Below are 56,630 nucleotides of genomic sequence, written 5' to 3'. Positions count from 1 at the left end.
CCCCTGCGCCGGGGAGCGGGAGTGCACCGTGAGCAATGCCCCCTTCCCTGCCGGATGCCAGGAGCCGCGAATCTGCCCGCGGCTGGCCCCCGCCGGCGTGCCGCCGCCGTGCGCCGCCGAAGTGCGGCCGGGGCGAGGTTCAGGCCCGGAGCGGTTGGGCGGGCTTATCTCCCGGCGTCGCGGCCGCGGACGCCGTAGTGCCGGGGTTGCCGGCATGCATCAGTTCGCTGGCGTCTTTGAGCAGCACGTCGATCAGTGTCACGGCAGCGTCCTTGTCGAGCGGGTTGTTCTTGTTGCCGCACTTGGGTGACTGGACGCAGGAGGGGCAGCCGGACTCGCATTCGCAGGCCTTGATGGCGTCGCGGGTGGCGGTCAGCCACAACCTGGCCTTGTCGTAGCCGCGTTCGGCAAAGCCGGCCCCGCCGGGATGGCCGTCGTAGACAAAGATGGTGGGCACGCCGGTGTCGGCGTGAATGGCCGTGGACACTCCTCCGATGTCCCAGCGGTCGCTGGAAGCCACGAGCGGCAGGAGGCCGATGGCCGCGTGCTCGGCCGCGTGCAGGGCTCCGGGGAACTGTGCCTCGATCAGCCCCGCGCCGGTCAGCGAGCGGTTGTCCACGACAAACCAGACCGCCTTGGTAAACAGGTCCCTGGCGCCCAGTTCCAGGGGTTCTTCGCCGAGGATCTCGTTCGAAATCAATGCCTTGCGCTGGAAGGAAACCACCTGGGTTGTCACTTTCACGTCGCCGAAATGCACGGCCACATCGCCCCACTGGGTGGTGCGCTCCGTTTCGAGGACCTCGATCTGGGTCACGTCCCGTGCGGTGGTGTAGTAGTCGGGGTTCGCCCGGCGCACCATCACACAGTGGTCGTCCTCATTCAGGTCCTCCACCACGTAGCTGTCGCCCTGGTGGACGTAGATAGCGCCGGTGTGGGCCTGGTAATGGGTCTGGGGCGAATCCATGGTGCCGAGCAAGGAGCCCGTCTCGGCATCCACGATACTCACCGGCCCACCGCCGTCGGCCCGGAGGTTCACCATGGCGGCGGCACTCTGCGGATGGGTCCAAAACCATCCTGCCGGCCGTTTGCGCAGATAGCCCTGCAGAACCAGCCGGTCCAGCAGCTTTTCCGACGTGGCCCCGAAGAGCTCCAACTCGGCGAATCCGAGGGGAAGTTCCGCAGCGGCGGCGCACAGGTGCGGGCCCAGGACATATGGATTGGAGGGATCGAAGACCGTGGCTTCCACCGAGACGTCGAAAATCGCCTCGGGGTGGTTCACCAGGTACGTGTCCAGCGGGTCGTCGCTGGCCACGAAGGCCGCGATCGCGTCCTGGCCGGCGCGGCCCGCCCGGCCGATCTGTTGGAACAACGACGCGCGGGTGCCCGGCCAGCCTGCGACCAGCACGGCGTCAAGTCCGGAAATGTCGATGCCCAGTTCCAGCGCCGACGTGCTCGAGACGCCCAACAGTTCACCCGAGCGCAGAGCCTTTTCCAGCGCCCGTCGCTCCTCAGGCAGGTAGCCCGAGCGGTAGGCGGCCACACGCTGCGGCAGGCTGGGGTCCACCTCGTCGAGGAGGTGCTTGGCGATGGCGGAAATGGTCTCTGCCCCGCGCCTGGACTTGATGAATGCGATAGTCCGGGTGCGGGAGGACACCAGGTTGGCCAGCAGGTCGGCGGTCTCGGCGACGGCGGTCCGGCGCTCCTTGGCACCGTTTTCGCCCCGGAGTTCTGTCAGGGCAGGTTCCCAAAACGCCACGGTGGTGGACCCGTGGGGGGAGCTGTCTTCGGAAACGGCGCGAACTGGTGCGCCGATCAGCCTGCCGAAAGACTGCTCGGGGTCAGAGGCCGTGGCGGACGCCGCGATGAACACAGGTCCGGGATGCGAGCCGCCGGGGCTGTAGTACGCACAGATTCGACGCAGCCGGCGCATGAGGTTTGCCACGTGGGAGCCGAAGACTCCGCGGTAGCTGTGGGCCTCATCCACGATCACATAGCGGAGGCGCCTGAAGAACCTGGCCCACCACGCATGGTTCGGGAGGATGCCGAAGTGCAGCATGTCAGGGTTGGCGAGGATGAAGTTCGCATGGTCCCGGATCCAGCGCCGGGAAGCGGGATCGGTGTCGCCGTCGTAGGTTTCGGCACGGACGGTGGGGAGCTTCAGCGCCCGGATCGCTGCTAGCTGGTCGGCGGCCAGTGCCTTGGTGGGGGACAGGTAGAGGGTCACGGCGCCGTCGTCGTGGATTTTCCCGGGATCGGACAGGACCCTGAGCTCGGAACGGTGGATCGCGTCCAGGGCAGGCAACTGATAGGCCAGTGACTTGCCGGACGCCGTGCCGGTGGCAATGACCACGTGCTCTCCGGCGTGGGCCAGCTCGGCGGCCTGGACCTGGTGAAGGTAGGGCTCGTGGATGCCCAGGGAACCGTACGCGTTCACGAGATCCGGGTGGGACCACTCCGGCCACGGCGCATTGACGGCCTCGCGGGCCGGGATCGTCCGCACATGACGCAGCTGTTCCGGGTCCGGGCCTCGGCCCAGCAACGGAATCAAGGACTCATGCGGGTTCACTCACATATTCTTTCATCCGGCCTCAAATCGCCCGCCCGGCAGCCACTGCGGCTTCGGTTCGGCGTCCGGCCACACGGAAAGCACGCAGGGGCGCCCAGCGGACGGCAGATTGCCCCGGGCGCCCGTTCCCGGGCGGCAAACGCGGGCAGCGCCTCAACCGACGGACAGGTCCGCCCCTTCGTCCGACGTCGACAACATCAGGACGTGGCACACCATGCGCCAGCCGAGGTGGGAATAGAGCTTTTGGCCGTCCAGCGAGGCGAGCAGCAGCCCTGAGTCGACGTCGTGTTCGAATGCCTGGGCCGCCAGGGCCTTCATGATGAAGCTGCCCAGCCCCCGCCGCTGGTACGCCGGTGAAGTCACGATGTTGTCGAAGATGGCGGTGTGTCCCACCACGAAAACGCGTCCGCTGGCCGCGACCTCCTCGCCTGCGCTGACCACCGCGTGGTGGACTCCGTCCGTCCGGGACGTCGCAAGCTTGAGGTCATCGTCCGAAAGCCAGGGGTCTTCCGAATCCTGAGTCTCCATGTCCACGATCATCATGGTCTGGGAAGCCGAGGTGACGTGGATGCCGTGCCGCTGTCCCAGGAATGTGTACCGGGCCACATCGTTGGTGAGGATCGTGAGGACTCTGGCCGGAACTTCAGCTGCCTTCGCTGCTAGCGCCGCGAACTCCTCATCGGAGGGATCGTAGGCGAAGTATTCCCATTCGTGGGTGGTGTCCGCGCGAAAGGCCGCGGGGAACCGTCCCTCCCTGCGCGTCTCATATCCGCGGCAGCCGGCCCATCCGGCAACCCAGACTTCCAGCAGGTGGGTGGTGTCTTCAACCATGGCGTCAAGACTCATGTGATGAGCGTATTCCAGCCGTGCCGCAAGCAACAGTGGCCGGGTCGGGGGAAGGCCGCTTGCTTATCCAATTGTGACTGTCGCCCGGCCCCCCGTTCCAGCCAGTACCCTTAAAAGCGTGGCTTTGAACAGGATTGTGCTCTTTTACGGATTCACCCCCCTCGCTGACCCGGACGCCGTCCGGCTCTGGCAGCGGGCCCTGTGCGAAAAACTCGGGCTAACCGGCCGCATCATCCTTTCCAAGGACGGCATCAACGCCACGGTCGGCGGAGAACTGAATGCCGTGAAGCAGTACGTCAAGGCCACGCGGGAGTACAGGGGATTCCACGACATCGACGTGAAGTGGTCCGACGGCGGTGCGGCAGACTTCCCGCGGCTCAGCGTGAAGGTGCGGGACGAGATCGTATCCTTCGGCGCCCCGGGCGAGCTCAAAGTCGACGCCGGCGGAGTGGTGGGCGGCGGAACGCACCTCAAGCCCGAGGAACTGCACGAACTCATTGAAGCCAAGAAGCAGCAGGGCGACGAGGTGGTGTTCTTCGACGGCCGCAACGGCTTCGAGGCCCAGATCGGCAAGTTCAAAGACGCGGTGGTCCCCGACGTCGCCACTACCCATGACTTCATCAAAGAACTCGACTCGGGCAAATACGACGCCCTCAAGGACAAGCCTGTTGTCACCTACTGCACCGGAGGCATCCGCTGCGAAGTGCTCTCGAGCCTCATGGTGAACCGCGGGTTCAAGGAGGTCTACCAGCTCGACGGCGGCATCGTCCGCTACGGCGAGGCCTTCAAGGACCAGGGCCTGTGGGAAGGCTCCCTGTACGTGTTCGACAAGCGCATGCACCTCGAGTTCAGCGGGGACGCCAAGACCATCGGCGAGTGCGTCCGCTGTTCGGCGCCCACGAGCAAATTCGAAAACTGCTCGAATCCGGAGTGCCGGACCTTGACGCTCTACTGCGTCGAGTGCGCCGCCAGCCCCGAAACCCTGCGATGCCCCGAAGGCTGCGCCGCCTAGGGCACGATCCGGGCTTTTGGCCGGCGGGGAACGCTCAGATGCGGCTCACCCGGTAGGCGAAGTTCGCCGGTCCGTTCGCATCGACTTTGATCGAGAGCGAGGCAGCTGCGGCCAGATGCACCACGTTTACCCTGGTCGTCCCGCACCGGAGACTCAGGTCCACGAGTTCGTCCTCACCGTTCTCGATGGAAAAGGACACCCGGCGGGTGCTCCGGCAAGCCAGGGTCAGGGCGTAGGTGCCCTGGGGCAGCAGGGTGGTGCTCTCTATCCGCTCCTCGTCGGCCTCCAGCGTCCCGAAACCCGTATGGAAGACCTGCCCCGCGGCGTCGGGCAGCACGTCATGGACCCAGGCGTCCAGCTCCGCGCCCGACACCGGCTCGTTGAGGTGGGGGTCCCGGGGCAGGGCGGCGTCAGTGCTCGGCGGCGCGGCAGCGGTGGGCGAATCATCGTCCCAGTGGTCGGCGCTGTATTCGTATTCGCAGCCGGACAGGACCGCCCCGAGAAACACCGCAACTGAGAGCACCACGGCGGCCGCCGGGGTGCGCCGTCGCGGCACCCTGCTGGCCGGCACAGTTGGCATACCCTGAGATTAGGGCTGCCTCGGATCAAACGCCAGAGGCCAAAGGACCGGGTCGGCCCGGCCCATCAGAGGGGCACTGGGCCGGACCCCGGGGCCCAGGCTGCGGGCCGTTCTTACTCGGATGCTGCCAGGTGGTAGGCGTAGATGAGCGGGGCATCCACACTGGACGTGCTGAGCGTAACCTCGCCCGTGGCCGGCACCTTGATGCGGGCGGTTTCGCGGCTGCCGTTACAGGCGGCTCCTGCTTCGGCCAGCTGGCTGCCGTCCAGGCTCACGGCGAAGAACGCCTTGCCGCCGCCGTCGCACGTCATGGTCAGCGTGTAGGTGCCGGCGGGCACGCCGGAAGCGGCCCGGACGATCGGATTCCGGTTCAGGATTTTGCCGGCATCCTCCAGCACCGTCCCGGGGACCGGGGGCAGGGCGGTGGCCTTCCACGCCGGGACGTCGGCGCTCTCAACCGAACCGGTCGGGGAACATGCCGTCGCGGCCAGTACGACGACGGCGGCAGCCGCACCTGTGAGCGTCCGCCGGAGCAGCCGGGAAGCCGGGGCGTGGGAGGAAGGGGAAACCATGCCTCAAACTTACCGTCCCGCAGGCTCCCGTCCGGCCGCACGAACCCTCCAGGCGCCTTCTCCCGCGGACCCTTGACTTTGACGTTGCGTCAAAGTCTAGAGTCGGAGGACGGGCCGGCAGACGCCGGTCGGCACGGCACAGCACACCCGAAGTTAATGGGAACAGGCCCGAGCGAACAGGCCCGAGGGAACAGGGAGGTGGAGGCATGGACTGGTCCGTTCAGCAGATCGCGAAATTGGCCGGCACCACCGGCCGGACTTTGCGCCACTACGACGACATTGGCCTGCTCAGGCCCAGCCGTACCGGCAATAACGGCTACCGGTATTACGGCCAGGAGTCCCTGGTCCGTCTGCAGCGGATCCTGCTCCTGCGCGAGTTGGGGCTCGGGTTGCCGGCGATAGCAGAGGCGCTCGGCAACGAGTCGGACGCGGAGCATGCACTGCGCCGGCATCTGGCATGGCTGCAGCAGGAACAGGACAGGCTGGGGCGGCAGATTGCTTCGGTCCGTCACACCATTGAGGCATTGCAAACGGGAGGAAAGATCATGGCGGAGGAAATGTTCGACGGTTTCGACCACACCAAGTACCAGGAGGAAGTCCAGCAGCGGTGGGGCAAGGATGCCTATGCGACGTCGGACACCTGGTGGCGCGGCATGGGGGCCGAGGAGAAGGCTGCCTGGACGGAGCAGTCCCGGAAGCTTGGCGCCGACTGGACGGCCGCTGCACAGTCGGGGGTCCTGGCTGACAGCGCGGAGGCACAGGACCTGGCCCGGCGCCACGTCGAATGGCTCCGGGGTATCCCCGGCACCCCGGCGGCGTCACCTGCCGCAGGCGGCCCCGCGGGTGGCAACAACGGGGCAGGTCCGGACATTAGGGGGTACGTGACGGGACTCGGCGAGATGTATGTGGCCGACCCCCGGTTCGCCGCGAACTACGGCGGTGCCGACGGAGCGGCCTTTGTCCGGGACGCCCTGAAAATCTATGCGGAGACCGAGCTCTAGCCGGACCCGCACTGCCCGGAACCAATCCCGGAACCAACCCCGGAACCAACCCCGGGACTAAACTTGTCCGGTGACTTCCTCAGCGCAAGGCCCCGCCGCACCGGCTCCCTCAACGCCGGCCCGTTCAACCCAGGCTCCCTCAACCCCGGCTCCCTCAACCCCCTTCACAGCCGGAAACACTCCGGACGCCCCGCGGAGCGACCTCCCAGGCCGCCTCGAGGCCCTGGCCGGGGACCTGCGCGCCGTTGGCTACACCGTGGACGGGGTTGCGGAGCTGCTCGGCGAGGCTGCGCACTCCGCCCTCGGCCGGGACCAGCTCATCCCTGCACTGATCGTCACCGGGCGCTCCCTCGGGGAGCCGGCGACGGCGGCGCTCGCCGGCGTCGTGCGTCTCTGGCTCCTGTCCGAGCCGCAGCGCGCGCAGACCCTCGACGCCGCCCTCCCCGGCATCCGCACGGAGGGGCTGATGGAACTCGGCCTCGTGGAGCCGTCGGGCGGGGACCTGGTCCAGGCGAAGGTGGACCTGAGGCCCTACGGCTGGGACCCGACCGTGGGGGAGGACGGTGCCGGTGATGGCGGAGCAGACCTCTGGGTGGCCAGCGACCTCGCCGCCCACCAGCGCGCAGGCGTCCTCCGCCACGACCACGTCCTGGGGATCGGGCAGGCCTCCACCACCCTGGTCCAGGTCACCGCCCGCCGCCATGTTGCCAGGGCCCTCGATCTCGGCACAGGCTGCGGCATCCAGACCTTTCACCTGCTGCACCATGCCGAGCATGTGACCGCCACGGACATTTCCGAACGCGCACTGGCGTTCACCCGGTTCAACCTTCTGCTCAACGCCGACCCGCTGCACCTGGACCCGGCCGACCTCGACGCCCGCGTCAGCCTGAGGCTGGGGTCGCTGCTGGAACCGGTCGCGGAGGAGGAGTTCGAACTGGTGGTGTCCAACCCGCCGTTCGTCATTACGCCGCGCAGCCTCGGCGAGGCCGCCACGGACCAGTTCACGTATCGCGACGGCGGCCTGCCGGGGGACGAGATTGTGTCGTCACTGGTCCGCGCACTGCCCTCTGTCCTTGCCCCGGGCGGAACGGCCCAGCTCTTGGGCAACTGGGAGATCACGGCGGGTGCCGGCTGGACCGAGCGGCCCCAAAGCTGGGCCAGCCCGGCCGCCGACGTCTGGTTCATCCAGCGCGAGCAGGTGGGCCCGGAGCAGTATGCCGAGACCTGGCTGCAGGACGCCTCGGAAAACCGCGACCGCCGGCTCTACCAGGACTCTTACGCGGCCTACCTCGATGACTTCGCCTCGCGCAATGTGGCCGGGATCGGCTTTGGCATGATTTGGCTGCGGCGGCCCGCCGACGGCGCCGGGCGGGTGCTTTCCCGCTTCGAGGAGATCACGTACCCGATCGAACAGCCGGTGGGGCCGCACCTGGGCGCCGGCGTCGAACGCGCCGACTGGCTGGCCGCCCATGATCTGGCTGCCGCCCACCTGCTGGTCGCGGAGGACGTCACCGAAGAACGGCACCAGCGCCCGGGGGCGGAACACCCCGGCGTCATCCTGCTGCGGCAGGGTGCCGGGCTGCGCCGCACCAACCTGCTCAGTACGGAACTGGCAGGCTTCGTCTCAGCGTGCGACGGCGACCTGTCCGTCGGGCAGATCATCGGCGCCCTCGAGGCGCTGCTGGGAGGCTACGAGGGGTTTGACGCCACGCAGTTCCGCGCTGGCCTCCTCGAGGAAGTGGGGAACCTGGTTCGCGACGGCTTCCTGCTGCCCGCCTGAGACGGCGTCCGCCGCCTCAGCCGCCGCCTGAGCCGCCGCGGATTCGCCGGCGTCCTCCCGGCCAAACCGCGGCAGCACGTACGCGGTCAGGGCCAGGGCCACCAGCACCCCGGCCGCCCCGGTGAGCACGAAGCTGGCGCGTACGGGAACCAGGGCGCCCATGAGCCCGCCCAGAGCCAGCGCGCCAATGGAAACGGCGCGCGTCATCCCGCCAACGATCGCCATCGCCTGGCCGCGCCCGCTTTCCGGAATCCGCAGGATCGCGATGGCCCCGAAACAGGCGTTGAGGACGCCGCAGGCCACCCCGGTCCCCGTGTAGGCCACAAAGAGCAGTTCCACGCTGGGGACCACCCCCGTCAGGACCAGGAAGGCCGAGGCTGCGGCCATGGATGCCAGCAGCACGCGCAGCCGGACCCGGGGCGCCGTGATCCTCCCGGCCATCGCCGCCCCGGCCGCCATGCCGAGGCCGAAGGCTGCGGACAGGAGGCCGTACTGCGTCTCGGTGGCGCCAAGTTCGTCGCGGGCCAGGAACACTTCGAGCACGTTGGTGGCCTCGCCGACGACGATGAAGAACATCGCACCCAGGACCAGGGCCCAGACCAGGCTGTCCCGTCGGATCAGGCGCAGTCCGTCGAGCAGCGCGGGCTTCGCCTTGCCGGCCCGTTCGGCTGCCGTGCCGCGGCGGGTCCGGATCAGCAGGGCGCCCAGCCCCATAGCGACGTAGCAGCCGCTGGCCACGGCGAAGACCAGTCCGGTCCCGCCCCAGCCGCTGAGCAGGCCGCCCGCGGCGGGACCGGCCATGCCCGCGATCATGATGGTCGCCTGCATGGTGCCCATGGCGCGCGGGGTGCGGTCCTCGCCGACGATCCGCGGCAGCAGGGCCTGCCAGGTGGGTCCGGCCACAGCCTGCGCCGCGTCGAGCAGGAACGTCATGGCAAACAGCACAGGCAGGTAGTTCTCCAGGTATTGCATGCCCAGCCCCATGCCGGCTACGGCGGCGGCGCTGACGGCGGAGCTAGCCGTCGCCAAGGTGCGGGAATCCATGGTGTCGGCGAGCCGGCCGGCCCACGGGGCCAGCAGAACCAGCGGCAGCGCCGAGCACAGCAGGTACCCGGCCACCAGCCAGGGCCCGGCGACAGGCGTTTCGCCGGCGGCGGCAGCGTTTTGCAGGTGCAGCATGACGCTGACGACGACGGCGCCCATCCCCGCCGTTGCCACGAACCGGGCGGTGCCGGCGAGCAGGAAGTCGCGGTTGCGCCACAGGGGCTGCGCCGTTGCTGCGGAAGTGGACGACTTATGAAGTGTTTGTTTCATAAATAGGAAAGTAGCGCGGGCCTGGAATAGATGTCAAGCATTTCTTTCATAGTTTGGAGAGGCTGGATACACTGGAGGAGTGAACGCAGAAACCCCGTCGGCGGAGTCCACGGCTCCGCCGGCCGCCAGGCGCCGGCACCGTCCGGAGAAGCAAGTGGAAATCACTGACCCGAAGGCGATCCGGGCCCTGGCCCACGCCGCCAGGCTGGAGGTCATTTCCGAACTGTATTCCACCCAGGCGAGCCGGACGGCCACCGAGCTTGCTGCGCAGACCGGCCTGACTCCCAGTGCCATGAGCTACCACCTGCGGGCACTGCAGAAGTGGGGCATCGTGGTTCCCGCAGCCACCGCCGGGGACGCCCGGGAGCGGCGCTGGAAGGCCGCCGGCACCGATTTCACCATCCACTCGCTGGGAGGAGTGGCCAGCCCGGAACTCGCCGTCCTGGATCTCGAGCTCGACGCCTACCGCCGCCGGGCCCGTGCGTACGCCCAGGCCCGCAACGCCCGCCGCGAGAACGGCGACACCGCGGACGGTCCGTCCTCGGTGGTCCTTGCCAGCAACCTGTTGTATCTGACGCCGGACCAGCGGGCCGAACTGACGCGGCGGGTCTTCGACCTTCTGCGAGACTACGAACTCGAAGATCCGGACCACGTGCCCGAGGGCGCCGAACGCATGGCCACGATGTGGTCGATGATTCCGGACGACCGCGGACCGGCCGCCGGCAAGGCCTGAGCCCGCCGCCGGCACCGCCGGATCTTGCAGCCGGAGCGTCGTCACAGGCCGCCGGACACGCGGTCATATTGCGGCCGGAACCCACCTCCGCGGGGCCGCCATTTCCGGCCGGATGCGCGGGATTCTGCAAAATATGGTGAACTAGGCGGGTATGGGCGCATCTGCCCGAGCCACCTTTTTCTGTAGGAGCACCGTGCCAAGCAAGGCCAAAACCGGCAAGAAACTCGTGATTGTGGAGTCTCCCGCCAAGAGCAAAACCATCGCCAAGTACCTCGGCGAAGGCTTCATCGTGGAGGCCTCCATAGGTCACATCCGCGACCTTCCGCAGCCCTCGGAGCTCCCCGCGGAACTGAAGAAGACCCCGCTGGGCAAGTTCGCCGTCGACATTGACAACGACTTCAAGCCCTACTACGTGGTGTCCTCGGACAAGAAGAAAAAGGTTGCCGAGCTCAAGGCCCAGCTCAAAGATGCCGACGCTCTCTATCTCGCAACCGATGGGGACCGCGAGGGCGAGGCCATCGCGTGGCACCTGCTGGAAGTGCTCAAGCCCAAGGTTCCCGTCTACCGGATGACCTTCGGCGAAATCACCAAGGAAGCCATCCACCGCGCCATGGACAACCTGCGCGACGTCGACCAGGACCTGGTGGATGCCCAGGAGACCCGGCGGGTCCTGGACCGGCTCTACGGCTATGAGATCTCCCCCGTGCTCTGGCGCAAGGTGGCCCGCGGCCTCTCCGCCGGCCGCGTGCAGTCTGTCGTCACCCGCATGGTGGTGGACCGCGAACGCGAGCGGATGGCCTTCAAGGCCGCCTCCTACTGGGACCTCACCGGGCAGTTCGGCGCCGGTTCCGGCTCCTTCAAAGCCAAACTCGCCGCCGTCGACGGCGCCAAGGTCGCCAGCGGCCGGGACTTCAACGACAACGGCGAGCTCACCTCGCGCAACGCTGTCCACCTCAACGAGGAACTCGCCGCCTCGCTCGCGGCGGGGCTGCAGGACGCCGAATTCCGCGTCCGCTCCGTCGACACCAAGCCGTACACCCGCCGGCCGGCCGCGCCGTTCACCACCTCCACCCTGCAGCAGGAGGCCGGCCGCAAGCTGCGCTTCTCCTCGAAGAGCACGATGCAGGTGGCCCAGCGCCTCTACGAAAACGGCTACATCACCTATATGCGTACGGACTCGTCCGCGCTGAGCAACGAGGCCATCACGGCCGCCCGGCGCCAGGCCTCCGAGCTGTACGGCCCCGAGTACGTGCCGCAGTCGCCGCGGGTCTACAGCGGCAAGGCAGCGAACGCGCAGGAAGCCCACGAGGCCATCCGACCCGCCGGTGACTCCTTCCGCACGCCGGCCCAGGTGGCCAAGCAGCTCTCGGGCGACGAATTCCGGCTCTACGAGCTCATCTGGAAGCGCACGGTCGCCTCGCAGATGGCTGATGCCAAGGGCTCCACGGCCACGATCCGCCTCGGCGCCGTGACTGTTGGCAACCCGGCCGATCGCCGCGACGCCGAATTCTCGGCGTCGGGCACCGTCATCACCTTCCCCGGCTTCCTCGCGGCCTACGAAGAAGGCAAGGACGAAAGCCGCGGCGATGACGAGTCCGAGGAAGCACGCCGGCTGCCCAACGTGGCCAAGGACGACGCGCTCACCGCGACCGATATTGTCGCCGTCGGCCACGAGACCTCGCCGCCGCCGCGCTACACCGAAGCCTCGCTGACCGCGGAGCTGGAAAAGAAGGGCATCGGCCGCCCGTCGACCTATGCCTCCACCATCTCCACGATCCAGGACCGCGGCTATGTCCGGAAGCAGGGCTCCGCGCTGGTCCCGAGCTGGATCGCGTTCTCGGTGATCCGGCTCCTTGAGCAGCACTTCCATGACTATGTGGACTACGAGTTCACCGCCGACATGGAAGCCGACCTGGACAAGATCGCCAACGGCCAGGCGGCCGGACCCGCCTGGCTCAAGCACTTCTATTTCGGTGAGGACTCCGAGCCCGGCCTGCTGAGCATCGTGAACAACCTCGGTGAGATCGATGCCCGCGAGATCAACTCCATCCCCATCACGGACGCGATCACACTCCGGGTCGGCAAGTTCGGCCCGTACCTGGAAAGCTCCACCGCGACGGTGGACCCCGAGACCGGCGAAGTGGTTGAAGCGGCCCGCGCCAACGTCCCGGAGGACCTGGCCCCGGATGAACTCACCGCCGCCAAGGCCGTTGAACTCATGGAGACCGCCGCCCCAGAGGAGCGCGTCCTCGGCGCGGACCCGCACACCGGGCACACCATCGTGGCCAAGAACGGCCGCTACGGCGCCTACGTCACCGAGATCATCCCCGAGATGACCGAGGAACAGCTGGCCAACCAGCCCGTTGAGTACTACAAGAACGGCAAGCCCAAGCCGGCGAAGAAGCCCGTCAAGGCCAAGCCGCGCACCGGATCCCTGTTCGCGTCCATGGGCGTGGACACGATCACGCTGGACGAGGCCCTGCAGCTCATGAGCCTGCCCCGCGTGCTCGGCCAGGACGCCGACGGCAACCCGATCACGGTGCAGAACGGCCGCTTCGGCCCGTACCTGAAGAAGGGCACGGACTCCCGCTCGATCGGCTCCGAAGAGGAGATCTTCACGATCACGCTCGAGGCGGCGCTGGAGATCTACTCGCAGCCCAAGCAGCGCGGCGCCCGTGCCGCCGTGCCCCCGCTGGCCGAATTCGGACCGGACCCGGTCTCGGAGAAGAACATCGTGGTGAAGGAGGGCCGGTTCGGCCCGTATATCACCGATGGCATCACCAACATCACCGTGCCGCGCAGCACCTCGGTCGAGGAGTTGACCAGGGAACAGGCCGTCGAACTCCTGGCCGAAAAGCGGGCCAAGGGCCCGGTCAAGCGCACGACGACGGCCCGCAAGGCGCCCGCCCGGAAGGCCCCGGCCAAGAAGTAGGCCAGCCCACCGAAATCGCCGGAAACGCGCGGATTCGCCGGAAAATACCGGCGAATCCGCAGGTTTCCGGCGATTTCGCGTTTGCGGACCGGGGCGCAACGTGATCGAGTAGGAATATGACTGAACAGCCCGCACACCTGGACAACCAGCCGCTGAACGAACTCGAGGAGCAGCTTGCCCGGGGGGAGCAGCCGGACGCCAACCCGGTGGACGTGATCCTCGCCTTCCTCAACAACGAGGTCTACGTGGTCAGCTCCGACGCCCTGGAAGGCCCCGACTCGCAGGTGGAGCCGCTGGTCCTCGCGAACTCCTCCGGGAAGCCCGTCCTGGCCGTCTTCTCACACCCGAGCCGCGTCACTGAGCAATATCTCGCCGCCGCCCCGAACGTGCTGGGCACGCAGGGCGCCGCGATCATCGGCAACCTCGGCGCAGAGCTCGGCATGGTGATCAACCCCGGGGCCGCCTACGGCTTTGAAATCGACCCGGAGGGCGTAGCCAACATCCGCCGCGACTTCAAGCCAACTGAGGAGCCCATTGACGGGCCCGTGGACCGGCCGGCGCAGAACGGCGACCCGGCCTAAGCCCGCGGTGGCGACGGCGGTATTCTTCGCGAATACCGCCGTCGCAGCTAGGCCAGCCGCACCGTGGGGGGAATAATGGCAGCATGCGTCTAGGCGTCCTCGACATCGGGTCCAACACTGTCCATTTGCTGCTGGTTGACGCCCATCCGGGCGCCCGTCCGGTCCCCTACGCCTCGCACAAGCGGCGGCTGTCGCTCGTGCAGTACCTCGACGACGACGGCAACATCAACGACGAGGGGCAGCATGAACTCGTCGAATTTGTCCTTGAGGCGTGGGAATTCGCGGCCAAGCACAAAGCCGACGACCTCCTCGCGTTCTGCACCTCGGCCATCCGCGAGGCCACCAACGGTGCTGACGTCCTGGCCCGCGTCAAGCATGAAACCACCGTCACCCTCCGTGAGCTCAGCGGCAGCGAGGAGGCATCCATGACGTTCTTCGCCGTCCGGCGCTGGTACGGCTGGGGCGCCGGGCCCATCCTGAACCTCGATATCGGCGGCGGCTCCTTCGAGATGGCCCTCGGCCAGGACGAACTGCCCGAGCTGGCGATGTCCGTTCCGCTCGGCGCCAGCCGGCTGACGCGTGACTGGCTGCCCGAGAACCCGCCCTCGGCCAAGAGCATCAAGGAGCTGCGCCGCTACATCCGCTCCACACTCAAACCCGCGGTGCGTAAATTCGAGAAGCTGGGCCCGCCCAACCTCGTGGCGGGCACGTCCAAAACTTTCCGGTCCCTCGCCAGGATCGCCGGTGCCGCCCCGAGCGCCGCCGGACCCTACGTCAAGCGGGAGCTGCTGGCCCTCGACCTGGGGCTCTGGGCGCAGCGGATCTCGGCCATGGAGATAGGGGACAGGCTCCACCTGCCCGGCGTCTCCGAGGCCCGCGCGCCGCAGGTCCTCGCCGGCGCCCTCGTCGCGGAAGCCGCCCTTGAGATGTTCAAGTTCGACAGCATGGTGACCTGCCCGTGGGCCCTGCGTGAGGGACTCATCCTCCGCCGCCTGGACCAGTTGGTATTTGAGGGACCGGTCGATCCCGCGCCGCACGTGGCAGAGCAACCTCCGGCGCGGCTCCTGTCGCCGGAAAAAGCTTTCTGAAACCGCCCCGGCCGCAACGATGTCGATCCGCAGGGACCTCGATCGTGTAATTGCTGAGAGGCCGGCACGCCGCCGGCTGATTCGACAAGGAGGCACCCGAAATGACGCAGTACCTGCTCAGCATTTACCAACCGGACGGCCCTGCCCCGGACCCTGAGTTCCTCGAACCGATCATGCGTGATCTGGCGGCCCTGAACCATGAAATGCAGGCGGCCGGGGCCTGGGTGTTCGCCGCGGGACTCCACCCGGCAGAGTCCGCGACCGTCCTCCGGCCCAGTGACGGCGAGATCCTCGTGACCGACGGGCCATTCACCGAAGGCAAAGAGCATCTCGGCGGATTTACCGTGATCGAGGCCGAGGACCTAGACGCAGCCCTTGGCTGGGCACGGAAGCTGGCCGGCGCCACCACGCTTCCCGTTGAAGTCCGTCCCTTCCAGCACTAGCCGCCGGCCGAGAGGGGGCTGCTGTGGGCGACACCGGCGCAACCGACGGCGCAACTGACGGCGCGACCGAGGCGGACATTGCCCGCGTGTTCCGGCTCGAATACGGCCGCGCCGTAGCCGTCCTGACGCGTACGTTCGGGAACATCGATATTGCCGAGGACGCCGTCCAGGATGCTTTTGCTGCGGCGCTCCAGCACTGGCCCTCGGCAGGCGTCCCGCCCAGCCCGGCCGGCTGGATCATCACGACGGCGCGGCACCGGGCGATCGACCGGCTGCGGAGGGAGGCCTCCCGGGAGGACAAGCATGCGCAGGCAGCCTGGCTGGCGGCGGCGCGGTCAGGGGCCGGACCTTCACCGGCTGCTGAAGAGCAGTTCCTGGCGGAACAGTCAGGAGTCGAGGACGTGGACGACGACACGTTGCGGCTGATTTTCACCTGTTGCCACCCCGCCCTGGCCAGATCTGCCCAAGTGGCGCTCACGTTGCGGCTTCTGGGTGGATTGACGACGGCGGAGATCGCCCGGGCCTTCCTGGTGCCGGAGGCGACCATGGCACAGCGGCTGGTCCGGGCGAAGGCAAAAATCCGGGATGCCAAAATCCCGTACCGTGTCCCGCAGGGAGCCGAACTGCCCGAACGGCTGCAACCGGTGCTTGCGGTCGTCTACCTGATCTTCAACGAGGGCTACACCGCCGGCCCCGCCGACAGCCCGGCCCGTGCGGAGCTCTGCACTGAAGCCATCCGGCTGGGCAGGCTGTTGGTGTCCCTCATGCCGGACGAGCCGGAAGCGGCGGGACTGCTGGCACTGATGCTGCTCATTGAGTCCCGCCGCGCTGCCAGGTTCGCCCCCGACGGCGGACTCGTGCTGCTCGCGGTCCAGGACAGGGGGCGCTGGGACAGCGCCGGGGCCGCCGAAGGCCAGGAGCTGGTGCGCCGCTGCCTGCGGCGGAACCGTCCTGGGCCGTATCAGCTCCAGGCGGCGATCAACGCCGTCCACAGCGTCGCCACGACCGCCGCGGAGACCGACTGGGCGCAGATCCTGCAGTTGTATGACCAGCTCCTGGCCGTCGCGCCCGGACCCGTCGTGGCGCTGAACCGCGCCGTCGCACTTGCCGAACTGCGCGGGCCGGTTGCCGCGCTGGCCGCGGTGGAGGGCCTGGGTCTGGAGAACTACTACCTCTTCCACGCCGTCCGCGCCGACTTCCTGGTGCGCCTGGACCGCTATCCGGAGGCCGCCGAAGGTTACAGGCGGGCCCTGGGGCTGGCCGGAAGCGCCGCGGAACGCCGGTTCCTCGAGGGCAAGCTCCGCAGCCCGGCGTTCGGCGGGGACGGAGCCGGTTAGAAGCGGGCCCACCCGGGCCTGATGCGGGCGGGTCAATGCCGGTTAAATGTGTAGCGCCGGGCGACTGGAGCAGGACTTGGGGGAACTCTGCTGCCAATCGCCCGGCGCACCGCCGGCTCCGGGGGAACCGACTATCATCACTCGCACCTGTTGAGGCACTTTCCAAGGTAATGGCCGATCTTGGGCGCACAGCGAGATTTCCCTGTGGGTTCGCTGGCAATCCCGGAGTCCCCGCTTTGTGGCCGGCTCCGGTGTGGGGCCTTTGAACGGCAAAGCACCGATTAAACGGCAAAGGCACCGGCGGTCCGCTGCGGGAAAAATGGGAAAATCCGCTGCAAACCACCGGTGCCGCGCAGGCATCCGCATGCCTGCTGCATCACTCGCACCCTCAATGAGGTAGCTCCAACGTTAGGGCCCGAAGTTGTGCAATGACTGCGGTAAAGGTGTGAGCTGGCTGGGAATCACGTCCGACTGCAATGATGGGGACATGAGCAACCGAATCGCATTCCTGGGCTGTGGGTCAATGAACGAGGCAATTCTGGGTGGGCTGATCGACGGCGGTGTCGACCCGGCCGATATCGTCGCTACCGTCCGCCGGGCCGAGCGCGCGGCCGAACTGGCCCAACGCCACCACGGGATCACGGCCATCGCGGGCGAAGAGGAGCCCGACAACAACAAGCAGGCCGCCACCGGCTCCGGCGTCGTCATCCTTGGCGTCAAGCCCGCGGGCATCGCCGATCTGGCGCGGGAAATCAGTGAGTCCCTTTCACCGGACACGATCGTCATCAGCGTCGCGGCCGCCGTGTCCCTGGCGCAGCTGGAGGCGGCGCTGCCGGCCGGCCAGCCCGTCATCCGCACAATGCCGAACACGCCGGCGAAGCTGGGCCGCGGCGTCGTCTCCGTCTCTCCCGGGACCAACTGCTCCGCCGGGCAGCTCCAGCGCGCCAAGGACATCCTCGCAGCCGCCGGCACGGTGGTGGAGATCCCCGAAGACCAGGTGGACGCCCTGTCCGCGATCAGCGGCTCGGGCCCGGCCTACGCCTTCTACCTGGCTGAGGCCATGGCAGAGGCCGGCGCGCAACTGGGCCTGGATCCGGAGCTGTCCCTGTTGCTGGCTCGCGAGACCGTCGCCGGGGCGGGCTTCATGCTGGCCGAGCCCGGCGCGGATCCTTCCGCGCTGCGCAAGGCGGTCACGAGCCCGAACGGCACCACGGAACGGGCCATTGCCACGTTTGACGAGCGAGGACTGCCGGCCATCATCGCTGACGGCGCCCGCGCGGCCGCTGCGCGCGCGGCCGAAATCACCCGGCAGCTCGCCTGAGCCTGCCCGGTCGTACACGCGCTTCCGGCGGGCACCAGGGCCACCGTGGTGGCTCCGGGCACCTGTGGGCGCCGGTTGTGGCCTAGGGACGTGCGGCGAACCGTTCGAGCAGGTCCACGTGGCCCGAAACGATGAGCATGTCCCGCGAGGAAACCTTGGTTTCCGGCCGCGCGTACGTGAAGTCCTCACCCGGGGACTTCACGCCCACAATCGTGACACCGTACTTGGAGCGGACCTTGGACTCGTCCAGGGTGAAGCCCACGGTCTCCCGTGGCGGGTACATCTTGACGATCGCGAAGTCGTCGTCGAACTCGATGAAGTCCAGCATCCGCCCGGAGACCAGGTGCGCGGCGCGGACGCCCGCGTCCGCCTCCGGGTAGATGACGTGGTTGGCGCCGATCCGGGTCAGGATCTTGCCGTGCGAGGGCGTGATCGCCTTGACCCAGAGGTGTTCGATTCCGAGGTCCACGAGGTTCACCGTGATCAGCACCGAGGATTCGATCGAGGTGCCCACGCCCACGACGGCGGAACTGAATTCCTGGGCCCCGAGCTGGCGGAGGGCATCGATGTTGGTGGCGTCGGCTTCCACGACGTGCGTCAGGACACTCGCCCACTTCTGGACGAGGGTGCGGTCGCGCTCAATGGCCAGGACCTCCCGGCCCTGCTTGACCAGCTGCTCTGCGGTGGATGCGCCAAAACGGCCCAGCCCGATCACCAGCACGGGGGCGTTGTGGGCGGGGCGGTTGACGGCGCCTGAGGAACTAGCCAATGATCGGTCTCTCTTCCGGGTAGTGGTACAGCTGGCTGCGCTGGCGCAGGGCCAGGCCGGCGGCAAGGGTGACCGTCCCGACGCGCCCGGCAAACATGAGCAAAGCGAGGACGTAAACCCCCTCCGGCGGCAACTCTGCACTGAGGTTGGTGCTTAGGCCCACCGTGGCGAAGGCGGAAATGGTTTCAAACAGGACCCGGTCAAGGGAGGCATGGCTGATGTGCAGGAGCAGGAGGGCCGAGACAGAGACGAGGGTGGCGCCGGCGACGATCACCGAAATGGCCACGCGCATGGTGCCCTCAGGGATGGTGCGGCCATAGATCTTCACGTCCGCGTCGCCGCGGGCCTCGGCGGCGATCGCCAGGAACATCACGGCGATGGTCGTGACCTTGATGCCGCCGGCCGTGGAGGCGGATCCGCCGCCGGCGAACATGAGGGCATCGGAGAGCAGCATGGTGGTCGACTCCATGTGGTTCTGGTCCACAAGGTTGAACCCGCCCGAGCGCAGCATGACTGAGGCAAACAGCGCATGCGTGATCTTGTCGCCGAGGTCCATGTCCCCGATGGTGCGCAGGTTGTCCCACTCCAGGAAGCCCCAGAGGACCGTACCGGCGGCGAGGAGGATGAAGGACACCTGGATGGTCAGCTTGGTGTGCAGGTTCCATTTCTTCCACCGCAGCCCGTTCTGGTGCAGCACCATGACCACGGGGAAACCCAGGCTGCCCAGGAACACCCCGAGCATGAGCGGGACGAGGATCCAGAGATCGGTTTCGTACGGGACGATCCCGTCCGAATGCGGCGTGAAGCCGGCGTTGTTGAAAGCCGAAATGGCGTAGAAGATGCCGTGCCACACAGATTGCGGGAAGCTCTCCCCGAGGATCAGGAAGCGGGGGATAAGAGCCAGCGCCAGGGCGCCCTCGATCACCACGGAGGTCACGATCACGATCCGCAGCAGCGTACCGACTTCGCCGAGCCGGCCTGCATTCATGGCCTCCTGGGCGATCAGCTTGCCGCGGACACCGAGTCTCTTGCTGACCATGAGCGCCAGCAGCGACGCGAGGGTCAAGGTGCCCAAGCCGCCCACGAAAATGCCGAACAGAATCACGAGCTGGCCGAAGAAGGACCAGTGCACAGCCGTGGAGACCACGGTCAGGCCCGTGACGCAGACAGCGGACGCCGCAGTGAAGAACGCCTGATGCAGCGGTGTGACCTGTCCTGTCGCGGAAGCTAAGGGCAGCGAGAGCAAAGCGGTGAAGACCAGGATTACGACGCCGAACGCCGTAAGCGCCAGGCGGGCCGGCGAGCTGTTTGCGATGCTGTCAATGAAGTCGCGCAGGCGTGTGAAGATCCACAGGCCTTCCCGCTCCGGCATACCTGGCTGCCAGCTGGCGGGGCTCTTGGACCTCGACTGGCTTTGCGTCATGTTTTTCCTCGGTTGAAACTGCTTCCCCAAGTAGTAAACCACTAAAGTCCCGTAATGGCCGGGGGAGCACCCGTACACGCGCGGGAAGCCGGGGACCGCTCCGGTAGCCTGTGATTGATGACATTCCTGCCCGGACTCACTCAGACCGCGCTGCCGACGACGGTAGTGTGGGCTCCTGCCATGACCGCCTACAACTTTGGCCACTCCCACCCGATGGCGCCGGAGCGCATGGAGCTCACAGCGAAGCTGGCCGGCAGCCTGGGACTGCTGGATCTGGACCACGTCACGGTGGCGGCACCGGACGTCGCCGCCGACGCGGAGCTGTGCGCGGTCCACAGCCCGGAGTTTGTGGCCGCCGTGCGGCGTGTGAGCGAAAACCCGGACACCCCCGACCACGCCAGGGGCCTGGGAACCGAGGATGATCCGGCCTTTGCCGGCATGCACGAAGCCAGCGCCCGGCTTGCCGGCGGCTCCCTGCTGGCCGCCGCTGCCGTCCTGGACGGCAGCGCGGTGCGGGCCGTGAACTTCGGCGGCGGGATGCACCACGCCTCCAGGGACCGTGCGAGCGGTTTTTGCATCTATAACGACGCCGCCCTCGCGGTCCAGCGGCTGCTCGACGGCGGCGTCCAGCGCGTGGCCTACGTCGACGTCGATGCGCACCACGGCGACGGCACGCAGAGCATCTTCTGGGACGATCCGCGCGTGCTGACTATTTCGCTGCACGAGTCCGGGCTGACCCTCTTCCCGGGCACCGGGTTTGCCAACGAGATCGGTGGGCCGAACGCGCAAGGCAGCGCGGTGAACGTCGCCCTCCCGGCCGGCACCGCGGACGCGGGGTGGCTGCGGGCCTTCCACGCCGTCGTGCCCCAGCTCATTGGCGCGTTCGAGCCGGAAGTCATCGTCAGCCAGCACGGCTGCGACTCGCACCGGCTTGACCCGCTCGCCCACCTGAACATCAGCGTCGACGGCCAGCGCGAGGCCGCAACGGCCATCGGCAACCTCGCCGCGCGCTACTGCGACAACCGGTGGATTTCCACAGGCGGCGGCGGCTACAACGTCGTCAGCGTGGTGCCGCGGTCGTGGAGCCACCTCATAGCCATCGCGGCCGGCCGCCCGGTACCGCTGCGCACCCCGGTTCCGGAGGACTGGCGAAACTATGTCAAAGACAAGTACGGGGCCAAGTTCGGTGTAGAGCCCCCCGAGGCGATGGGCGACGACGTCGACCTCTGGTGGCGGTCCTGGGAAGTCGGTTTCGACCCCAACGACGAGGTGGACCGCAGCGTCATGGCCACCCGCAAGGAAGTGTTTCCCCTGCACGGACTGGACCCCTGGTTCGACTAGGCCCGGGCCCGGGTGGAGGCCCCGGTTGGGGCCCGGTGCCAGGGAAGCAATTCGTGGATGCCATCTGGCGTATATGTCGCTAGTGTGGAGGACATGGTGACAGACGACGTATTTGCCGTCATTGCTGAGGCAACCAGGCGTGACATTCTGATAGCCCTCCGCAAGGGGGACAAAGCGGTGGGGGAACTGGTCCAGGAACTTGAAGCAAGCCAGCCCACCATTTCCAAACATCTCAAAGTCCTCCGCGAAGCGGACCTGGTGAGCATGCGCGCCCAGGGCCAGAAGCGGTACTACACGCTCAACCCCAAACCGCTCGCCGGGATCGCCAGCTGGCTCCAGGCGTTCGACGTCGGCCCCGCTGCGACAGCGGACGCCGCCGCGCCCCTCCACCCCGAACCCAGTCCTGCCGCCGTCCCGGATGGCCTGGCCGCAGCGGCCGTCCCGCAGCCGGTCGCCGCGCAGCCCGCCGCAGCACTGGCGGCCCGTCCTGCCGGCAGCCCGCTGAGCCCCGCCGTCGTCATCCCGGTGGGAACGGCAGGGGAGGACAAGAGGCCCCAGCAGATCGGGCGGACCGTGGGCCGGGCCGCCACCAGGGCCGCCGACCTCCTGGCCAACCTGCCCAAGTTCGGCCGCAAGAAGTAACCCGGGTCGTTTGTGTCCTGCGCCACCCCGTTTTTGTCACAGGGGGCGCCCTCAGGTCCTCAAATAGAAATCCTTTCCGGCCCAGTGCAACCATGGAAAGGCTGGATTGTTGCGCCCGCAGAAGGGCGCCAAGGTTGAGGGAGTTGCAATGGACGCACGGCTTGAAGCCATCCGGGACACGGTGCTGGCACGGAATCCCGGCGAAAGGGAGTTCCACCAGGCAGTCATCGAGGTCTTCGAAAGCCTCGGACCGGTGCACGACCGCCACCCGGAGTTCCTTGAAGGGGCCGTCCTCGAGCGGCTCTGTGAGCCCGAACGGCAGATCATCTTCCGCGTGCCGTGGACGGACGACGCCGGCAGCTTCCRGATCAACCGCGGCTTCCGGGTGGAGTTCAATTCAGCGCTGGGCCCCTACAAGGGTGGCCTGCGATTCCACCCCTCGGTAAACCTTGGCATCATTAAGTTCCTCGGCTTCGAGCAGATCTTCAAGAATGCCCTGACCGGCATGCCGATCGGCGGCGGCAAGGGCGGCTCCGACTTCGACCCCCGCGGACGCTCGGACGCCGAAATCATGCGCTTCTGCCAGTCCTTCATGACGGAGCTGTACCGCCACATCGGCGAGTACACGGACGTCCCTGCCGGGGACATCGGAGTCGGCGGCCGCGAAATCGGCTACCTCTTCGGACAGTACAAGCGGATCACCAACCGCTACGAATCCGGCGTCCTCACCGGCAAAGGCATCTCCTGGGGCGGTTCGCTGGTGAGGCCCGAAGCCACGGGCTACGGCACCGTGATCTTTGCCGAAGAAATGCTCAAGACCCGCGGCCAGTCCTTCGACGGCCAGCGCGTGGTGGTCTCCGGCTCCGGCAATGTCGCCATCAACGCGATCGCCAAGGCCCAAGCGCTCGGCGCCACCGTTGTGGCCTGCTCCGATTCCTCCGGCTACATCGTGGACGAGGCCGGGATCGACGTCGCGCTGCTGCGCCAGATCAAGGAGGTCGAGCGCGGACGGCTCAAGGACTACGAAGCCCGGCGCTCCGCCGTCTCCTACGTGGAGGGCGGCTCAGTCTGGGACGTCGACGCGACGGTCGCGCTGCCGTGCGCCACGCAGAACGAACTCGACGGCGACGCCGCTGCCCGGCTGGTCCGCAACGGCCTGCTGGCGGTGGGCGAGGGCGCCAACATGCCCTCGACGCGTGACGCCGTCGCGGTCTTCCAGGAAGCCGGCATCCTGTTCGGCCCGGGCAAGGCCGCCAACGCGGGAGGCGTGACGACGTCCGCACTGGAAATGCAGCAGAACGCCAGCCGCGACTCCTGGTCGTTCGCGCACACCGAGGAACGCCTCACGGAGATCATGGTCGGAATCCACGACCGCTGCGCGGCCACCGCGGACGAGTACGGGGACCCTGGGAACTACGTGCTGGGCGCGAACATCGGCGGCTTCGTGAAGGTAGCCGACGCGATGCTCGCCCAGGGCCTCATCTAGGTCTGATCTTCCGGTTGCCCGTGTGCCGGGACAGCGGTGGCGGCAGTGTTCTTCGACAGACACTGCCGCCACAGTCATTTCCGCGGGCATATGTCGGACGGGCTACTGCCGGAGGATCCGCACGTGGTCCGGGGTGAGGTCCGCGATCCGGCTGACGCCCAGCAGGGCCATGGTGCGTTCCATGTCCTTCTCCAGGATTTGGAGGGCGCGGTCCACCCCGGCCCGTCCGCCGGCCATAAGCCCGTACAGGTAGGCGCGGCCGATCAGCGTGAAGTCGGCGCCGAGGGCGAGGGCGGCGATGATGTCCGCGCCGCTCATGATGCCGGTGTCCAGGATGATCGCGGCCTCGCTGCGGTCCGCCTTCAGCGCGGCAGCGACCTCGGGGAGCAGGTGGAACGGGATCGGCGCCCGGTCCAGCTGGCGGCCGCCGTGGTTGGAGAGCACAATCCCGTCCGCGCCGTGGTCCACCACCTTGCGGGCGTCGTCGACCGTCTGGATGCCCTTGACCACGAGCTTGCCCTTCCAGGTCTCGCGCAGCCAGTCGAGGTCGGCGTAGGTCAGGGTGGGGTCGAACATGGAGTTGATCAGGTCCGCGACCGTGCCCGTGTACCGGGACAGCGACGCGAAAGTCAGCGGCTCGTGGGTGAGGAAGTTGAACCACCACGCGGGCCGGTAGGACGCATCGAGCACGGTCTTGAGCGTCAGGGCGGGCGGGATGGTCATGCCGTTGCGGACGTCGCGGAGCCTGGCGCCGGCGACGGCGGTGTCCACCGTGACCATCAGGGTGTCGTTGCCCGCCGCGGCGGCACGCTGGATCAGTTCCAGCGACCGGTCCCGGTCCGTCCACAGGTACAGCTGGAACCAGTTGCGGCCCGTGGGTGCGGCGGCGGCCACGTCCTCGAGGGACGCCGTGCCCATGGTGGAGAGCGTGTATGGAATGCCGGCGGCTTCGGCGGCCTGGGAGCCGGCGTATTCGCCCTCGGACTGCATCATCCGGGTGAATCCTGTCGGCGCGATCCCGACCGGCAGGCGGGAAGGCCCGCCTAGGATGTCGGTGCTGAGGTCGATGCTGGAGACGTCACGCAGGACCCCGGGCCGGAACTCGATGTCCAGGAACGCCTGGCGTGCGCGGCGGAGGGAGATTTCGGCCTCGGCGGCGCCGTCGGTGTAGTCGAACGGTGCCTGGGGCGTGCGGCGCTTGGCCATGTCCCGCAGGTCCCAGATGGTGCTGGCACGGCGCAGCCTGGCGGCCCGGCTGAACTCCGGCTTCTTGAACTGCATCAGGGGAGCGAGGTCGGCGTATTTGGGCACACGGCGCTTCAACGCGGCAGGAAGCCCACGGGCGGCCGCCGCCGCTGCGCCTTGCCCGGACGAGGAGGCACCGGGGTCCGTGGAAGTGGCCCCGGGAGTGATCGGAGCCTCGGGGTTGCCGGGCGGAACGGTCTGCGTCATGGCTGTCTCCATAGTGGGTCGGATGCTCGTGCTGGGGTTCCCTCACACTCTAGGTGGTGCCGGTGTGCGCCGAAATGACACTTCGCGGCAGTGTTGGCGCGGCACACTGCCGCGAACTGCACTCTCGGCGTCCCGGGGCGACGGGTCCGGCGAATTGTTACGCCCGGTGTTTGCCCCGGCCGCGGCTCCGGGGCTATGGTCGACGCTATGACTAACCGTTGGTATGCGTATTTTTCGTTGGCTCTGGAGGGGCCCGCGTCTAACTGACACGCATCCAACTTTCCTTCAGAGCCAACAGGGCAGAGATCATTCTCTGCCCTTCGCCATTTCTCCGGCGGGTTCTGATCAGGGCCCGCTCCGCATCCGGAACAGGACCCGAACATGAGCATCGAAGCAGCCCCCGGCACCCAGCACTCCACCTCGAACCTGCGCGTCAGCGAGTTCACCCCGCTGCCCACCCCGCAGGACCTCATGGCGGAACTGCCGCTGGAGCCCCGCCTGGCCGAGGTAGTTGGACGGGGCCGGGACGAGGTCCGGGCCATCATGGACGGTGTCGACGACCGGCTGCTCGTCATCGTGGGCCCCTGCTCCATCCACGATCCCAAGGCGGGGCTGGAATACGCCCGCCGGCTGGTCAGCCAGGCCGAGAAGCACCGCGAAGACCTGCTGATCGTCATGCGCACGTACTTCGAAAAGCCGCGCACCACGGTGGGCTGGAAGGGCCTGATCAACGACCCCCGGCTGGACGGCAGCCACGACATCGCCGCGGGCCTGCGCGCGGCCCGGGCCTTCCTGCGCCAGGTCACGGCCCTCGGCCTGCCCACCGCCACCGAGTTCCTTGAGCCCATCAGCCCCCAGTACGTCGCGGACCTGGTCGCCTGGGGCGCGATCGGCGCCCGCACCACGGAGAGCCAGATCCACCGCCAGCTGGCTTCCGGGCTGTCCATGCCGATCGGCTTCAAGAACGGGACCGACGGCGACCTCCAGGTGGCGCTGGATGCGTGCAGCGCCGCCGCTGCGGCCCAGGCGTTCCTCGGGATCGACGACGACGGCAGGGCCGCGCTTGTGGCCACCGCCGGCAACCCGGACACCCACGTCATCCTCCGCGGCGGACGCAAGGGACCCAACTACTCCGCCGCCGACGTTGAAGCGGCCTCCGCCAAACTCGCCGCGAAGCAGCTGAACCCCCGCCTGATCGTCGACGCCAGCCACGCCAACAGCGGCAAGAACCACCACCGCCAGGCCGAGGTCGCCCTCGAAATTGGTGCCCAGCTGGAAAGTCCCGGAGCCGCGGCCGGGGCCATCGCCGGCGTCATGCTGGAGAGCTTCCTGGTGGGCGGGGCGCAAAACCTAGAGGTCAACGCCGCCGTCACAACCGCAGGCAAAGCCGCAGGCAACGCTGGAGCCGCCGGCCGGGACGAGCTGGTCTACGGCCAGAGCGTCACGGATGCCTGCATGGACTGGGATGTGACGGCGTCGGTACTTGGCCAACTGGCCGCCTCGGCCCGCACGCGCCGGACGCGTGCCTGAGGGTTGGACAGGAGGGCGCGGGAAGTGCGAGATTTTCGAGATTCCTGCGGAAAACGTGTGGGGATTCCTGAGGAAGTCTTTCACATTGGCACCATGAGCAACTAGTGTTGCTAACACATGGTTGTTTGATGGCTCAGCATCGGCACACCGCCATGTCACCAGGTGGGGCTGCCGTTCGCTTGAGCAAAGGAATAGGGAAATGTCTACGGAGGCCAACTTCTCCAAGGCCCGTTTTTTGACCGTGGCCGAAGTCGCGGAACTTATGCGGGTATCAAAGATGACTGTGTACCGTCTGGTGCATTCGGGGGAGATGCCGGCCGTGCGCTTCGGCCGCTCCTACCGCGTGCCGGAAAACGCCGTCGAACAGTACCTCAAGGGTGCCGTCGTCGACCGGAGCGACGGTCACGCCGGAACTGGCTGAACAGCCAGCGGCAACATTCACAGCGTGAATCGACTGCTTTGGGTCCCGCATGGGTCCCGCGGTCGTGGGGTGCCTCGCAGAGGCGGTACCCTGTTAAGGAACGTTTTACGTCATTGTAAGAACCTGTCAGTTGTTTCAGTCTGCTTGCTTAGCCCGCGGACCCTTCCCAACAGGCAGGTACTGCATCTAGCCGGTAAGGAACTTTCGTGGGTTCAGTTATTAAGAAGCGTCGCAAGCGTATGGCCAAGAAGAAGCACCGCAAGCTGCTTCGCAAGACGCGCCACCAGCGTCGCAATAAGAAGTAGCCATACTTCGAAATGCATGAAATGCCCGTTGCCTTCCAGGCGGCGGGCATTTTTCTTGCTCCAGCCCGGTGGGAAGATTTCGCGCCGGATTGGACGCGGGCTGCGGAATCGGACACGGGCGGGCCCGGATCCGCGACGCGCGGGTCTGAAACAAAGGCGCGGAACCGAAACCGCAGCGGAAAACCGCGGGGATCAGCGGCTGGGTCCGCGGAAGCGGGAGAACCCCCGCCACAGGCCGTAGATGGCCCCGCCGACCGTCGCGGCCTTGAATCCCAGGGTGGCGGCACGCCGGCCGGCACGGAAGTCGTAGACCGGCCAGTTGTGCTCGCGGGCGTAACGGCGCAGCTTGGAGTCGGGATTGATGGCAACGGGGTGCCCCACCATGCTCAGCAGCGGGATGTCGTTGTGGGAATCGCTGTAGGCCCAGCAGCGGCTGAGGTCCAGCCCTTGGTCGTCGGCAATTTGCTGGACTGCGACTGCTTTGGCCGGGCCGTGGAGGATTTCTCCCACGAGCCGCCCCGTGTACGAGCCGTCCAAAATCTCGCCCACCGTGCCCAGCGCCCCGGTCAGGCCCAGCCGGGCGGCAATGACGGTGGCTACCTCGATCGGCGTCGCCGTGACGAGCCAAACTTTGCGCCCCACCCGGAGATGCTGCTCCGCCAGGGCCTTGGCCCCCGGCCAGATCCGCGACTCAATCATCTCGTCGTAGACCTCTTCGCCCAGAGCTTCGATGTCCTTGGCTGTGATGCCGGCGGCCAGCGTCAGGGCGGAATCGCGGACGGCGTGGACGTCATCCATGTTTTCGCCGCGCAGGACGAACATGAATTGCTTCCAAGCGAACCCGGCGGCCTGCGGCAGGGTGAACGCGCCGCGCTGGTGAAGCTTGCGGGCGACATGGAAAAGGCTTGCGCCCTTCATGAGGGTGTTGTCGACGTCGAAAAACGCAGCCTCGCCGTGCTGCATCGATGCAGCAGGCTCACTGGCCACAATGACGTATTTCTCCTCGGGCATGCCACGAGTCTAGTCAATGACCGGGCCCCGGACCGCCCGCACGGCGCGCGACGCGACGGCGGGACGGCCCGGCCTCAGGCGGACTGCGCCGCGCGTCGACGCCGAAGCGGCGGCCGGGCTACGGTGGATGCATGGCCAAACCCGCGTCCTTCCCCGATGTCGTACTGATCACCAAAGCTGACTGCCACCTGTGCGCGGACGCGCGCGCCGCCGTCGCCCGTGTTACCGCTGCGCTCGGCATCGACTGGTCGGAGAAATCGGTGGACGACGACGCCGGGCTGCGTGAGCGCTTCGCCGAGGAGATCCCGGTGGTGCTGGTCAACGGGGTCCAGCGGGATTTCTGGAAGATCGACGAGGCCCGACTGACCCGGACCCTGCAACGGGTCCTCGACCAGCCGTCCTGACGGCGGGGTGCTTTGTTGCGTGATGCGCCGGGGCTCTAGAGTGGGAAGCACAACGCGACGCAATGGAGCAGATAGTGACTTCGCTGGATTCATCTCCCGGGGCTGTCCCCGGGGGAGCCGGGACTGCCGCCAAACAGATTCCACCCGCGGCCGTGGCCCGGCTGACCATCTATCTGCGCGCCCTGACCACACTGCTGGCTGACGGGGTTGACCGGGTCTCGTCCGAGTCGCTGGCCGAGGCCTCCGGAGTTAGCTCCTCGACGCTGCGCAAGGACCTCTCCTATGTCGGCTCCTACGGAACCCGCGGTGTCGGTTACGAGGTCCAGTACCTTAACCGACACATCGCGGCTGCGCTCGGGCTGACGCATGACTGGAAAGTCGCGATCGTCGGTGCGGGCAACCTGGGCAAGGCCCTGGCCCGGTACGGCGGATTCGAGTCGCGGGGCTTTGACATTGTGGCGATTTTCGACGCCGACCAGATGGTGGTGGGTAGCGAGGTCGGCTGGCTGCGGGTCAGCGACGCCGCTGACCTTGAGCCGGTACTGCAACGGACGGGGGCCAACATGGTGGTCCTCGCCTTGCCCGCCGCGGTGGCCCAGGGCGTCTGCGACCGGGTGATTGCCGCCGGCGTGCGGAGCATCCTCAGCTTCGCGCCGGTGATGCTGCAGGTCCCCCCGGGGGTCAATCTCCGCAAGGTCGACATGGCAACTGAACTGCAGATTCTGGCCTACCACGCACAAAGGGCGCAGGACCCGGAGGACGCCGACTAGGATCGGCCGTACCCTCCGGGTCCCGCGCCCGCTGGGCAGTTCCCTGCTGGGTGGTGCTTGGCGAAGCTACTTCCCGAAAGGGGCTCCGGGCTGTCCGTAAGGGTTGGCAAAGGTCTGCCGCTTCTGGAAGTACGGCGAGGCCGCCGGCAGGTAAAGCAGCACGATGGCCGCGATGCCGACCAGCGCCGCGAGCGTGGCGAGGCTGAGCGGGAAGATGTTGAAGATCGACAAAGCGGCGAACACGGTGCCCAGAATTCGAGCCCAGTTCTTGCCCTTGCGGATATTGAATGCGACGAGGGCGTACAGCCCGGCGCTGATCAGGGCGAACACCACGATTGTGCCGATCAGGAAACCCTTGATGGATTCGAAATCGACCCTGGTGCCGCTCGTCGCCATCTGCTGCTCGAACATGTCCCTGACGGCAGGCGTGTCCAGGGTTCCCAGTGACACCAGCATGGAGATGACCCACAGGGCTCCGGCTGCGACGATCAGCCAGAACGAAGTGTTGACCAGTTGGGGAACCGCGCCTGGAGCCTGCGGCTGTTCGGACGGGTACTGGGCGTAGGGGGACTGGCCGTAAGGGGGCTGGCCGTACTGTGGCGCCTGCGGGGCGTTCTGGCCGTAGGTCGGGGGCGTCTGCTGGCCGTGCTGCGGCGTCTGCGGGGCGTTCTGGCCGTACGCCGGCGGCGTCTGCTGGCCGTACTGTGGCGCCTGCTGGCCGTGCTGCGGCGTCTGCGGGGCGTTCTGGCCGTACGCCGGCGGTGTCTGCTGGCCGTGCTGCGGCGCCTGCGGGGCGTTCTGGCCGTAGCCCGGAGTGGATTCCCCGCCCGGCTCGGAGCCGTTGGGCGGTGAGGGCTGGACTGGCGGGTTGCTCATGAAAGCGGTCCTTTGCGTGTCGATCACTGAATCGGCCACCGGGACCAGTGATCCTGCCCTGCCCCCAGCATGGTTTAGCTCAACCGTACCGCGGCCCGGCCGCCGTGTGGATCATTCCGGAGAGGTATTCTCAACCCTTATTCGAAGGCCGGTGCAGCCGCGGCGGGAATGCACCGTCGCCCCCACGATCCGGGGGGTTCCCCGTCGGCGGATGGCCTAGATTCGGCCCCGGTTGGCGACAAACCAGGCCTGGGCGTTCGGCAGCCACATAAGCACGGTAGCCACCAGGCTGATGATGAAGCCCGGCAGGTTTCCGCCCGCCCGGCCGTCGGCGACGCCGGCACCGATGACTGTCAGCACCAAGGAGATGCCGACAAGAATGGTGAGGGCGAAACGGGCCCACTCCCGGCCTTCCTTCATCTTCATGGCCAGGATGATTTGAGCGGTTGCCAATGCAAGAGCCACGATGACGAGCAGCAGCACCACGAGTCCGATCGGCGGCGCGAAGGCGATCAGGACGAAGGACCCGAACAACCCGATGATTCCACCGAGGAGTCCCAGCAGTCCGCCGATAAGCCAGATCCAGTACGAGACCTTCAGCTCGGTGGGCATCGGAGCGACCTTGAACATGCCGGAGAGGCCGCCTACAGGCAGTGCATCGCTGAAGTTCCTGGGACGGTCGGTGGGCATCTCGAAGCGGAATCCACCCGCCGGCGCCGGCTGGCCCTGGTACCCGGGTGGGGGAGCCTGATAGCCGGGCTCACCCTGATACCCGGGCGGCGGTGCCTGATAACCCGGCGGGGGAGCCTGATAGCCGGGCTCACCTTGGTACCCCGGCGGAGGTGACTGGTAGCCGGGAGTGGGCGACGGGCTGACTGGGGGCTGCTGTGGGCCGGCTGGCGGGACGTTGCCCGACGCCGGCGGCTGGGCGCCCGGCTGCTGTGGCGGTACATCACTCGGGTTGCTCATGGCTCTCACTGTAGACCGGCGTTTCCCTGTTATCTAGGGAATCCCCAGGCCAGTCGCGAAGCCCGTCGCGGCGCCCAGCAGCGGCACAAACAACAGCGCCCTGCTTCATCGCGAAGATGAAGCAGGGCGCTGGAACCGGCGGACCGGCGTCGTCCGCCCGGGACCGGACGGAGTGACCGGCCCGCGGCGGTACTGGCTACGCTGCGGGGGCGATGAAGGCCAGTTCCAGGTTGATGGCAACCTTGTCGCTGACCAGCACGCCGCCGGCGTCGAGGACCGCGTTCCAGGTCAGGCCGAAGTCCTTGCGGCTGATGGTGGTTTCGGCGCTGAGGCCGGCGCGGGTGTTGCCGAAGGGATCGACGGCCACGCCGTTGAACTCGGTCTCAAGGGCCACGGGGCGGGTGATGCCCTTGATGGTGAGGTCGCCCTGGAGCTCGTAGGCGTCGCCCTTGGGGACGATGGTGCTGGAGACAAAGGAGATCTCCGGGAACGTCTCGACGTCGAAGAAGTCTCCGCCGCGGACGTGGCCGTCACGGTTGGCGTCACCGGAGTCGAAGCTTGCGGTCTTGATCGAGGCGTTGACCTTGGAGTCGGTGACGTTCTCGGTCAGGTCCAGGGTGGCTGCGGCGTCGGTGAACTGACCGCGGACCTTGCTGATGCCGGCGTGGCGGACGGTGAAGCCGATCTCGCTGTGCGACGGGTCGAGGGTCCAGATGCCGGTGGTGACGTTTGCGGGAAGTGCCATGGTGATGCTCCTTGAGTCGGGTTGGTACTGCGGTGGTTCGTCTGATCGTTAGTTGAAGCCTCATTGGTTGAACTCTCAACTAACTGCTTCACCCAGTATAAACATGCATTTGCATCTTTTATTCCAACTCCGGGGAACATTTTTCCAAACTCTTCAGTTCTACTTCCTGTAGAAGATTTCAGATCGACCGGCATCTTTGAGAAACTGGTAGACATGCCCCAAGCCACTGTTCATTTGCTCCGCCACGGCGAGGTCCACAATCCCGATGGTGTCCTGTACGGCAGGCTGCCGGAATTCCACCTCTCCGAACTCGGCCGGGAGATGGCCCGCACGCTGGCCGAACACTTCAGGGAGCGTTCCGAACAAGGGGCCCGGATCGTCCACCTCGCCGCGTCTCCGCTGACCCGCGCGCAGGAGACGGCCCAGCCGATTGCCGATGCCCTGGGCCTCGAGATTGCCACCGAAGCCCGCATCATCGAAGCCGCCAACTACTTTGAGGGCCTCCACGTCTCCAAGGCGGAGCTGCTCCGGCCCAAGCACTGGGCCCGGCTGTACAACCCGTTCCGGCCATCCTGGGGTGAGCCGTACAAGGAGCAGGCTGCGCGGGTCATCGCGGCCGTCCAGGACGCGCGCGTCCGTGCCCTCGAACTGGGCGGCAACGGGGCCGAAGCCATCCTGGTCAGCCACCAGCTGCCCATTTGGGCCACGCGGCTCAGCGCCGAAGGCCGGCCGCTGTGGCATGACCCACGCAAGCGCGAATGCACGCTGACGTCCCTCACCTCCCTGGTGTTCGACGACGCCGGCGAGCTGGTGCGCGTCGACTACAACGAGCCCGCTGCCGCCCTCCTGCCTGGTGCCGCCAGCACCCCGGGAGCCTGACGATGCCGACGAACCGCCCCGAAGGGACTCCGCTGTCCCGCCGCCGCGTCCTGACCGTCGGCGGCGCCGCGCTGGCCGCAGTGCTCGGGCTGTCCGGCTGCGCCCAGGATGATGCCCTCGCCAAGCAGGCCAAGGCCGGGGACAACAAGAACTACGTGGCCGGCGACGGGTCCGTGACCGAGTTCGCCGTAGCGGACCGCAAGAGTCCCGTGGCGCTGAAGGGGACGCTGTTCGACGGCACAGCCGTCACGTCGGCGGACTTCCCCGGCAAAGTCACGGTGCTGAACTTCTGGTTCGCCGCCTGCGCCCCCTGCCGGGTCGAGGCGCCCTCCCTCGAGGCGCTGCACCAGGAATTCAAGACCAAGGGCGTGCAGTTCTTCGGGGTCAATTTGCGCGACGAGAAAGCCACGGCCGACGCGTTCGACAAGACGTTCAACCTGACGTACCCGAGTTTCAATGACAAGGACGGCGCCGTGCTGCTGGCCGTCTCCGGACTCGTGCCGCCCGGCGCCGTGCCCACCACCCTCGTGCTGGACAAGCAGGGCCGGGTCGCCTCCCGGGTCCTGGGCGAAATCCAGCAGGGCACCCTGAAGTCCCTCATCGCCGCCGCCGTGGCCGAGTAGTCCGGTCCCCGCCGTGAACAGCCCCTTCGCCGAAGCCATCCTGAACGGATCGCTCCTGCTTGCCATTCCCGTCGCGCTGCTGGCCGGCCTCGTCTCGTTCCTCTCGCCCTGCGTCCTTCCGCTGGTGCCCGGCTACCTGGGCTACGTCACGGGACTGACCGGCGTCGACCTGCAAAAGCAACGGCGCGGGCGCATGCTGGCCGGCATCGGGCTGTTCGTCCTGGGCTTCTCCGTGATCTTCGTGCTCCTCGGCGGGGCCTTCGGGCAGCTGGGCAGCCTCATCACCGGCTCGCAGAACAGGTGGATCACCCAGCTGCTGGGCGTCATGGTGATCGTCATGGGCGTCGTGTTCATGGGCGGCTTCGGCTGGCTCCAGCGCGATGCCAAGATCCACGCCAAGCCACCGGCCGGGCTGTGGGGCGCGCCCCTGCTGGGTATCACCTTCGGGCTGGGCTGGGCACCGTGCATCGGCCCCACCTATTCCGCCGTCCAGTTGCTCAGCCTCTCCGGCGGCTCGTCGGCGGCCAAGGGGGCATTTCTGGCCTTCGTGTACAGCCTTGGGCTGGGAATCCCCTTCCTGCTGATCGCCCTGGCCGTGCGCCGCGGCATCGGGGTGATGTCCTTCTTCCGCACGCACCGGCTCGCCATCCAGCGCACCGGCGGCGGGATCCTGATCCTGCTCGGCCTCCTGATGGCCAGCGGTGTGTGGGGCACCTGGGTCTCCGGGTTGCAGTACTGGTTCCAAACCGATGTGAAATTGCCAATCTGATGAGCGAGCGCGTGAACGAAAAGAAGAAGAAGTCCTCGAAGCCCGAGGCGGTCCTGCCCTCGCTGGGCGCGTTGGGCATGCTCCGGTGGGCGTGGACGCAGCTGACCAGCATGCGCACGGCCCTGTTCCTGCTCCTGCTGCTTGCCGTCGCCGCCGTGCCCGGCTCGCTGTTCCCGCAGCGCCCGGCCAACCCGGCGATTGTCACGCAGTACATCAAGGACCACCCCGACTACGGCGCGATCCTGGACTCGCTGCAGCTCTACGACGTTTACTCCTCGGCATGGTTTTCCGCGATCTACATCCTGCTGTTCGTCTCGCTGATCGGCTGCGTGATMCCACGCGCTATCGCGCACTACAAAGCGATGCGCTCCCAGCCCCCGCGCACCCCCGCACGCCTGTCCAGGCTCCCTGAATACGGCACCCTGGTCATTCCGGCCGACGCCGGGATCCCGGCGTCGGCGGCCATCTCCGATGCCGGARAACTGCTGAAGAAGCGCGGATACCGGGTCGACGTCCGGGACCGCGACGGCGCCCGCCCCTCTTTGGGGGCCGAGCGTGGCTTCCTGAAGGAGGTCGGCAACCTCGTCTTCCACACCTCGCTGATCGGAGTGCTGGTCTCGGTGGCGGCCGGCGGCCTCTTCGGCTACAGCGGGCAGCGGATCCTGGTGGAGGGCGACACGTTCGTCAACACCCTCGTCGGCTACGACCAATTCACGCCCGGCACCAACTTCCAGAGCAGCCAGCTCCAGCCGTATTCGGTCCAGCTGGACAAGTTCGACATCACCTTCGACCGCGAATCGCAGGGCAAGTTCGGCCAGCCCATCGACTTCACGGCCGCCGTGACCACGAAGGAAAACCCGGACGCACCCGCCAAGCAGGAAGTGCTCAAGGTCAACGACCCGCTCAGCCTCGGCGGCACCAGCGTGTACCTCACGGGTAACGGCTACGCTCCCGTGGTCACCATCCGCGACCGCGCCGGAAATATTGCCATGCAGGGGCCAGTGGTCGCCAAGCTCCAGGGCGAGAACTACTACTCCTCCGTGGTCATCAAGGTCCCGGACGCCAAGCCGGAACAGCTCGCCTTCGCCGGGTTCTTCCTGCCGACGGCGTTTGTCACCGACCAGGGGGTGTCCTTCAGCGGTGATCCGGAGCTCATCAACCCGCAGCTGACCCTGAACTCCTACTTCGGCGACCTCGGCCTGGACGCCGGCTCCCCGCAGAACGTCTTCGAGCTCGACGTCAAGAAACTGACGCCGCTCAATGCCCGCAACCTGGACACCAAGGGCATCGTCCTGGCGCCCGGGAGCAGCTACACGCTGCCGAACGGCAAGGGTTCCATCAGCTTCGACGGCGTCAAGCGCTACATCGGCGTGGACATCCACCACAACCCCGGCCAGCTTTACGCCCTGATCTTCGCGCTCCTGGCCGTGGCCGGGCTGGTGACCTCGCTCTACGTCAACCGCCGCCGCGTCTGGGTCCGCACCGGCACCCACGAGGACGGCCGCACCATGGTGGAGTACGGTCTCCTGGCCCGCGGTGAAGACCACCGCCTTGCCGGGGAGGCCGCAGCCATCCGCAAACTCCTTTCCGACGAATGGCTATTGGGCGAGGACGCCACGATCGGTTCCCAGCCCGCTCCCAGCACAACGGCGGATAATGACCGGGCGGATTCCGCCGCGAACGGCGCCGGCAGCACACACGCCACCGAAGAACAACCCGCAGAAGACTTCATCCAGTCAACAGCCGGCTCTTCCGAGTCGAAGAAGGATCAGTAATGTTGTTCTCGATCAACGAAACCATGGGCCAGTACAGCGAGCTCTTCATGCTGCTGGCCGCAGGCACGTACACGGTGGCGTTCATCGCCTTCGCCTGGGACCTGGCCAAGAGCAGCAAGATGCTGCGCGCGGTGGACCTGAAGGCCGCGGAACTCGCCGCGCAGGCGACGACAACCGAGGCAGCGCGCATGCCCGTCGGCGTCGGTGCGGGGACCGCCGGAGGCGACGTTGACCGCTCCGATGAGGACGTCAGCGGCCCGGCAGGCCGTGCCGAGCGTCCGACGTCGGCCGTCTCCGGGCGCGGCACCGCGGCAGGTGCGGGCCAGACCGCCGACGGCAGCATGCGCTACGGCGGCGAGCGGCGTGCCCCCGCGCGGGTGGCCGTCGCGCTGACCGTCCTCGGCGCTGCGATCCATGCGGCCGGTGTGATCACCCGCGCCCTCGGTGCAGGCCGGGTGCCGTGGGGCAACATGTACGAATTCCTCACCACCGGCGCATTCGTGGCCGTGGCAGTCTTCCTCCTCGTGCTGATCCGCCGTGACCTGCGCTTCCTGGGCACGTTCGTGATCGGCCTGGCCATCATCATGCTGGTTGCGGCCTCCATCGCCTTCTGGACGCCCGTGGGCCACCTCGTACCGGCGCTGCAGAGCTACTGGCTGATCATCCACGTTTCCATCGCGGTGATGTCCTCGGCCCTGTTCACCCTGACTTTCGCGATGTCCGCGCTGCAGCTCGTGCAGTCGCACCGGCAGAAGACCATCGCGGCCGGCGGTGCCGACAAGCTCGGGTTCATGCGCCTGGTCCCGAACGCCCTGAGCCTGGAGAACCTGTCGTACCGCATCAACGCCATCGCGTTCGTCGGCTGGACGTTCACGCTCATGTTCGGCGCCATCTGGGCCGAGAAGGCCTGGGGCCGCTTCTGGGGCTGGGACACCAAGGAAGTCTGGACCTTCGTGATCTGGGTGGTCTACGCCGGATACCTGCACGCCCGCGCCACCCGCGGCTGGACCGGAACCCGTGCCGCCTGGCTGTCGATCGTCGGCTACCTGTGCGTGGTCTTCAACTTCACGATCGTGAACCAGTTCTTCAACGGCCTGCACTCCTACTCGGGACTGTAAGCCGCACCCCAGCCCACGATTCGCCACAGATGGCCGCTAAGCCGATGCGCTTGGCGGCCATTCGTGTCAGATGAGTGCGGTTGGGGTGGCGCGGCGTGGCGGGCACTGCGTGGGGTGGCGCGGCGTGGCGTGGCGGGCACTGCGTGGGGTGGCGGGCACTGCGTTGCGTGGGCTTCGGCCGATGACCTTTGGACCCGCGGGCGGGTTCTTTCCGGGCTGCGGCTGGCCCGAACTCCGTCTATTTGCCGCAGATGGCCGCTATGCCACCGTGCTTAGCGGCCATTCGTGTCAAGTGAGTGCTCCGTGGGGCGGGCACGTTGACGTTGCCCCGGCTTCGGCCCCAGGCCTTTGGAGCCGGGGGCGTGTTCTTCCGGGCTGCGGCTGGCCCGAACTCCATCTATTTGCCGCAGATGGCCGCTATGCAACCGTGCTTAGCGGCCATTCGTGTCAAGTGAGTGCTCTGTGGGGCGGGCACGTTGACGTTGCCCCGGCTTCGGCCCCGGGCACGGGCCTTCGGAACCGGGGCGTGTGGTTTGCCCGAGTGCGCTTGAACTTCGTCCCGGTGCTTCCAGGGGCTCCGCCAGCACTCTCTCCATCGATTCGCCGCAGATGGCCGCTACGCCACCGTGCTTAGCGGCCATTCGTGCCAAGTGAGTGCGCTGTGGGGCGGGCACGTTGACGTCGCCCCGGCTTCGGACCCGGACTTGAACCATGCCCGGGAGTCCAGCCGCGCTCCGTCAGCGCCGCGCGCACGCGGGTAACCGCGGCCGGCTCCATCCCAGGGGCGAACGGGGTCAAGTCCCATTGGGTCAATACGACGACGCGCCACCCGGCATCCCTGGCGTTCTCATCCCGAGAGATGTCGCTGCGACGCTGGGCCGGACTGGCGTGATGCCCGCCGTCGTACTGAATCGCGATCTTTTCTTGCTCGTAGGAGAGGTCCGGGTCCTGGATCCAACCGCCGGCCTCGTCGAACATGGGGACGTTGATCCCCGGTTCGGGCAGGCCATGTCGAATCAGAAGTAGCCGGAGTTCGGTCTCTTTGGGGGAGTCGGTGTCGGCGCGTATCAGGGAGCGGGCACGCATAGCGCTCCGGTAGCCCGCCCTGCGTTGCTTCCCGGCGAGGAATGCGTCCAGCTCATCGATGGTGGTCAGTGGATTTCTCCGCCGCAACAGGAAGTCCCCGGCAATCACCAATTCATCGAGGCTCAGGATGCCGGCGAGATCGAACCACGTCCGCAGCGGGGAGGTGCAGCTCACCCTGGCCCCGGGCACGATCTCCCCCGGTTCAAGTGACTGCTGATGGCCCACCACATTCTTATGCCGCACAGCCCGATGGCCCGGCCGACTCGTCAGATGGACGACAGCCAGATTCTCCAAGGCCTGCGGCAGAGGAAAACCCCACAGCACTGCCGCAGACAGATGACTCACGATTGCGCCCGTCACGGCCGTCAGGGCATGCACGCGTTCCAGCAAACTATCTGGGGTGGCGGCGGTGGCGCGCACTCCGTAACAGGGGCTGACGAGATCCCGGGCCCGGGTCCGGCGTCGGCCCAGCCCGGCACTGCGGACCTCGGCCACGGTGAAGGGCCGGTTTCGAAGTGGGGGAAGCTCACTGGGCTGGCGCATACGAGCATTCTGCGCCGACGCCGAGAGTGCTCGGAGGTTATCCACAGAGCGGGCAGGGTGTGGGGGAGGAGTGGACCGTGGAAGCTGCAGGCGCGGGCGCGGATGAGCGGCGGCCGTTTGCCGGAGATGGTCGCTATGAGGCGGGGATTCCGGCCATCTGGGGCGAATGGCCGCAGTTGGGATGCCCGGTGGTGGGGGGATGGCCGAAGACGTACGGGACGCCTGGGCCCGGTGCGGGGACACACTTGGCAAGCTGCAGTCGCGGATGAGGCGCGGGCGCGGATGAGCGGCGGCCGTTTGCCGGGGATGGTCGCTATGAGGCGGGGATTCCGGCCAGCTGGGGCGAATGGCCGCAGTTGGGATGCCCGGGGGTGGTGGGGGATGGCCGAAGACGTACGGGACGCCTGGGCCCGGTGCGGGGACACACTTGGCCAGCTGCAGTCGCGGATGAGCGGCGGCCGTTTGCCGGAGATGGCCGCTTTGAGGCGGGGATTCCGGCCATCTGGGGCGAAAGGCCGCAGTTAGGAAAGCCGGAAAGGTGCTATTTGACTTCGTCGGTGCCTGGCGTTCCGGCGTCACCGGGTTCGTGGGCATCGCCGGCGCCCTCCGTGCCGCTGGCTTCCGCGCTGGCGGCGTCGGGCTTGCGATCCTTGGCGTCGAGTTCTTCCTTGAGCTTCTTGAGCCTCTCGGCCTCGGCCTGGTGGCGGCGGCGGATTTCAAGGTTGCGGAGGAATTCGGGGTCGTCGTCGGGCGCTATCGGGTGGCTGTAGGGGACCGGTGCGGTGTCCGTGGCGCGGGGGCGCCCAAGGAGGAACCACAGGGTGGCGCCGACCACGGGGAGGAGAATCTGCACGAAGATCCAAGCGGTCTTGGAGATGCCCCTGGTCAGCCGCGCGTCAGTGCGGATGAGGTCGACCAATCCATAGACAAATACGGCCAATATGACGATCGGAACCACTACACGGAGCATACCTTCAGTCTAGCCGTCGGGCGCCTCGACGGCGCAGGTCACTGTGTCCCGGTGCAGGCCGCCGGCGCCGCAGCGGCGGGGAGCAAGGTGGCCGAAGCAGCGCCGCTGTCCTGGCGGCTAAACTTGAGGGGTGGCATTCCTCAAATACACCCTGATTCGGCTGGCGCTGTTTGCGCCCTTGTTTGCGCTCTTCCTCTACTTGCAGCTGGGGGTGCTCCTGGCTGCCCTGTGCGCCGGGATGATGTCCTTCGCCATCAGCTTCCTGTTCTTCCAGAGGCAGCGCGACGCGGCCACGGCGACGCTCCACCACCGGTTCTCGGGCAAGGCCAAGCCGATGCGCAGTGCCGGCGAGGTGGCTGACGCCGAGGCCGAAGACCGCCTCGTGGACGCGAACCCCGACATTGCAGTCCGCACGGACAACCGCCCCAAGGATTCCCAGCAGCCAGGGTCCTGAGCCCCGGCCGTCATTTCAAGCAGTCCTTGAAAAGCCGCGGCTCTGAGCCCCGGCCGTCATTTCAAGCAGTCCTTGAAAAGTCGCGGCTCGAAGCCGCGGCTCAGAGCCCCCGGCTTAGAACCCGTGGCTGAGGACGAGTCCGATTGAAAACAGCGCGGCGAAGCCGAGGTTGATCAGTCCGGTCTGCTTCAGGACGGGGATGAGGCTCTTGCGGCGCCGCCCGGCGATCATCAGCCAGGACGGCATGAGGCTGGCGGGGATCAGCAGCAGCACGATCAGCATCCACGGCCGAGCGGGGGCCAAGACGATGACCAGCAGGATCGCGACGGCGAGCATCAGCACGTAGCTTTCGCGTGCGTGCTTGTCCCCGAGCCGGACGGCCAGGGTTTTCTTTCCCGCCTTTCTGTCGGTCGGGATGTCGCGGACGTTGTTGGCCATCAGCAGCGCGCACGCGATCAGCCCGGTGCCGATCGCCCCGATGATGGCGGCGAGGCTGAGCTGCCCCGCCTGCGTGTACGTGGTGCCAAGCGTTGCGACGAGCCCGAAGAACACAAACACGAAGACGTCGCCCAGGCCGAGGTATCCGTACGGGTTCTTGCCCCCTGTGTAGCCCCAGGCGGCCAGCACGCAGCCGAGGCCGACCAGGATGAGCCACCAGGCCTGCGTGATGATCACAAGGATCAGGCCGAACAGCATCGCCAGCCCGAACGCCGCGAACGCGGCCCGTTTGACGTGCTCCGGACTCGCGGCCCCCGAGCCCACCAGCCGGAGGGGACCCACCCGGTCCTCATCCGTGCCGCGGATGCCGTCCGAGTAGTCGTTGGCGTAGTTGACGCCGATTTGCAGGAGCAGGGCGACCAGGGCCGCCAGCACGGCGTTCAGCAGGATGAACGAATCCATCTCGTAGGCGGCTGCGCTGCCGATCAGCACCGGTGCGATCGCAGCCGGCAGGGTGCGCAGTCGGGCGCCTTGGATCCATTGTGCGGCTGTGGCCACGGTCAGTACCTCGTTGATTGGTTGAATACCCGTTGGTTGGTTGAATAGCCAGCGGCTTGTTTATTTTCCCTGATGGAGCGCATCAAGCAGGACCGTCATGCCCAGGCGGTCCGGTTTGCCGTTGGGCAGCATGAGCAGTTCCGCCGCGGGCAGGACCGTTTTCGGGGCCAGCGCGCCCAGCGCGGGTCCCCAGGTTTCGTTCCGGCGGGCGGCGAACGCCGCCATGCCTTCCGGGGAACTGTCGCCGACGGCGACGTACGCGGCCAGGGCGTGGCCCCACTCGGCGGAGGGCACACCGGCGACAAAAGCCGCCCGCACGCCGTCGAGCTTTTCCAGCTCAGCCTGGACATAGGCGGCGGAAACCTTGACGCCGCCGGTGATGACGACGTCGTCGGCCCGGCCGAGAACGGTGAGCCGGCCGTCAGCGTCCAGTTCACCGAGGTCATTGGTCCGGTACCAGCGGATGCCGTCCTCTTCGATGAACGTCGCTGCCGAGAGCTCGGGGGCCTGAAGATACCCGGCGGCGACGGTTGCCCCGCCCAGCAGGATGCGGCCGTCGTTCTCCACCCGGACCAGGACGTCTTCGAGCGGGAAACCGTCGTACACGCAGCCGCCGCAGGTTTCGGACGAACCGTAGGTGGTCACCACGCGCACTCCGGCGTCCCGGGCCCCGGCGAGCAGCTCGGCAGGGGCGGGGCCGCCGCCGAGCAGGATGGCGTTGAAGCGCCGCAGCACCGCCAGCGTCTCGGCTGAGGGCGCGTCCAGCAGCCTCTGAAGCTGGGTGGGCACCAGCGAGGTGAAACGGATATTGTCCGTGAGCTCCAGCGCCGCGGCGGTGAAGGCCTCCGGCGTAAAGCCGCCGGACAGGTCCATGACCCAGGGGCGGGTCCCGGCAAAGAGCGAGCGGACCAGCACCTGTACCCCGGCCACGTACTGGACGGGGAGGGCCAGCAGCCACTGGCCTTCGCCCTTGAGCGCAAAGGCGGTCGCCACGGACGAGGCTGCCAGGGCTTCGACGGTGAGGATGGTCGCCTTCGGCGCGCCGGTGGACCCGGAGGTCCGCACCACGACGGCCGCGTCCTCGATGCCGGCCGTGTCAGGGAATCCCAGCACCGGTGAGCCGTCCGGCCCGGCGGAGAGTTCGACGGCGGGACCCTCGCCGTGGAGGGCAGCAGCCAGCGCCTTGAGCGCGGGTTCGATGTTCATGGCTCCGGAAGTCACAATGCGCCTTAGAAGTAGTACGGGAACGCGGACCAGTCGGGATCGCGCTTCTCGAGGAAGGCCTCCTTGCCCTCCACGGCCTCGTCGGTCATGTAGGCCAGGCGCGTCGCCTCGCCGGCGAAGACCTGCTGGCCGGCCAGGCCGTCGTCCGCCAGGTTGAACGCGAACTTGAGCATGCGGATGGCCTGCGGGGACTGCCGGGCAATGTCCGCGGCGTACTCCAGGGCGACCTCCTCAAGGCGTCCGTGGTCCACGGCCTCGTTCACGGCGCCCATCCTGACCATGTCCTCGGCGGAATATTCGCGGGCCAGGAAGAAGATTTCCCGGGCGGCCTTCTGGCCGATCTGGCGGGCCAGGAGGGCCGAGCCGTAGCCGGCGTCGAAACTGCCCACGGTGGCGTCGGTCTGCTTGAATTTTCCGTGCTCGCGGGAGGCGATGGTGAGGTCCGAGACGACGTGCAGGGAGTGCCCGCCGCCGGCCGCCCAGCCGTTGACGACGGCGATGACCACCTTGGGCATGGTGCGCATGAGCCGCTGGACTTCCAGGATATGCAGCCGGCCGGCGCGGGCGGGGTCGATGGTCTCCGTCGTTTCCCCGTTGGCGTACCGGTAACCGTCACGGCCGCGGATCCGCTGGTCCCCGCCGGAGCAGAACGAATGGCCGCCGTCCTTGGGGGAGGGGCCGTTTCCGGTGAGCAGCACGGTGGCCACGTCCGGGGTCATCCGGGCGTGGTCCATGGCGCGGTAGAGCTCGTCCACCGTGCCCGGCCTGAAGGCATTGCGGACCTCGGGGCGGTCGAAGGCGATGCGCACGGTGGGCAGGTCCCGGACCACAGAGCCGTCCGCCCCACGCTCCACCTGCCGGTGATAGGTCATGTCCTGGAAGTCGTCGAAACCGGACACGGTGCGCCACCGGGTGGGGTCAAAGACGTCGGATACCTTGGCGGGGATTTCGTTGCTCACAGTCCGAGTCTAGTAATCGCGTCAGCTGATGCAGAACTCGTTGCCTTCCGGGTCCGCCATGGTGTGCCAGGAATGCGGTCCCTGGCTGGCGGTCCAGAGGAATGTGGCGCCGCGCGCTTCAAGGGCGGCCCGCACGGCATCCTTGTCTGCGCCCGCGAGCCTCACGTCCCAGTGGACCCGGTTCTTGACGCTTTTTTCTTCCGGGACGATCTGGAACAGAATGCGCCGGGCGGGCGATTTGGCGTCGAGTTCGTCTGGCGGGCGGATGGCGGCGCCCTCGCGCCACACGAGCTTGCCATGGTGCATCGTGGTGTCCGCCTCGGTAGCGAAGCCCTGATCGATCATGGAGTGGATGAAAACCTCATCCTGTGGCTCCACCGCCCATTCCAGTGTTTCAGCCCACCAGTCGGCGAGCTCGTGCGGGTTTTTGCAGTCCACAGCGATCTGGATGTTCAGTGTCATGGAAAGAACCTACGACGTCGGCGCCCACGCCGGAAGGGTCCGGACCGGCATATCTCCCGCTGTTTCCAAACAACGCGGGGTCACGCACGAACCCGCCGTGCCCCGCATGGGCCGCAAGTGACCCCGCGTTGCTTTGGCTAGCCCTGGACCTGCTGCAGCTGTTCGAGGACTTCCGGCGGAATCGCGTAAATGAAGATGACCGCGAGGAGGTTTTTGGAGGCGTGGACGAAGTAGGAGAACATCACGTTCTTCCCGGTCCAGACATACACGGACACCAGGACGGCGCCCATGGCGAGGTAGGGCATCAGCACCTGCAGGGTCATTTGTTCCTGGCCCACGATGTGCAGCGCCCCGAAGAGGACCACGGAGAGGACACAGCAGACCCAGAGGTTGACCCGGCGGCTCAGTTTGCCGATCAGCAGATGGCGGAAAATGTATTCCTCGACGAACGGTCCCACCAATACCAGCAGGGGCACCATGAGCCAGACCGGGACCTGCTGCATGAGCGCTTGGAGCCCGGCCTGATTGGCGGAGGTCTGCACCGGCCCGCTGACCGCCACGAGAACCGCGGTGAGGGTAAGCATCACCACGACGGCCAGCGGCACCATGAGCGCCGTGAACCAGGGCCGTGTGGCCAGGACGCGGAGGTCCCGGACGGCAACGCGCCGCGCGGCGGTCAGGGCAAGGATGCCGATAGTGGCGTAAAAGATCAGGTTGACCGCGTAGGACGCCACCGCAGGATTGGGCGATATCTGCAGCAGCAGCGGCGCCAAAAGCCCGCCCGCCACGGCGAACATTCCCGCCACAGCAACATAGAGCCCAACGGTGACGAAATCGAGCCGGGAGAACCGGTAAAGTTCCGGCTGCGGCGCGGGTGGTGTGCGGAGAGCTGTGCCCATGTCCCCAGCCTAGCGCCGCGGCAAGGTTGCGCAGTCACGTACAATATTCGGCATGCCTAAATTTTCGTTTCGGTGCGCCAAAGTTGTCCGCCGATCCCGTCCCGTTCGCGCCGCCGGAGCCGCCGCGGCTGCCGTTCTTCTCTGCCTGTCCCTGGCCGCGTGCGGGAGTGCCGGCCAGGGCCAGGGGTCCGGGGACGGGAAGCCCGTAGTTTTGACCACCTTCACCGTCCTTGCCGACGTGGCCCAGAACGTGGCGGGGGACAAGCTGCAGGTCGAATCCATCACCAAGGCCGGCGCTGAGATCCACGGCTATGAGCCCACCCCCGGCGATATCCGCAAGGCAGCCAAGGCGGACCTGATCCTGGACAACGGCCTGAACCTTGAGGCGTGGTTTGCCCAGTTCGTTGAAGGCCTGGACGTTCCGCACGCCGTGGTGAGCGAAGGCGTGGAGGTGATGTCCATCAGCGAAGACTCCTACCAGGGCAAACCGAACCCGCACGCGTGGATGTCGCCGGTCAACGTGCAGATCTATGTGGACAACATGGTGAAGGCGTTCTCGAAGCTCGACCCGGACAACGCTGCGGTCTTTGAGGCGAACGGCGCGGCCTACAAGGCCAAGCTCCAGTCGGTGAAGGATGAAATGGTCCAGAAGCTGGCGACTGTCCCCGAGGCGCAGCGGGCCCTCGTGACGTGCGAGGGCGCGTTCTCTTACCTGGCGCGCGACGCCGGCCTCCGGGAGGTCTACATCTGGGCCGTCAACGCCGAACAGCAGGCCACCCCGCAACAGATCACCAAGGCGATCGAATTCGTGAAGGCCAACAAGGTCCCCGCCGTCTTCTGCGAGTCCACGGTGTCGGACGCACCGATGCGCCAGGTGGAGGGAGCCACGGGTTCGAGGTTCGGCGGGGTGCTGTACGTGGATTCGCTCTCCGAATCGGACGGGCCCGTCCCCACGTACCTGGACCTCATCCGGCACGACTCCAAGATCATCACCGAGGGCCTGACAGGAGCGGCATCATGAGCAATCCGGCGATTCTGGTGGAAAACGTCACCGTCCACTACGGCGAGGTCCTGGCGCTCGACGCCGCGTCGCTGTCCCTTGACACTGCCCGGATCTGCGGCCTGGTGGGCATGAACGGCTCCGGCAAATCCACGCTGTTCAAGGCGATCATGGGAATGATCAAGCCCGACGCCGGCCGCGTCCTCATCAACGGTGAACCGCCCGCCAAGGCGCGCAAGGCCGGCGGGATCGGCTACGTCCCGCAGAGCGAGGACGTGGACTGGCAGTTCCCGCTGTCCGTCCGCGACGTGGTGATGATGGGCCGCTACGGGCACCAGGGGTTCACCCGCCGCGCTTCCAAGGCGGACCGCGCCGCCGTCGACCTCGCCCTGGACCGGGTGGAACTCTCCGAGTTCGCCGGCCGGCAGATCGGCCAGCTTTCGGGCGGGCAGAAGAAGCGTGCCTTCGTGGCCCGGGGAATCGCCCAGGGAGCCACCATGATGCTCCTGGACGAGCCGTTCGCCGGCGTCGACAAGCGCTCCGAGGCGACCATCACGCGCCTGCTCAAGGAGCTCGCCTCGGACGGCTGCACCATCCTGATCTCAACCCATGACCTTCATGCCCTGCCGCAACTATGCGACGAAGCCGTGCTCCTGATGCGCAAAGTCCTCATGCACGGCCCGCCCGAGGTCGTCCTGCAACCCGAGCACCTGGCCATGGCATTCGGCCTCGACGTGCTCAACCGCGACCTCCCCGGCGCGGCCGACCCCGACGACGGTCTCACCGCCCCGGATCCCGCTGACCGGCAACTCACTGACCCGGATCTCCCTTACCGGGCCGCATCGAAACCACAAGGCAGGAGCTGACCCATGGATCTCTTCGACATCCTGCTGGAACCGCTGAGCTATGACTTCATGGTCCGTGCCATCATCACCACGGCGCTGGCTGCGATTGTGTGCGCCGTGCTGAGCTGCTGGCTGGTGCTGATCGGCTGGTCACTGATGGGCGACGCCGTCTCCCACGCCGTGCTGCCGGGCGTGGTGCTCGCCTACATCGTCGGGGCGCCCTTCGCCCTGGGAGCGCTGGTATTCGCGCTCATTGCCGTGACCCTGATCGGGGTGGTCCGCAACACGAGCCGGGTGAAGGAGGACGCGGCGATCGGGATCGTCTTCACCTCACTGTTCGCCCTGGGCCTGGTGCTCATCTCCGTCACACCGAGCCAAACGGACCTGAACCACATCATCTTCGGCAACCTGCTCGGCGTCAGCATCCCGGACCTCATCCAGGTTCTTGTGCTGGGCGTGGTCGCCTTCACCATCCTGATCCTCAAGCGGCGCGACCTGACGCTCTACGCCTTCGACCCCACGCACGCCCACGCGATCGGGCTGTCCCCGAAACGCCTCGGAGCCCTCTTGCTGGGCCTCCTGGCGCTGACCTCCGTCGTGGCGCTGCAGACCGTGGGCGTGGTGCTGGTAGTGGCCATGCTGATCATCCCCGGCGCCACGGCCTACCTGCTGACGGACCGGTTCTCCCGCATGCTCGTGATCGCGCCGGTCATTTCCGCGGTGTGCTCCATCGCCGGCATCTACCTCAGCTATTACCTCGACACCGCCTCCGGCGCCATGGTGGTCCTGACGCAGGGGGCCGCCTTCGCCGCCGTCTACCTGTTCAGCCCCCGGCAGGGCCTGATCGGGACGCGGCTGGCGAAGGCCCGGCGCAAGAACGCGGTTGTGCTCGCGGCCTGAGCCCGGCCGACGGCGGCAGGCGCCTCAGCGGTGGTCGTCGGTGCCATACTGAGGACGCAAGCCGCCGCCGGCAGGCTGGGCAACTACTTGCGAGGACTCCTTGAGCGAACATCTCCGCCTTTCGGGCGTATCCCATGGCTATGGGGACCGCCAGCTCTTTGCCGACGTCGACATTGCCATCACAGCCGGTGAACATGTGGCGATCGTCGGCGAGAACGGCGCGGGCAAATCCACGCTGCTCCGGATCTTGGCCGGGCTCGAGGCCCCGGACGAGGGCACCGCTGTCAGCCACGGCCGCGTGGGCTATCTGGCCCAGACCCACGGCCTGCCGGATCAGTTCACCGTCAGCAACGCGATCGACGCCGCACTGGCATCCCTCCGCGCCCTGGAGGCCGAGCTGGACCGCCTGGAGGGCGGGCTTGCCGACGCGGAAACCGGCGAACTGGAGCGCTACGGAAACCTGCAGACGCAGTACCAGCTCAGGGAAGGCTACGCCGCGGAATCCCGGGTGGAGGCGGCGCTGGACCGGCTGGGCCTGGGCGGGCTGGACCGGATGCGGACACTGGGCTCGCTCTCCGGCGGGGAACAGGAACGCGTGGCACTGGCCTGCGTACTCGCCGATCCCGCGGACATCCTGCTCCTGGACGAACCCACCAACCACCTTGACGCCAGCGGCACGGCCTGGCTGGAGGCGCGGCTGGCGGCGCACCGCGGAACCGTGGTGGTGGTCTCCCACGACCGCGTGCTGTTGCGAAAAGTGGCCACAACCGTGATTGAGGTGGATGCCGAACGCCGGACGGTCAACCGGTATGGCAACGGCTACGAAGGCTACTTGCGGGAGAAGGCGGCCGAACGCCAGCGCTGGGCCCAGCAGTACCGCGGGTGGCTGGACGCGATGGCTGCCGAGCAGCTCCAGGCGGACACGGTCGCGGGGAAGATGGGCTACGCCCGCCAACGCGACGGCGACAAAATGGGATTCGACTTCAAGGCCGGCACGTGGCAAAAGGCGGCCACCAGCAAGGTCCGCAATGCCCAGGAGCGTCTGCGCCGGCTGGAGGCAAACCCCGTCGACCGTCCCCCGGTGCCCCTGAAGCTGGCGACGGATCTGCGGGCAGACGTTGCGGAGGGCCCCGCTCTCGAAGCGAAGGGGGTGACCGTGCCCGGCCGCCTGGAACCCACGGACTTCCGCGTCGAAGCGGGCCAGAAAATCCTCATCACAGGCCCCAACGGCGCAGGCAAGTCCACGCTGCTCTCCGTTCTCGCGGGCACGCTGGAACCGGCCAAGGGCACCGTGGTGAGGCACGGCCGGATCGGCTACCTGCAGCAGGAGCTGGAACTCCCGCAGCGCCCGGCGTTGCGTCTCTTGCCCGCTTTTGCCTCGGGCCTGGGCGGCAACATCGATGAGCACGCCGAGGCGCTGCTGCGCCTGGGACTGTTCCGGACCAGCGAATTCCACGTACCGGTGGGCAGCCTGTCCGCAGGGCAGCAACGCAGGCTGGCGCTGGCCCGGCTCCTGCTGGGCGGCTTCGGAACGATGCTGGTGGACGAGCCCACCAACCATCTGGCGCCCGTGCTGGTGGAACAGCTTGAAGCGGCCCTTTCCGACTTCGACGGGACATTGGTCATGGTCAGCCACGACCGCGCGCTGGGGGAGTGGTTCAACACGTGCGCCAAGCGAAGCGAAACCGGGCACGGGGCCGGCGCCGGAAACTGGCTCCGCTACGCCATGCGGGACGGCGCCCTGGCGTAGCGGAACGATGCGCCGGGATTTGCGGACTCGAAATGGAACATTGTTCGGCTATTCTGCAGATTTGGCGCCATTAATTAGGGATAGTACCCATCTGGTGTTGCCCGCGTCACGGCCAAGCCGGGAATTCTAGTACGATGGATGAGCCGCGCGAAGCTTTGACTTTGTGAGGTTCGGTACACGAGGCTGCCCCACCGGGCAGAACCCGAATGCTGTGTAACCGAATCCCGGTCCCGTCCCGGCCATAATTCGACCTACAAGGAACCGTTGTGCCATCACTTACCCCCACAGAACTCAAGAGCGCGCCAGCGGAATCCGCCGTCGACTCGACCCTCAGCGCCGAGGGCTATAAGAAGACCCTGAGCGGCCGCCACGTGACGATGATCTCGATGGGTGGCGCAATCGGCGTCGGCCTGTTCATGGGGGCCGGCGGACGCCTGGCCTCCACGGGCCCGGCGCTGATCTTCTCCTACGCCATTGCCGGCGTGATCGCCTACCTGCTCATGCGGGCACTGGGCGAGCTCATCATGTACCGCCAGACCTCGGGCTCCTTCGTCAGCTACGCCGGCGAAATGTTCGGCAAGAAGGGCGCCTTCCTCTCCGGCTGGATGTACTTCATCAACTGGGGCATGACCGGGATCGCGGAACTGATCGCGATCGGCCTGTACTTCCAGTTCTTCTTCCCCAATGTCCCGGTGGAAGCCTCCGCGATTGCCGCCCTGGCGCTGCTGGTGGCCGTCAACCTGCTCAGCGTCAAGGCGTTCGGCGAGTTTGAATTCTGGGCTTCCTGCCTCAAGGTTGGCGCCATCCTGATCTTCCTGGCCGTTGGCACCTTCATGGTGGTCACCAACGCCAAGGTGGGCGATGGCCACGCCTCAGTCGCCAACCTCTTTGCCGACGACGGCGGGATGTTCCCCAAGGGCGCCCTCGTGATGGTCCTCGTGCTCAACGCCGTGATCTTCGCCTACAACGGCATCGAACTCGTCGGCATCACCGCCGGCGAGATGGAAAACGCCAAGCGCGAAGTGCCCAAGGCGATCCGCGCCGTCGTACTGCGCATTGTAGTGTTCTACGTCGGTTCCGTGCTGCTGCTGGCCATGCTGCTGCCCTCCGACCAGTACAAGGCCGGCGTGTCCCCGTTCGTCACCGTGTTTGGCCAGATGGGCCTCGGCTGGGTGGGCGACGTGATGAACATGATCGTCATCACCGCCGCCCTGTCCTCCTGCAACTCGGGCCTGTACTCGATTGGCCGTGTCTTCCGCACCATGGCCAACAACGGGCATGCCCCGCAGTGGCTCACCAAGATGTCCAAGCGCCACGTACCGTACGCCGCCATCCTCGCGATCGCCGCTTTCTACCTCGTGGGCATCCTGCTGAACATCTGGCTGGGCGGCTCGCACGCCTTCGACCTCGCGCTGAACACCGCGTCCATCGGCGTGATCTTCACGTGGGGCGCCATCTTCGCCAGCCAGATCGCGCTGCGCCACCAGAAGGGCCGCGTCTCCAGCCTCCCCATGCCGGGCTCGCCCTGGACCAGCTGGGCCGGACTGGTCGCGCTGCTGGCCATCACCGTGCTGATCGGCTTCGACACCATGACCAGCAAGACCGGCGAGGTCTTCCACCTGGGCCTGTGGACCCTGGCCACCGTTCCGTTCTTCGCCCTGGTGCTGTGGCTGGGCTGGCAGAAGGTCAAGAACAACGCGCCCAAGAGCGAGCTCTACAGCTAGGACCCACCGGTCCCGKCGCGTTTAACGCCGCGGATCTTCAGTAGCTGGCAGGGGTGTCGGCAGGCCCCACCACCGGGTCCGCTGGGATGTAGTCGGCAGCGAGTGCCTCGGAGCCGCGGGCCAGGATGGACACATCGGCCCCGACCAGCACGAAGGCCGCGCCGGCTGCCATGTAGTGGCGCGCGGTGGCGGGGTTGAAAGCGTTCACGCCCGCGGGTTTGCCGGCCGCTTTGGCGGCGGCAAGGCAGTGTTCGACGGCGGCGCGCACCCGGGGGTGTTCCTGCTGGCCCAGCAGCCCCATCGAAGCGGCGAGGTCGGCGGGTCCCAGGAAGATGCCGTCCACGCCGTCCACTTCTAAGATCTCCTCGACGGCGGCGACGGCGGCTTCGGATTCGATCTGCACGGTGACGCTGACGGTCCCGGACGCGCGGGCGAGGTAGTCGGGGATCCGGTTCCAGCGGGCGGCGCGCGCCAGGGCCGAGCCCACGCCGCGGACGCCGTGCGGCGGATAGCGGGTGGCCGCTACCGCCGCTTCCGCCTCGGTCACCGAGTTCACCATGGGGATCAGCAGGTTCTGGACGCCCAGGTCCAGGTACTGCTTGATCAGCACCGTGTCGTTCACCGGCGGGCGGACCATCGCCTGGACCGGGTAGCCGTGGACGGCCTGCAGCTGGGCCAGGATGGATTCGAGCCCGTTGGGGCTGTGCTCGGCGTCGATCAGGAGCCAGTCCAGTCCGGCACCCGCGCACAGTTCGGCCACCAGGGGGCTGCCGGAGCAGACCCACATCCCGGCCAGCGGGCGGTCCGCCGCGGCAAGTGCGTCACGGAAGGTGGCGTCGGGTTCTACTCGAAGCGGCATGTCACAACTCCCAGGGGTCCGTAGTCGGCGTGGACGGTATCACCCTTGAAGACCCAGAGGGGCCGGGTGAAGGAGCCGGCGAGGATGATGTCGCCGGCCTTCATCCCGTCCCCGTGGGCGGCGATCTTGTTGGCCAGCCAGTGCACGCCGTTGGCCGGGTGGTCCAGGACACCGGCGGCCACGCCGGTTTCCTCCACGGTCTGGTTCTTGTAGAGGATGGCGGAAACCCAGCGGAGGTCCACGGCGTCGGGCCGGACGGGGTTTCCGCCCACCACCATGGCGCCCATTGCGGCGTTGTCGGCGATGGTGTCCACGATGGTCCGGCCCTCCATCTCGATCCGGGAGTCCAGGATCTCCAGGGCCGGGACCACGTAGTCGGTGGCGTTCAGGACGTCGAAGATGGTGCAGCCGGGGCCGGCCAGGTCCTTCTTCAGCACGAACGCCAGTTCCACTTCGACCCGCGGGTGGGTGTACTGGTCCCACTGCACCGAGCAGCCGGTCTCCAGAACCATGTCATCGAAGATGGCGCCGTAGTCCGGCTCGGTGATGCCGGTGGCGGCCTGCATCGCCTTGGACGTGAGGCCGATCTTGCGGCCCACCAGGGCCCGTCCGGCGTCCTCGTTGCGGCGCCGCCACAGCTGCTGGACGGCGTAGGAGTCCTCCACCGTCATGTCCGGGTAGCGGGCCGTCAGACGGGGGACCGGGGTCCGGCGCCGGCCGGCTTCCACCAGTTCGTCGGCGATCGCCTCGATGGTCGCGGGATCCAGCACGCTAAACCTGCGCTCCGAGCTTGAAGCCCGTCTTTTCTCCGGCGGGGCCGTCCTCTTCCTTGCGGGTGTAGGAGAAGCCGTCCGCGCCCACGGTCACGGCCATCTCGCTTTTTTCCTCACGGACAATGACGGGCTGCGGGTTGCCGTCGAGGTCCAGGACCAGGGAAGCCTCGGTGTACCAGGAAGGGACCACGGGATTGCCCCACCAGTCGCGACGCTGGTTGTCGTGGACGTCCCAGGTGATGATGGGGTTGTCCGGGTCGCCGGTGTAGTAGTCCTGCGTGTAGATCTCGATGCGGTGGCCGTCCGGGTCCAGGATGTAGAGGTAGAACGCATTGGAGACACCGTGCCGGCCGGGGCCGCGTTCGATCCGGTCGGAGATGCGCAGGGCACCCATCTTGTCGCAGATCTGGATGATGTTGTGCTTCTCGTGCGTGGCGAAGGCAATGTGGTGCAGCCGCGGGCCGTTGCCGCCGGTCAGTGCGGTGTCGTGCACGGTCTGCTTGCGGTGCATCCAGGCAGCGTAGGTGACGCCGTCGGAGTCCTTGATGTCCTCGGAGACGCGGAAGCCCAGGTCCTCGAGGTATTTGCGGCCGCGCGGGACGTCCGGGGTGACCTGGTTGAAGTGGTCCAGCCGGACCAGCTCGCCGGCCGAGTAGAGGTCGTAGCGCTGGGTGAGGCGCTCGACGTGTTCGGTCTCGTAAAAGAATTCGTAGGGGAAACCGAGCGGATCCTCGACGCGGACGGCGTCGCCGATGCCCTTGGTGAAGCCTTCCTTGCGGCGTTCGGTGCGGCAGCCCAGTTCCTTGTAGTAGGCCTCGGCGGCGTCCACCTCGGCGGGGGACTTCACCCGGTAGGCGAAGGCGGCCGCAGCGGCCACGGGGCCCTTGCGCAGCACCAGGTTGTGGTGGATGAACTCTTCCAGGGACCGCAGGTAGATGGTGTTCTCGTCTTCCTCGGTGACGTGCAGGCCCAGCAGGTCCACGTAGAACTCGCGGGACTTGGCGAGGTCCGTGACCACGAGTTCCAGGTAAGCGCAGCGGACGATGTCCGGGGCCGGGACGGTGGGGGTGGGGACGAAGTTGGTCATGGTGTTCTCTCTTCTTTGAAAGGGGGGTGGTGTGCGCTGTTAGGCGCCGAATTTGGGGGTGTGAACGGTGCCGAGGGTGATGTGGACGGCCTGCTGGTCGGTGTAGAAGTCGATGGACCGGTAGCCGCCCTCGTGGCCCAGGCCGGAGGCCTTGACGCCGCCGAACGGGGTGCGGAGGTCGCGGACGTTGTGGCTGTTGAGCCAGACCATGCCTGCCTCGACGTTCTGCGAGAAGTTGTGCGCCCGGGTCAGGTTCTGGGTCCAGATGTAGGCCGCCAGCCCGTACCTGGTGTTGTTCGCCAGGGCGAGGGCTTCCTCGTCGGTATCGAAGGGGGTAATGGCGACGACGGGGCCGAAGATCTCCTCCTGGAAGATCCGCGCGTCCGGGGCGACGTCGGCGAACACGGTGGGGGCGATGTAGTTGCCCTCGGGAAGGTGGTCCGGGCGGCCGCCGCCGGCCAGCAGCYGGCCCTCGGACTTGCCGATCTCCACGTAGGAGGCCACCTTGGCGTAGTGCTCCGGGTGGACCAGGGCACCGACCTCGGTCTTGGGGTCGTGCGGGTCGCCCACCACGATGTTCTTGGCCCGGGCGGCGTACTTGTCGCAGAATTCCTCGTACACGGCGCGTTCCACCAGGATCCGGGAGCCGGCGGTGCAGCGTTCGCCGTTGAGGGAGAAGACGCCGAACAGCGCGGAGTCGATCGCGGCGTCGAGGTCGGCGTCGGCGAACACGACGCACGGTGACTTGCCGCCGAGCTCCATGGACAGGCCCTTGAGGTTGGCCGCGGCGTTGCGGAAGATCGTCTGGCCCGTGGTGGTTTCACCGGTGAAGGAGATCAGCGGGACATCCGGGTGCTTCACCAGGGCGTCGCCGGCTTCCTCGCCGAGGCCGTTGACGAGGTTGAACACGCCGTCGGGAAGGCCGGCGTCCTTGAAGATCGTCGCCCACAGCGAGGCGGACAGGGGAGTGAATTCGGCCGGCTTGAGGACCACGGTGTTGCCGGTGGCCAGGGCCGGGGCGAGCTTCCAGGATTCGAGCATGAACGGGGTGTTCCACGGGGTGATGAGGCCGGCGACGCCGATCGGCTTGCGGTTGACGTAGTTGATCTGGGCGCCGGGGACCTTCATGGCGTCGTCGAACTGGGCCACGATCAGGTCCGCGAAGAAGCGGAAGTTCTCGGCCGCGCGCAGCGCCTGGCCCTTGGCCTGGGTGATGGGCAGGCCGGTGTCGAAGGTTTCGAGCTCGGCGAGGCGTGCCTCCTGGGCCTCGACGGCGTCGGCGATCCTGTTCAGGATCCGGGCCCGTTCGCGGGGCTTCATCTTCGGCCACGGTCCGTTGGTGAACGCGTCGCGGGCGGCGGCGACGGCGAGGTCGATGTCTTCCTTCTGGCCGGCGGCGGCGGTGGCGTAGTTCTGGTTGGACACCGGGTCCAGGACGTCGAAGGTCGCCCCGCCCACCGAATCAACGAATTCGCCGTTGATGTAGTGCTGGATGTGGGTGGGAAGGTCCTTCGGAACGTAGTGGGTCTGGGTGGATTCGGCAGTGAACGTCATTGTTTTTCCTTACTGCTGTGTGGTCTGCGGGGTCGGGAGCTCGATTGCCGCCGCCTGGGCGAGGTACGCGTCCAGGGTGGCGCTGCGGTGGCGGCGGGCGGCCTTTTCGATGTCATCCGGGCTGGCGCCGGACTCGATGAGCTGCAGCAGGGCCTCGTGCTCGTCCACGGATTCGTGGGCGCGGCCGGGGACGAAGCGGAACGTGGATGAGCGCAGGGACGCCAGCCGGTTCCAGCCCCGGTGCACGAGGTCCAGGATGTGCGGGTTGGGGCAGTGCTCGAACAGGACGCTGTGAAAGTCCTGGTTCAGCCGGGTGAACCGGACGGGGTCGAAGTGCTGCAGGCATTCGCGCATCTCAGCGTTGACGGCCCGGGCGCGGGCCACGTCCGCCTCCCCGATCAGCGGAGCCGAGAGTGCTGTGGCGGCGCCCTCGACGATGCTGAGCGTCTGCATTGTGTAGAGGTACTCGGTGGGGTCGATGCCGGCCACCGTGGCGCCGACGTTCCGCTCGAACTTGACCAGGCCCTCGGCCTCGAGCCGGCGGATGGCTTCGCGGACCGGGACCACGCTGACACCCAGGTCCTCGGCGATCTTTGCCAGCACCAGCCGGTAGCCGGGGGAGTAGGTCCCGTCCACGATCCGCGACTTGATGGCCGCATAGGCCTGCTCGGATTTGCTCACTGTTGCAGTGGCCGTGGCAGCTGTGTCAGTCATGGGCTTTGCCGGCTTCCCATTCCTGGTAGCGGGTCCGCCATGCGGCGTTGAGCGGGTAGAGCCCGTCCACGCTGTGGCCCTGCTGCACCATTTCGGCGATGAAGGTCTCCTCGCGTTCCTGGGCGATGGAGTCGTCCGCGAGCTCTTCGGCGAGGGCCGGCGGGATCACCAGGATGCCGTCCGCGTCGGCCACGATGATGTCCCCGGGCTGCACGGTGGTGCCGCCGCAGGCGATGGTGATGTCCGTGTCCCACGGGATGTGCCGGCGGCCCAGGACTGCGGGGTGCGGGTTGGCATAGTAGGTGGGCATGTCCATGGCGGCCACGGCGGAGAAGTCGCGGACGCCGCCGTCGGTGATGATGGCGGCGGCGCCGCGGACCTGGGCGCGGAGGGCCAGGATGTCGCCGATGGTGCCGG

Annotated in this window: 54 protein-coding genes and 1 pseudogene (1 of these 55 running past the window's edge); 30 read left to right on the top strand and 25 right to left on the bottom strand. The window is 67.2% G+C overall.

All coding sequences use genetic code 11. From position 1 onward, the window contains the following. Window positions 1-32, top strand: partial view of an Rv3654c family TadE-like protein gene (locus tag AC1D2F_RS19425; RefSeq protein WP_476967518.1) — the final stretch only. The gene continues 334 nt to the left of window position 1, outside the view; only the last 32 of its 366 coding nucleotides appear in the window; its start codon lies beyond the left edge, outside the window; it ends in the stop codon at window positions 30-32. 107 nt (window positions 33-139) lie between these two features. On the opposite strand, the gene AC1D2F_RS19420 is transcribed toward AC1D2F_RS19425, so the two are convergent. Both AC1D2F_RS19420 and AC1D2F_RS19415 read right to left on the bottom strand, forming a co-directional pair. After that, window positions 140-2,566, bottom strand: a complete 2,427-nt coding sequence (locus tag AC1D2F_RS19420) for a DEAD/DEAH box helicase (protein WP_476967509.1) — start codon at window positions 2,564-2,566, stop codon at window positions 140-142. Between the two features lie 153 nt (window positions 2,567-2,719). Beyond that, window positions 2,720-3,412, bottom strand: a complete 693-nt coding sequence (locus AC1D2F_RS19415; protein WP_229993711.1) for a GNAT family N-acetyltransferase — start codon at window positions 3,410-3,412, stop codon at window positions 2,720-2,722. A 118-nt stretch (window positions 3,413-3,530) separates the two neighbouring features. Between AC1D2F_RS19415 and trhO the strand changes: the two genes are divergently transcribed. Beyond that, window positions 3,531-4,424 (top strand): oxygen-dependent tRNA uridine(34) hydroxylase TrhO, encoded by an 894-nt coding sequence (trhO, locus tag AC1D2F_RS19410; RefSeq protein WP_476967508.1) that lies wholly within the window; start codon window positions 3,531-3,533, stop codon window positions 4,422-4,424. Between the two features lie 34 nt (window positions 4,425-4,458). Here the strand turns inward: trhO and AC1D2F_RS19405 are convergent, their stop codons facing one another. Further along, window positions 4,459-5,004, bottom strand: coding sequence for a DUF6023 family protein (locus AC1D2F_RS19405; protein WP_229993713.1), 546 nt, complete (start codon window positions 5,002-5,004; stop codon window positions 4,459-4,461). 113 nt (window positions 5,005-5,117) lie between these two features. After that, complete coding sequence (locus tag AC1D2F_RS19400; RefSeq protein ID WP_364746484.1) at window positions 5,118-5,576, bottom strand: hypothetical protein; 459 nt, start codon at window positions 5,574-5,576, stop codon at window positions 5,118-5,120. 206 nt (window positions 5,577-5,782) lie between these two features. Between AC1D2F_RS19400 and AC1D2F_RS19395 the strand changes: the two genes are divergently transcribed. Together AC1D2F_RS19395 and AC1D2F_RS19390 are read left to right on the top strand one after the other, a co-directional pair. Continuing rightward, window positions 5,783-6,577 (top strand): MerR family transcriptional regulator, encoded by a 795-nt coding sequence (locus tag AC1D2F_RS19395; protein WP_476967507.1) that lies wholly within the window; start codon window positions 5,783-5,785, stop codon window positions 6,575-6,577. Between the two features lie 223 nt (window positions 6,578-6,800). Then, on the top strand, window positions 6,801-8,357 hold the full coding sequence (locus AC1D2F_RS19390; protein ID WP_476967517.1) for a DUF7059 domain-containing protein: 1,557 nt from the start codon (window positions 6,801-6,803) through the stop codon (window positions 8,355-8,357). 54 nt (window positions 8,358-8,411) lie between these two features. Here the strand turns inward: AC1D2F_RS19390 and AC1D2F_RS19385 are convergent. Then, window positions 8,412-9,560 (bottom strand): annotated as a pseudogene (locus tag AC1D2F_RS19385) (MFS transporter); the annotation flags it as partial. A gap of 190 nt (window positions 9,561-9,750) precedes the next feature. On the opposite strand from AC1D2F_RS19385, the gene AC1D2F_RS19380 reads away from it, so the two are divergent. From AC1D2F_RS19380 to proC, 7 genes are all read left to right on the top strand, one after another. After that, entirely contained in the window at window positions 9,751-10,404 is a 654-nt protein-coding gene (locus AC1D2F_RS19380; protein ID WP_364746480.1) for an ArsR/SmtB family transcription factor, read from the top strand. A 193-nt stretch (window positions 10,405-10,597) separates the two neighbouring features. Then, window positions 10,598-13,336, top strand: a complete 2,739-nt coding sequence (gene topA / locus AC1D2F_RS19375) for a type I DNA topoisomerase (protein WP_364746478.1) — start codon at window positions 10,598-10,600, stop codon at window positions 13,334-13,336. A 116-nt stretch (window positions 13,337-13,452) separates the two neighbouring features. Next, a complete protein-coding gene (locus AC1D2F_RS19370; protein WP_476967506.1) occupies window positions 13,453-13,917 on the top strand; it encodes an SseB family protein in 465 nt (154 codons plus the stop codon). An 83-nt stretch (window positions 13,918-14,000) separates the two neighbouring features. Next, window positions 14,001-15,005: a Ppx/GppA phosphatase family protein gene (locus AC1D2F_RS19365; protein ID WP_229993719.1), complete on the top strand. Its 1,005-nt coding sequence runs from the start codon at window positions 14,001-14,003 to the stop codon at window positions 15,003-15,005. Window positions 15,006-15,106: 101 nt separating this feature from the next. Then, on the top strand, window positions 15,107-15,448 hold the full coding sequence (locus AC1D2F_RS19360) for a YciI family protein (protein WP_229993720.1): 342 nt from the start codon (window positions 15,107-15,109) through the stop codon (window positions 15,446-15,448). Between the two features lie 23 nt (window positions 15,449-15,471). Then, entirely contained in the window at window positions 15,472-16,785 is a 1,314-nt protein-coding gene (locus tag AC1D2F_RS19355) for an RNA polymerase sigma factor (RefSeq protein ID WP_229993721.1), read from the top strand. A gap of 487 nt (window positions 16,786-17,272) precedes the next feature. Beyond that, the gene (gene proC, locus AC1D2F_RS19350) at window positions 17,273-18,106 is read left to right on the top strand and encodes a pyrroline-5-carboxylate reductase (RefSeq protein ID WP_229993722.1); all 834 of its coding nucleotides are present in this window, start codon (window positions 17,273-17,275) and stop codon (window positions 18,104-18,106) included. Between the two features lie 82 nt (window positions 18,107-18,188). On the opposite strand, the gene AC1D2F_RS19345 is transcribed toward proC, so the two are convergent. Both AC1D2F_RS19345 and AC1D2F_RS19340 read right to left on the bottom strand, forming a co-directional pair. Further along, a complete protein-coding gene (locus AC1D2F_RS19345) occupies window positions 18,189-18,827 on the bottom strand; it encodes a potassium channel family protein (protein ID WP_026266712.1) in 639 nt (212 codons plus the stop codon). A 40-nt stretch (window positions 18,828-18,867) separates the two neighbouring features. Beyond that, window positions 18,868-20,298 (bottom strand): TrkH family potassium uptake protein, encoded by a 1,431-nt coding sequence (locus tag AC1D2F_RS19340; protein ID WP_229993723.1) that lies wholly within the window; start codon window positions 20,296-20,298, stop codon window positions 18,868-18,870. A gap of 117 nt (window positions 20,299-20,415) precedes the next feature. Here AC1D2F_RS19340 and AC1D2F_RS19335 point away from each other — a divergent pair, with 117 nt between their 5' ends. The 3 genes from AC1D2F_RS19335 (at window position 20,416) to gdhA (ending at window position 23,767) form a co-directional block, all read left to right on the top strand. Continuing rightward, a complete protein-coding gene (locus AC1D2F_RS19335; RefSeq protein WP_476967505.1) occupies window positions 20,416-21,639 on the top strand; it encodes an acetoin utilization protein AcuC in 1,224 nt (407 codons plus the stop codon). A 93-nt stretch (window positions 21,640-21,732) separates the two neighbouring features. Then, the gene (locus AC1D2F_RS19330) at window positions 21,733-22,281 is read left to right on the top strand and encodes an ArsR/SmtB family transcription factor (protein WP_476967504.1); all 549 of its coding nucleotides are present in this window, start codon (window positions 21,733-21,735) and stop codon (window positions 22,279-22,281) included. A gap of 148 nt (window positions 22,282-22,429) precedes the next feature. Next, window positions 22,430-23,767, top strand: coding sequence for an NADP-specific glutamate dehydrogenase (gdhA, locus tag AC1D2F_RS19325; protein WP_476967503.1), 1,338 nt, complete (start codon window positions 22,430-22,432; stop codon window positions 23,765-23,767). 102 nt (window positions 23,768-23,869) lie between these two features. Here the strand turns inward: gdhA and AC1D2F_RS19320 are convergent, their stop codons facing one another. Further along, the gene (locus AC1D2F_RS19320; protein ID WP_290369357.1) at window positions 23,870-25,219 is read right to left on the bottom strand and encodes an alpha-hydroxy acid oxidase; all 1,350 of its coding nucleotides are present in this window, start codon (window positions 25,217-25,219) and stop codon (window positions 23,870-23,872) included. Between the two features lie 381 nt (window positions 25,220-25,600). Between AC1D2F_RS19320 and AC1D2F_RS19315 the strand changes: the two genes are divergently transcribed. From AC1D2F_RS19315 to AC1D2F_RS19305, 3 genes are all read left to right on the top strand, one after another. Continuing rightward, window positions 25,601-26,749 (top strand): 3-deoxy-7-phosphoheptulonate synthase, encoded by a 1,149-nt coding sequence (locus AC1D2F_RS19315; protein WP_229993727.1) that lies wholly within the window; start codon window positions 25,601-25,603, stop codon window positions 26,747-26,749. 199 nt (window positions 26,750-26,948) lie between these two features. Continuing rightward, window positions 26,949-27,170, top strand: coding sequence for a helix-turn-helix domain-containing protein (locus AC1D2F_RS19310; RefSeq protein ID WP_090574680.1), 222 nt, complete (start codon window positions 26,949-26,951; stop codon window positions 27,168-27,170). A 206-nt stretch (window positions 27,171-27,376) separates the two neighbouring features. Then, window positions 27,377-27,475, top strand: coding sequence for a 30S ribosomal protein bS22 (locus AC1D2F_RS19305; RefSeq protein WP_003792170.1), 99 nt, complete (start codon window positions 27,377-27,379; stop codon window positions 27,473-27,475). A gap of 192 nt (window positions 27,476-27,667) precedes the next feature. Here AC1D2F_RS19305 and AC1D2F_RS19300 read toward each other — a convergent pair whose 3' ends face one another. Next, window positions 27,668-28,486: an HAD family hydrolase gene (locus tag AC1D2F_RS19300; protein WP_229993728.1), complete on the bottom strand. Its 819-nt coding sequence runs from the start codon at window positions 28,484-28,486 to the stop codon at window positions 27,668-27,670. 131 nt (window positions 28,487-28,617) lie between these two features. Between AC1D2F_RS19300 and AC1D2F_RS19295 the strand changes: the two genes are divergently transcribed. Together AC1D2F_RS19295 and AC1D2F_RS19290 are read left to right on the top strand one after the other, a co-directional pair. Continuing rightward, window positions 28,618-28,890 carry a glutaredoxin family protein gene (locus AC1D2F_RS19295; protein ID WP_229993729.1) on the top strand — a complete coding sequence of 91 codons (273 nt, stop codon included), beginning with the start codon at window positions 28,618-28,620 and terminating at the stop codon, window positions 28,888-28,890. Window positions 28,891-28,964: 74 nt separating this feature from the next. After that, window positions 28,965-29,660, top strand: a complete 696-nt coding sequence (locus AC1D2F_RS19290) for a redox-sensing transcriptional repressor Rex (RefSeq protein ID WP_229993730.1) — start codon at window positions 28,965-28,967, stop codon at window positions 29,658-29,660. Window positions 29,661-29,726: 66 nt separating this feature from the next. Here the strand turns inward: AC1D2F_RS19290 and AC1D2F_RS19285 are convergent, their stop codons facing one another. The 3 genes from AC1D2F_RS19285 to AC1D2F_RS19275 all read right to left on the bottom strand — a co-directional run bounded on the left by AC1D2F_RS19285 (window position 29,727) and on the right by AC1D2F_RS19275 (window position 32,250). Next, window positions 29,727-30,536 carry a Yip1 family protein gene (locus tag AC1D2F_RS19285; RefSeq protein WP_476967502.1) on the bottom strand — a complete coding sequence of 270 codons (810 nt, stop codon included), beginning with the start codon at window positions 30,534-30,536 and terminating at the stop codon, window positions 29,727-29,729. A gap of 216 nt (window positions 30,537-30,752) precedes the next feature. Continuing rightward, on the bottom strand, window positions 30,753-31,226 hold the full coding sequence (locus tag AC1D2F_RS19280) for a hypothetical protein (protein ID WP_476967501.1): 474 nt from the start codon (window positions 31,224-31,226) through the stop codon (window positions 30,753-30,755). Between the two features lie 475 nt (window positions 31,227-31,701). Then, window positions 31,702-32,250 (bottom strand): YceI family protein, encoded by a 549-nt coding sequence (locus AC1D2F_RS19275; RefSeq protein WP_476967500.1) that lies wholly within the window; start codon window positions 32,248-32,250, stop codon window positions 31,702-31,704. Between the two features lie 213 nt (window positions 32,251-32,463). Between AC1D2F_RS19275 and AC1D2F_RS19270 the strand changes: the two genes are divergently transcribed. Genes AC1D2F_RS19270 through ccsB form a run of 5 tightly spaced genes read left to right on the top strand, consistent with a single transcriptional unit; the run spans window position 32,464 to window position 37,414 of the window. Beyond that, on the top strand, window positions 32,464-33,129 hold the full coding sequence (locus AC1D2F_RS19270; protein ID WP_476967499.1) for a histidine phosphatase family protein: 666 nt from the start codon (window positions 32,464-32,466) through the stop codon (window positions 33,127-33,129). 2 nt (window positions 33,130-33,131) lie between these two features. Beyond that, complete coding sequence (locus AC1D2F_RS19265) at window positions 33,132-33,752, top strand: TlpA family protein disulfide reductase (protein WP_229993736.1); 621 nt, start codon at window positions 33,132-33,134, stop codon at window positions 33,750-33,752. A 13-nt stretch (window positions 33,753-33,765) separates the two neighbouring features. After that, window positions 33,766-34,521, top strand: coding sequence for a cytochrome c biogenesis CcdA family protein (locus tag AC1D2F_RS19260; protein ID WP_229993737.1), 756 nt, complete (start codon window positions 33,766-33,768; stop codon window positions 34,519-34,521). Further along, complete coding sequence (resB, locus tag AC1D2F_RS19255; protein WP_476967498.1) at window positions 34,521-36,296, top strand: cytochrome c biogenesis protein ResB; 1,776 nt, start codon at window positions 34,521-34,523, stop codon at window positions 36,294-36,296. Before AC1D2F_RS19260 ends, resB begins: the two co-directional genes overlap by 1 nt. Then, window positions 36,296-37,414 (top strand): c-type cytochrome biogenesis protein CcsB, encoded by a 1,119-nt coding sequence (gene ccsB / locus AC1D2F_RS19250; protein WP_476967497.1) that lies wholly within the window; start codon window positions 36,296-36,298, stop codon window positions 37,412-37,414. The genes resB and ccsB overlap by 1 nt, the downstream gene beginning before the upstream one ends. 630 nt (window positions 37,415-38,044) lie before the next feature. On the opposite strand, the gene AC1D2F_RS19245 is transcribed toward ccsB, so the two are convergent. Together AC1D2F_RS19245 and AC1D2F_RS19240 are read right to left on the bottom strand one after the other, a co-directional pair. Then, a complete protein-coding gene (locus tag AC1D2F_RS19245) occupies window positions 38,045-38,920 on the bottom strand; it encodes a hypothetical protein (RefSeq protein WP_476967496.1) in 876 nt (291 codons plus the stop codon). A gap of 664 nt (window positions 38,921-39,584) precedes the next feature. Then, window positions 39,585-40,013, bottom strand: coding sequence for a PLD nuclease N-terminal domain-containing protein (locus AC1D2F_RS19240; RefSeq protein ID WP_476967495.1), 429 nt, complete (start codon window positions 40,011-40,013; stop codon window positions 39,585-39,587). Window positions 40,014-40,143: 130 nt separating this feature from the next. Here AC1D2F_RS19240 and AC1D2F_RS19235 point away from each other — a divergent pair, with 130 nt between their 5' ends. Then, window positions 40,144-40,467, top strand: a complete 324-nt coding sequence (locus AC1D2F_RS19235; protein ID WP_364745025.1) for a DUF4229 domain-containing protein — start codon at window positions 40,144-40,146, stop codon at window positions 40,465-40,467. A gap of 114 nt (window positions 40,468-40,581) precedes the next feature. Here AC1D2F_RS19235 and AC1D2F_RS19230 read toward each other — a convergent pair whose 3' ends face one another. The 5 genes from AC1D2F_RS19230 to AC1D2F_RS19210 form a co-directional block, all read right to left on the bottom strand. Then, window positions 40,582-41,463 (bottom strand): 1,4-dihydroxy-2-naphthoate polyprenyltransferase, encoded by an 882-nt coding sequence (locus AC1D2F_RS19230; RefSeq protein WP_229994763.1) that lies wholly within the window; start codon window positions 41,461-41,463, stop codon window positions 40,582-40,584. A gap of 60 nt (window positions 41,464-41,523) precedes the next feature. Next, the gene (locus tag AC1D2F_RS19225) at window positions 41,524-42,669 is read right to left on the bottom strand and encodes an AMP-binding protein (protein ID WP_476967516.1); all 1,146 of its coding nucleotides are present in this window, start codon (window positions 42,667-42,669) and stop codon (window positions 41,524-41,526) included. Between the two features lie 23 nt (window positions 42,670-42,692). Further along, window positions 42,693-43,646 carry a 1,4-dihydroxy-2-naphthoyl-CoA synthase gene (locus AC1D2F_RS19220; RefSeq protein WP_229994764.1) on the bottom strand — a complete coding sequence of 318 codons (954 nt, stop codon included), beginning with the start codon at window positions 43,644-43,646 and terminating at the stop codon, window positions 42,693-42,695. A gap of 21 nt (window positions 43,647-43,667) precedes the next feature. Next, complete coding sequence (locus AC1D2F_RS19215; protein ID WP_229994765.1) at window positions 43,668-44,108, bottom strand: VOC family protein; 441 nt, start codon at window positions 44,106-44,108, stop codon at window positions 43,668-43,670. Between the two features lie 137 nt (window positions 44,109-44,245). Further along, window positions 44,246-45,007 carry a lysostaphin resistance A-like protein gene (locus AC1D2F_RS19210; RefSeq protein ID WP_476967494.1) on the bottom strand — a complete coding sequence of 254 codons (762 nt, stop codon included), beginning with the start codon at window positions 45,005-45,007 and terminating at the stop codon, window positions 44,246-44,248. 52 nt (window positions 45,008-45,059) lie between these two features. Here AC1D2F_RS19210 and AC1D2F_RS19205 point away from each other — a divergent pair, with 52 nt between their 5' ends. The 5 genes from AC1D2F_RS19205 (at window position 45,060) to AC1D2F_RS19185 (ending at window position 51,226) form a co-directional block, all read left to right on the top strand. Further along, window positions 45,060-46,028: a metal ABC transporter substrate-binding protein gene (locus tag AC1D2F_RS19205; protein WP_476967493.1), complete on the top strand. Its 969-nt coding sequence runs from the start codon at window positions 45,060-45,062 to the stop codon at window positions 46,026-46,028. Beyond that, complete coding sequence (locus AC1D2F_RS19200; protein ID WP_476967492.1) at window positions 46,025-46,873, top strand: metal ABC transporter ATP-binding protein; 849 nt, start codon at window positions 46,025-46,027, stop codon at window positions 46,871-46,873. The genes AC1D2F_RS19205 and AC1D2F_RS19200 overlap by 4 nt, the downstream gene beginning before the upstream one ends. A 3-nt stretch (window positions 46,874-46,876) precedes the next feature. Further along, a complete protein-coding gene (locus tag AC1D2F_RS19195; RefSeq protein WP_229994769.1) occupies window positions 46,877-47,752 on the top strand; it encodes a metal ABC transporter permease in 876 nt (291 codons plus the stop codon). 100 nt (window positions 47,753-47,852) lie between these two features. Further along, window positions 47,853-49,502, top strand: coding sequence for an ABC-F family ATP-binding cassette domain-containing protein (locus AC1D2F_RS19190; protein WP_229994770.1), 1,650 nt, complete (start codon window positions 47,853-47,855; stop codon window positions 49,500-49,502). Between the two features lie 266 nt (window positions 49,503-49,768). After that, window positions 49,769-51,226 (top strand): amino acid permease, encoded by a 1,458-nt coding sequence (locus tag AC1D2F_RS19185; RefSeq protein WP_229994771.1) that lies wholly within the window; start codon window positions 49,769-49,771, stop codon window positions 51,224-51,226. A gap of 37 nt (window positions 51,227-51,263) precedes the next feature. Here AC1D2F_RS19185 and AC1D2F_RS19180 read toward each other — a convergent pair whose 3' ends face one another. From AC1D2F_RS19180 to AC1D2F_RS19155, 6 genes are all read right to left on the bottom strand, one after another. Continuing rightward, window positions 51,264-52,085: an aldolase/citrate lyase family protein gene (locus AC1D2F_RS19180; RefSeq protein ID WP_476967491.1), complete on the bottom strand. Its 822-nt coding sequence runs from the start codon at window positions 52,083-52,085 to the stop codon at window positions 51,264-51,266. Further along, window positions 52,070-52,855, bottom strand: coding sequence for a 2-oxo-hept-4-ene-1,7-dioate hydratase (hpaH, locus tag AC1D2F_RS19175; protein ID WP_476967490.1), 786 nt, complete (start codon window positions 52,853-52,855; stop codon window positions 52,070-52,072). Before hpaH ends, AC1D2F_RS19180 begins: the two co-directional genes overlap by 16 nt. A 1-nt stretch (window position 52,856) precedes the next feature. After that, the gene (gene hpaD / locus AC1D2F_RS19170; protein WP_229994774.1) at window positions 52,857-53,945 is read right to left on the bottom strand and encodes a 3,4-dihydroxyphenylacetate 2,3-dioxygenase; all 1,089 of its coding nucleotides are present in this window, start codon (window positions 53,943-53,945) and stop codon (window positions 52,857-52,859) included. Between the two features lie 39 nt (window positions 53,946-53,984). Beyond that, on the bottom strand, window positions 53,985-55,499 hold the full coding sequence (gene hpaE / locus AC1D2F_RS19165; RefSeq protein ID WP_476967489.1) for a 5-carboxymethyl-2-hydroxymuconate semialdehyde dehydrogenase: 1,515 nt from the start codon (window positions 55,497-55,499) through the stop codon (window positions 53,985-53,987). 9 nt (window positions 55,500-55,508) lie between these two features. Then, window positions 55,509-56,213 carry a GntR family transcriptional regulator gene (locus tag AC1D2F_RS19160; RefSeq protein ID WP_476967488.1) on the bottom strand — a complete coding sequence of 235 codons (705 nt, stop codon included), beginning with the start codon at window positions 56,211-56,213 and terminating at the stop codon, window positions 55,509-55,511. Next, window positions 56,206-56,630: RraA family protein (locus AC1D2F_RS19155; RefSeq protein ID WP_476967487.1), on the bottom strand; the 425-nt coding region annotated here is incomplete at its 5' end. The genes AC1D2F_RS19160 and AC1D2F_RS19155, both read right to left, overlap by 8 nt.

The organism is Arthrobacter sp. P1_B3 (genome assembly GCF_056406615.1).
Note: the sequence above shows the minus strand (reverse complement) of the source record. Positions and strands in the feature narration are given on the sequence as shown.

Coding starts and splice junctions, on each gene's coding strand:
- AC1D2F_RS19320 (WP_290369357.1), bottom strand. CDS start 25,219: ATGACGCAGACCGTTCCGCCCGGCAACCCCGAGGCTCCGATCACTCCC.
- AC1D2F_RS19195 (WP_229994769.1), top strand. CDS start 46,877: ATGGATCTCTTCGACATCCTGCTGGAACCGCTGAGCTATGACTTCATG.
- AC1D2F_RS19340 (WP_229993723.1), bottom strand. CDS start 20,298: ATGACGCAAAGCCAGTCGAGGTCCAAGAGCCCCGCCAGCTGGCAGCCA.
- hpaD (WP_229994774.1), bottom strand. CDS start 53,945: ATGACCAACTTCGTCCCCACCCCCACCGTCCCGGCCCCGGACATCGTC.
- AC1D2F_RS19240 (WP_476967495.1), bottom strand. CDS start 40,013: ATGCTCCGTGTAGTGGTTCCGATCGTCATATTGGCCGTATTTGTCTAT.
- AC1D2F_RS19215 (WP_229994765.1), bottom strand. CDS start 44,108: ATGACACTGAACATCCAGATCGCTGTGGACTGCAAAAACCCGCACGAG.
- AC1D2F_RS19295 (WP_229993729.1), top strand. CDS start 28,618: ATGGCCAAACCCGCGTCCTTCCCCGATGTCGTACTGATCACCAAAGCT.
- AC1D2F_RS19225 (WP_476967516.1), bottom strand. CDS start 42,669: ATGAACATCGAACCCGCGCTCAAGGCGCTGGCTGCTGCCCTCCACGGC.
- AC1D2F_RS19365 (WP_229993719.1), top strand. CDS start 14,001: ATGCGTCTAGGCGTCCTCGACATCGGGTCCAACACTGTCCATTTGCTG.
- ccsB (WP_476967497.1), top strand. CDS start 36,296: ATGTTGTTCTCGATCAACGAAACCATGGGCCAGTACAGCGAGCTCTTC.
- AC1D2F_RS19330 (WP_476967504.1), top strand. CDS start 21,733: ATGGTGACAGACGACGTATTTGCCGTCATTGCTGAGGCAACCAGGCGT.
- AC1D2F_RS19315 (WP_229993727.1), top strand. CDS start 25,601: ATGAGCATCGAAGCAGCCCCCGGCACCCAGCACTCCACCTCGAACCTG.
- AC1D2F_RS19280 (WP_476967501.1), bottom strand. CDS start 31,226: ATGCCCACCGACCGTCCCAGGAACTTCAGCGATGCACTGCCTGTAGGC.
- AC1D2F_RS19400 (WP_364746484.1), bottom strand. CDS start 5,576: ATGGTTTCCCCTTCCTCCCACGCCCCGGCTTCCCGGCTGCTCCGGCGG.
- AC1D2F_RS19285 (WP_476967502.1), bottom strand. CDS start 30,536: ATGAGCAACCCGCCAGTCCAGCCCTCACCGCCCAACGGCTCCGAGCCG.
- AC1D2F_RS19205 (WP_476967493.1), top strand. CDS start 45,060: ATGCCTAAATTTTCGTTTCGGTGCGCCAAAGTTGTCCGCCGATCCCGT.
- AC1D2F_RS19270 (WP_476967499.1), top strand. CDS start 32,464: ATGCCCCAAGCCACTGTTCATTTGCTCCGCCACGGCGAGGTCCACAAT.
- AC1D2F_RS19265 (WP_229993736.1), top strand. CDS start 33,132: ATGCCGACGAACCGCCCCGAAGGGACTCCGCTGTCCCGCCGCCGCGTC.
- AC1D2F_RS19405 (WP_229993713.1), bottom strand. CDS start 5,004: ATGCCAACTGTGCCGGCCAGCAGGGTGCCGCGACGGCGCACCCCGGCG.
- AC1D2F_RS19160 (WP_476967488.1), bottom strand. CDS start 56,213: ATGACTGACACAGCTGCCACGGCCACTGCAACAGTGAGCAAATCCGAG.
- AC1D2F_RS19310 (WP_090574680.1), top strand. CDS start 26,949: ATGTCTACGGAGGCCAACTTCTCCAAGGCCCGTTTTTTGACCGTGGCC.
- AC1D2F_RS19335 (WP_476967505.1), top strand. CDS start 20,416: ATGACATTCCTGCCCGGACTCACTCAGACCGCGCTGCCGACGACGGTA.
- AC1D2F_RS19180 (WP_476967491.1), bottom strand. CDS start 52,085: ATGCCGCTTCGAGTAGAACCCGACGCCACCTTCCGTGACGCACTTGCC.
- proC (WP_229993722.1), top strand. CDS start 17,273: ATGAGCAACCGAATCGCATTCCTGGGCTGTGGGTCAATGAACGAGGCA.
- AC1D2F_RS19370 (WP_476967506.1), top strand. CDS start 13,453: ATGACTGAACAGCCCGCACACCTGGACAACCAGCCGCTGAACGAACTC.
- AC1D2F_RS19200 (WP_476967492.1), top strand. CDS start 46,025: ATGAGCAATCCGGCGATTCTGGTGGAAAACGTCACCGTCCACTACGGC.
- AC1D2F_RS19300 (WP_229993728.1), bottom strand. CDS start 28,486: ATGCCCGAGGAGAAATACGTCATTGTGGCCAGTGAGCCTGCTGCATCG.
- AC1D2F_RS19395 (WP_476967507.1), top strand. CDS start 5,783: ATGGACTGGTCCGTTCAGCAGATCGCGAAATTGGCCGGCACCACCGGC.
- AC1D2F_RS19415 (WP_229993711.1), bottom strand. CDS start 3,412: ATGAGTCTTGACGCCATGGTTGAAGACACCACCCACCTGCTGGAAGTC.
- AC1D2F_RS19275 (WP_476967500.1), bottom strand. CDS start 32,250: ATGGCACTTCCCGCAAACGTCACCACCGGCATCTGGACCCTCGACCCG.
- AC1D2F_RS19210 (WP_476967494.1), bottom strand. CDS start 45,007: ATGGGCACAGCTCTCCGCACACCACCCGCGCCGCAGCCGGAACTTTAC.
- AC1D2F_RS19360 (WP_229993720.1), top strand. CDS start 15,107: ATGACGCAGTACCTGCTCAGCATTTACCAACCGGACGGCCCTGCCCCG.